Raw genomic sequence first — 56,194 nt, 5'->3', positions numbered from 1 at the left:
GCTCTCGGAGTTCCGCTACGCCGATGCGACCGCCATCGCGGTCGTCATGCTCGTCGTCTCCTTCGTCATCATCTTCGCCGTCAACCGGCTCCAGCGCTGGGCGCAGAGCCGGATTCCGGCGCGCTGAGGGGGATGCGATGACGATGCAGATCGCAGAGCCCGTCTCCCTGAGCCCGCCCGATGCGCGCGCGCGTGCGCACGCCGCTGCGGCGCGCGACAGCCTCCGCACCGAACCGCCCGCGGTGCGGGTCGTCATCATCGCGCTGGCGGTGCTGTTCCTCTCCGTCTTCGTCGTGCTGCCGCTGGTCCTGGTGTTCGCGCAAGCCTTCTCGAAGGGCGTGCTCGCTTATCTCGCCGCACTCGCCGAGGCGGAAGCGCTGTCTGCGATCAGGCTGACGCTTCTGGTGGCGGCGATCTCGGTCGGCCTCAACCTCGTCTTCGGTCTCGTCGCCGCCTGGGCGATTGCAAAATTCGAATTCCCGGGCAAGACCTTCCTGATCACGCTGATCGACCTGCCGTTCTCGGTCAGCCCGGTCATCTCCGGCCTGGTCTTCGTGCTGCTGTTCGGCGCGCAGGGCTATTTCGGCGGCTGGCTCAGGGATCACGACATCCAGATCCTGTTCGCGGTGCCCGGCATCGCGCTCGCCACCACCTTCGTCACCTTCCCCTTCGTGGCGCGCGCGCTGATCCCCCTGATGCAGGAACAGGGCACACAGGAAGAGGAGGCCGCGGTCTCGCTCGGCGCCTCTGGCTTGCAGACTTTCTTCCGCGTCACGCTGCCCAACATCAAATGGGGCGTGCTCTACGGCGTCCTTCTTTGTAACGCGCGCGCGATGGGCGAGTTCGGCGCGGTCTCCGTCGTCTCCGGCCACATCCGTGGCGAGACCAACACGATGCCGCTGCTGGTCGAGATCCTCTACAACGAGTACCAGTTCGTCGCCGCGTTTGCGATCGCCTCGCTGCTCGCAATGCTGGCGCTGATCACGCTGATCGCGAAAACCGTTCTCGAACATCATCTCGACGAAGGACAAGACGTCAATGACCATTGAAGTCAAAAATCTCGTCAAGAAGTTCGGCAGCTTTAGAGCGCTCGACGGTGTCGACCTCAAGGTCAATGACGGCGAGCTGCTGGCGTTGCTCGGCCCCTCCGGCTCCGGCAAGACCACGCTGCTGCGGATCATCGCCGGCCTCGACTGGCCTGATACGGGCGAGGTCGGCTTCAACGGAGAAGATGCGCTGGCGCAGGGTGCGCGCGAACGTCACGTCGGCTTCGTGTTCCAGCATTACGCGCTGTTCCGCCACATGACGGTGTTCGAGAACGTCGCCTTCGGCCTGCGCGTGCAGCCGCGCGCGGTCCGCAAGGACGAAGCGACGATCCGTGCGCGCGTCAAAGAGCTGCTCGATCTCGTGCAGCTCGACTGGCTTTCCGACCGCTATCCGAGCCAGCTCTCCGGCGGCCAGCGCCAGCGCATCGCGCTTGCACGCGCGCTCGCGATCGAGCCGCGCATCCTGTTGCTCGACGAGCCCTTCGGTGCGCTCGATGCCAAGGTGCGAAAAGAACTCCGCCGATGGCTGCGCTCGCTGCATCACGAGATCAACGTCACCTCGATCTTCGTCACCCACGACCAGGAGGAGGCGCTCGAAGTCGCCAACCGCGTCGTCGTGATGGACAAGGGACGGATCGAACAGATCGGCTCGCCCGATGACGTCTATGAAACCCCGGCGACCGCCTTCGTCCACGGCTTCATCGGCGAGTCCATCGAGTTGCCGGTCCAGGTCGAAGGCGGCGTGATCATGCTCGGTGACCGCTCCCTCAATCTTGCAGCAGACGGCCTTGTGCCTGGCGCGTCAAAACTGTTCGTGCGGCGACACGACATGCTGGTCGGTCCGTCCGGCAGCGGCGCCTTCGAAGGCGCGGTCCGCCATGTCCGGAATTTCGGCCCCGTGCAGCGCGCCGAGGTCGCGCTATCGGGCGGCGAGACCATCGAGATCGACGCCCCCCGCGACAGGGAATTGCGCGCCGGCGACACGATCGGCCTCAATCCGCGCCGCTACCGGATATTTGCGGGCGCCTGAGCGGCCTCCGACCGGTCAATTTTTCCTCAAAATTCACCTTTCAGCCACGGTTGGTATGCAACAACGGCCCTTCCTTTGGGGGCCATGATTCATGCGCGCTGCGGCCGCAATTCTCATCATTTTGCTGCTCGCCGGCTGTGCCGGCAATGAGCCGCCGGTCCAGCAGCCGTCGATGTATGCCGACATGTCCGTCCCGGGCTCGAAGCTCGACGCGCAGGCGGCCGCGATCATGATCTCGCAATACCGCCAGAACAACGCCCTCGGCACCGTCGTCATCGACCCTGATTTGATGCGGCTCGCCGAATCCCAGTCCAATGCCATGGCTGCGGCCAACAAGATGGACCACGACGTCCGTGCGCCCCTGGCCAAGCGCCTCGCCGCCGGCGGCTATCCGGCGACCGTGGCGGTCGAGAACATCTCGGCCGGCTATCATACGCTGGCGGAAGCGTTTTCCGGCTGGCGCGACTCGCCGCCCCACCGCGCCAACATGCTCAAGGGCGGTGTCACAAAATTGGGCATCGCGGCGAGCTATGCTCCGGGCACCAAGTACAAGGTGTTCTGGACCATGATCCTGGCCTCGACGGACTCAAGATAAGCCAGACTTGATCCCGGGATGCATTGACGCTGCGGCGAAACTGTCGCCACGGTGGCTCGTCTTTTGCTATTGTTTCCTGATGACAGATCATAGCCCGGAATCCCCCACCGTCCCCGCGAATGCGCAACGCGTCCTGGTCCTCCAGGGCGGCGGCGCGCTCGGCTCCTATCAGGCCGGCGCGTATCAGGCGCTGTGCGGCTACGGCTTCGAGCCGGAATGGGTCGCCGGTATCTCCATCGGCGCCATCAACGCCGCCATCATCGCCGGCAACGAGGGCCACATCCGCGTCAAGCGGCTGAAGGAATTCTGGGAAATGGTTTCGGCACCGGTGCCGTGGAAGCCGGTCGGCAAGAGCGATCACAGCCGCGAGCTGTTCAACTCGACCAGCGCCGCGCTGATCGCGACCTTCGGCGTGCCCGGCTTCTTCGTTCCGCGCGTTCCGCCGGCGCCGATGTGGCCGCCCGGCAGCCCGCAGGCCGAGAGCTATTACGACACCTCCCCGCTGAAGAAGACGCTGGAGCGGCTGGTCGATTTCGATCGCATCAACGATTTGAAGACACGCTTCTCTGTCGGCGCCGTCGGCGTCACCTCGGGCAACTTCAAATATTTCGACAATTACGAGTTCAAGAAGCTCGGCAAGAAGATCGGCCCCGAACACGTCATGGCCTCAGGCGCGCTTCCGCCGGGCTTTCCGTCCGTCGTCATCGAGGGCGAGCATTACTGGGACGGCGGCATCGCCTCCAACACGCCGCTCGACTATGTGCTGGATGCCGAGGTCGATCGCGACATGCTGATCTTCCAGGTCGATCTGTTTTCCGCGCGCGGGGACATGCCGAACTCGCTGCTCGAGGCGACCGAGCGCGAGAAGGACATCCGCTTCTCCAGCCGGACGCGGATGAACACCGACAAGAACAAGCAGGTGCACAACGCCCGCAGGGCCGTGCGCGACCTGATTGCCAAATTGCCCGATTATCTCAAGAACGACCCTTCCGTCGAATTTCTTGCCAAGGCATCACGTGAGAGCACCGTCACGGTGGTGCACCTGATCTATCGCAGCAAGAATTACGAATCCTCGTCCAAGGACTACGACTTCTCGCATGTCGCCATGGTTGAGCATTGGGAAAGCGGCGTGCGTGACGTGCATCTGTCGATGCGCCACAAGGACTGGCTCGATAAGCCGCAATCCGGCGAGACCATGGTGACCTACGATCTCACGGGGGACGTCACCGCGCCCCCGCTAAAAAGGAGCGAATAATATGGGTAGTCTGTCAGGCAAGAACGCCGTCGTAACAGGTTCGACCAGCGGCATTGGCCTTGCCTATGCGCGCGCCTTCGCGGCCGCGGGCGCCAATGTCGTCATCAACGGCTTTGGCTCGCCGGAGGACATCGAGAAGGAGCGTTCCAAGATCGAATCCGATTTCGGCGTGAAGGCGGTCTACTCACCCGCCGACATGACCAAGCCGGCCGAGATCGCCGGGATGATCGCGCTCGGCGAAAAGAGCTTCGGCTCGGTCGATATTCTCGTCAACAATGCCGGTATCCAGTTCGTCTCGCCGATCGAGGAATTCCCGCCCGAGAAGTGGGACCAGATCATCGCGATCAATTTGTCGTCGGCCTTCCATGCCATTCGCGCCGCCGTCCCCGGCATGAAGAAGAAGGGCTGGGGCCGCATCATCAATACGGCCTCGGCGCATTCGCTGGTCGCCTCGCCCTTCAAGTCGGCCTACGTCTCGGCCAAGCACGGCATCGCCGGCCTCACCAAAACCGTGGCGCTGGAAGTCGCGACCAACAAGATCACCTGTAACTGCATCAGCCCCGGCTATGTCTGGACCCCGCTGGTGGAGAAACAGATCCCCGACACGATGAAGGCGCGCAACCTCACGCGCGAGCAGGTCATCAACGACGTCCTGCTCGACGCCCAGCCGACCAAGGAGTTCGTCACCTCCGAGCAGGTCGCAGCGCTGGCGCTGTTCCTGTGCGGCGACGATGCCGCGCAGATCACCGGCACGAACCTGTCGATCGACGGCGGTTGGACCGCGGAGTAGGGGCGTCAACCAAATAACTCTCGGTCATGCCCCGCGAAGGCGGGGCATCCAGTACGCCGCGGCTTCTCGGTTGATTACAGCCGCCTCGGTGTACTGGATCGCCCGGTCAAGCCGGGCGATGACAGTGAGAGAGGGGCGCGGTCCCTCGCTAATGCGTCCAGGCCAGCGCCGTGACGATGGCCGACGACAGGTTCAACTCCGCGAGCATGATCTTGCTGGCGACCACGACGAGGACGCAGGCGAGCGCCACGCGCAGCACAGTTTCCGGCACGCGCGTCGCGCTGTAGCTGCCGAGGATGATGCCGGGCAGCGAACCCATCAGCAGCACACCCATCAGAGCCCAGTCAACGGAGCCAAGCATCCAGTGCCCGATGCCGGCCACCAGCGTCAGCGGCACCGCGTGCGCGATGTCGGAGCCGACGATGGTTGCCATCGGCAGGCGCGGGTAGAGCAGCAGCAGCACGGTCACGCCGACCGCACCGGCGCCGACCGATGAAATCGAGACCAGCACGCCGAGTACGATGCCGGTGATGACGGTCGCAATCGCCGTGGTGCGCTCGCCGACCTGCTCGAGGCGCCGGCGATAGCGCTCCATGATCGACTTGCGGAAGATCAGCGAGGTCGCGGTCAGCAGCAGCGCGAAGCACAGCACGAGGTTGACGAGGTTGCGCTCGGACTCGCCTCTGAGATCGAGCTTCCACAGCACCAGCAGCGTCAGCGCGCTCGCGGGAATGCTGCCGCAGGCGAGCCGCAGCACCGCCGGCCAGTGCACGCTGCGCGACCAGCCATGCACGACGCTGCCGCCGGTCTTGGTGGCGGCGGCATAGAGCAGGTCGGTGCCGACGGCGGTGGAGGGGTGGACGCCGAACAGCAGGATCAGCAGCGGCGTCATCAACGAGCCACCGCCCACGCCGGTCATCCCGACAAGCAGGCCGACGCCGAATCCGGAGGCGACATACAGGGGATCGATCATGGTCTGCGGAATCTTAGGTTCATCTCGTCGATTGGGCAATACGACGTAGAATAAACTTTCCTTGGGGCGCAACTGTTTGGAGGTAATAAGAAAAATTGCGCTGTCATATAGAGTTGGAAGGGGCGTTTCGGCTCTTTTTCGAGCCCGCCGTGAAACAGCGGTTCCTCAGGATCCGCGGTCAAGCATACTGCCTTCCGGCCTCGTTCAGCCCCGTGGGCGGTCGCCGTGACGTGTGGCGGACGTGGACGATATGGATTAGGTTGCCGCGGACACGGTAAAATATCCGGAATGGGTAGCGGACAACCGCTGCGACACGGACCTGAGAGCGGTGCGTAACGCGTGGCGCCGAGAAGGGCGCGCCTCGGACACGTTCGATGACGTCAATAAATCTCCGCCCGACAGCTTCGGCGACCACAGGGCTGGCGTTGGTGGCATAATAGGTCGCGATGTCCGCGAGATCAGCAAGCGCCTCCCGCGTCCAGACGACTTTCATCCGCGCCGAAATCTGGCGAAGACCTCCGCAACCTCGGCATCCGTGGCGACCTCGCCACGATCTATGGAGGCCAAGGCCGCATCGATGCTCCGCAATTCCTCTTTCGTCGCAAGATATTCGCCGCCGAGCAGTTCGCTCTCGATTTCGCTAGCAATCGCAACCAGCTCATTCTGGGCCTCTTCAGGCCAAGTCTGGGCACGTTCCAGAAGGTTTCGCAGATCGCTGGCAGCCATGAACCCAACTATATCAGGTGCCGAATTGCTTTCCAATTACGTTAAGCCGATGGATGGCGTCCAAACGCCAGCACGTGCAGGCCCAGCCGCTGCCGTACGATCCAGAACAGCAACACGGTCTCGAACGTCAGCGAGATCGAGGTCGCCGCCGCGGCGCCATGGCCACCGTAGCGCGGCACCAGCGCGATGCAGAGCACGAGGTTCATCACGAAGGCCAGCGCGTAGGCCAGCGCGCAGATCTTCTGCTGACCGAGCATGTTGAGCAGGCGCTCGACGGGGCCGATCGCGGAGCGCACCACCAAGCCGATCGCGGCGACGAACATGATGTCGTAGCCGACCGTGAATTGCGGCCCAAACAACCACAACAGCGGTTTGCCGAGCGCGAGCAGCACGATGGTTGCCGCCAGTGACGGCCAGAACGTCCAGCTGATGGCATGCGCGACATAGGCTGACAGGCGCGCCTTGTCGCCGCTCGCGTTGTATTCGGCGAAGCGGTGCGCCGTCGTCGCCGACATCGCGTAATGGATGAAGGAGACCAGCGCCAGCGTCTTCACCACAGCGAAATAGACGCCGACCTCGTCGGAGGGACGGAACTGCTGGAGAACCAGAACATCTGTGTAGGACAGCAGCAGGTAAAAACTCTCCACCAGCAGGATCGGCAGCGACACCGCGAGCCAGCCACTGATGTCGTAGGCCTTCGGGCCGGGCTCGATGTGATCGGCGAGCTTGCGGTTCAGCACCACCATCTGCCCGGTCATCGCGATCCATACCGCACCTAGGCTTGCCACCATCGCGGCGACCGCGCCGAGATGATAGCCGAGCAGGAAGGCAGCGGCGGTGATGCCGATGATCAGCGCCTGGCGGATGATGAACTGCGGCATCAGGCCGAGCTGCATCCAGTCATGCGAGCGCGCGATGCCGTCCTGGGTGTTGGCGACGACGAAGGCGGGCAGCGTCATGCAGCCGATATAGAGCGGCAGCACCTCGGCCGGATCGATCCAGGGCGATAGCAGCTTGACGATACCGGCAAGCCCAAGCGACACCAGCGCGGAGACGGCGAAGGTCAGCCAGCGGCTGCCGGAGAGAAAGCCGCGTAGCAACGCATACTCGCCGCTGGTGCGGTACTCCGGAATGATCTTTTGCGCGGAGGCGGAGATGCCGAAATCCATCATGCTGCCGAGCAGCAGCACCCAGGTCCAGACATAGACATAGATGCCGTAATCGGACGTCCCCATCCAGCGCGCGAGCAGCACCTGCGAGAAATAGGCAAGCCCGGCGCTGATGACACGGATGATGAAGATGGTGCCGGCCAGCCGCCGCGTCAGCGACGCCTCGCTCGAGCCGCCCGTCAATTTGGCACGCAGCCGCCCGATCAGCCCGGCAGGCCCGGTCGTTGCAGGTTCTGCATCCATCACGGCCACGTCGAGGATCCCCAGGCGTCCCGCATGCTGCGGCAGCCTTGATGCGGTAGCATTGGGAATTAGCAACCATTCGTTAAGAATCGGTTGGGTGGGCGTGCTGCTGCCTCACCCCCGCTGTCGTCCCGGATCTGCGCTTACGCTTGTCCGGCACGACAGCCGGGATTGGGCGCGAGCAGCGCACATCACTCCAAATTCGTACTGAACTCGTACGACTTCTCCGGCCCGACCAGCGTGAACTTCAGCGCCGCACCATCAGGCTTGGCGCCCGGCGGCAGCCCGTCGAGCTCGAAGGAAAATCGCTTCACGCCGGGCGGGCTGTGCTCGACCGGCGCGGGGATCGGCAGCGACCAGTCGAGCGTCGGCCCCTCCACGAACAGATTGACGTTGCGGCTGTCAGGCACGACCACATCCACCAGCACGTTCTTGGGCCCGTCGCGCTTGACATCGCGGATGGTCAGCGGATTGGGATCGCCGATGTTGGCGGGCTTCGGCACGGTGTCCAGCGCGGCGCGCAGACTAGTGTCCTCGGTCGAGGCGACGTTGTTGAAACCGAGCTCGGCATTGGCCTCGACCGGAATGCAGAGCTTTTCGCAGACCGCGTAATTGATCTCGGCGCGCAGCGTCACCGGCTTGTCGGCAGCCTTGGCGACGATGCGCAAGGGCAGCACGATCTGGTCGTGATAGCCGATCGAATGCCCGCCCGCGCCGTCGTCGAACTTTTGCGGCGCCGGCCACATCACTGTCACCGCTTCGACATTGTCGGACTTCGAGAAGTCGAACCGCGGCGGAACGCCGGAATCGCCGGGCATGCGCCAATAGGTCTTCCATCCCGGCTGGATCTGGAAGGCGATGCCGCCGAGCAGGACCGCGCCGCTGCGCGACCCCGCGAGCAGCCGCACCGCGGAATGTCCGTCGCGCTGCCACGGCGAAGAATCGTCGGCGCGGGCACCCGTCGCCAGTGACGACGCGAGCAAGGTTGTCGCGACGCCAATCGCCGCATGCAGGGGAACTCTTGTCAGCATGACACGTCTTTACAGGGTCGGTCCGGGGCAAACCATTGAATTGCTTGTGATGGATGCACTCGAATCAAGTCTCTGCAAGTCTTGACCCAAAAGCCTTGATTTGACAGCGGCCCGGCCCGACATCAGGATAGGAACTGAAACCGGAGTGCTTCACCGATGGCTCCCACAGGCAAGAGGACGGGCGAAAGCACGCGGAGCGCGAGCCCTGCGCTCGCCAACTCGGCCGGTTATCTCGACGGCCAGCTTCTGATCGCGATGCCCGTGATGGGCGATCCGCGATTCGAGCGTTCGGTGATCTATCTCTGCGCCCACTCGGCCGAAGGCGCCATGGGCATCATCGTCAACCATCCGGCTGGCAGCATCGACTTCCCCGAGCTGTTGCAGCAGCTCGGCATCACCAAGAAGGGCGAGCACATCAAGCTGCCGCAGAATGCCGAAAGCATGAAGGTGTTGCGCGGCGGCCCGGTCGATACCAGTCGCGGCTTCGTGCTGCATTCCAGCGATTTCTACATCGAGAACGCGACGCTGCGGATCGACGGCGGCGTCTGCCTCACTGCGACCGTCGACATCCTGCGCGCGATCGCCAACGGCTCCGGTCCCAAGCACGCCATCCTCGCGCTCGGCTATGCCGGGTGGGCACCGGGCCAGCTCGAAACCGAGATCCAGAGCAACGGCTGGCTGCATTGCGACGCGGATGCCGATCTGATTTTTGGTGACGACGTCGACGAGAAATACGGCCGGGCGCTGCGCAAGATCGGCATCGATCCCGGCATGCTCTCGAACGAGGCGGGGCACGCCTAGCTGGTGCGACACACTCCAGTGTCGTCCCCGCGAACGCGGGACCCATAACCGCAGGGAGGAGTCGCTGCGCTAGCTGGTAACTCCGAGTCCCCGTAACTACATCTCCTCGTGGTTATGGGTCCCGGATCTGCGCTTGGCTTCGCTTGTCCGGGACGAACAGCGGAGATTGGCGCGACCTACTCCGCCGCCTGCTGCTGCACCGTCGGCTCCGTCCCCGCCACCGTTGCCCTGCGCATGTCGCGCGGTTGCGACTGGTCGTAGCGGCGGACGCGGTGCATGGTCTGGCGGTTGTCCCACATCACGAGATCATGCAGCTTCCATTTGTGGACGTAGACGAACTCGGCCTGGGTCGCGTGCTCGTTGAGATCGCGCAGCAGCAGCCGTCCTTCAGGCACGCTCATGCTGACGATCTTGCCGGCATGCGATGACAGATAGAGCGACTTGCGGCGATGCACCGGGTGGGTCCGCACCAGCCGTTGCAGCACCGGCTTGAACATCGCCTTCTCGTCGTCGGTATATTCGGTGAAGCCGAGCGATCCCCGCGAATACATCAGCGAGTGCTCGCAGACGAGATCGTCGATCTCCGCCTTGGTTTCGTCGTCGAGCGCGTCATAGGCCGCGCGCATGTCGGCGAATTCGGTGTTGCCGCCCGTCGGGTTCACCACGCGCGCCGACAGCAGCGAGAATTTTGCCGGGATGGGGCGGAACGAGCTGTCGGAATGCCACAGGCAATTGCCGAGGTTGAACAGATGCGTGCGGCTGTCCTTTGCCAGCGGCTTGCCGTCCTTGCCGAGATTGGAGACGTCGTTGAGACCCGACTGGAGCCGGTAGTCTTTCGCCTGTGTCACAGTGCCGCCGCGCGCATCCTCGCGCTGACCGAAGTTCAGCGCAAACGCCATCTGCTGTTCGTCGTTGATGTCCTGGTCGTGGAAGACGAGCACCGCGTATTTGTCCATGGCGGCCTCGACCTCGCGTGCTTCGGCCTCGGTGAGCGGTTTTCGCAGGTCGAGGCCGGAAACCTCGCCGACAAAATGCGTCTGAAGCTGCCGGATGGCGATCGTCATGGCGTCTCTCCCGCGAACCGCGAGCGGTTGGTCCCGCTCTGCTCTCGAAAAAGCTACTCCCGTAACGGGCGTTGTCAACGCTGGCCGCGCATGCCTCTCACGCATTCCGCGCCATCAACCCACCATCGACGGGGATCACAGCGCCGGTGAGGAAAGACGCCGCCGGCAGGCACAGGCTCAGCGTCATATGTGCGACCTCCTCGGGATCGCCGTAACGGCCGAGTGCCGTGCGGCGCTTGGCGTAGATGGTCTTGTGCTCCTCCGAAATCCGATCGGTGATCGCGGTCCGGATCGGCCCCGGGCAGATGCAGTTGACGGTGATGCCCTCGCGGCCGAGCTCGACCGCAAGTGAGCGGGTCAAGCTTGCGACGCCGCCCTTCGCCGCCGAATAGGGGCTGTGCAATGCGGTGGCGCCGAGCGCCTCGGTCGAGGCGATGTTGACGATACGCGGGCTCTTCGATTTGCGCAGGTGCGGCAGTGCCGCGCGGATGATGCGCGGATGTGCCGTCAGCATCACGGCGATACCCTTAGCCCAGGCGTCTTCGTAAGCCTCGTCGTCGATTGCGACGCGCACGGAAATGCCGGCATTGTTGACGACGATGTCGAGCCCGCCGAAATGCGCCGCGACATCGCTGACCACGCGCATGATCTCGCCGCCGTCGGCGACGTCGAGCTTCCAGGCCTCCGCTGATCCGCCGTTTGCCGCAATCGCCTTGGCAACCGCATGCGCGCCTTGCGCCTCGTAATCGGTGACGGCGACGTTCGCGCCCTCGGCGGCGAACACGCGCGCGGTCGCGCGCCCCATGCCGCTGGCCGCGCCCGTGACGAGAACGGTCAGGCCCTTCACCGACCTGCTGAGCTCTTTGAACTCGGACATGCTGTTTCCTCGCGACGTCTTGTTTGTTGTTATGATTGACAAGGCTGGCATCGATCCGCAGACAGGTCAAACAAGCAAAACAAAAGAGGAGGCCGCGATGGCGAACGAGCTGGATTTCTCAGGCAAGCAGGTGCTGGTCGTCGGCGGTTCCAGCGGTATCGGCAACGGCATTGCGCAAGCCTTCCGCGCGAGGGGCGCAGCCGTTGCGGTTTGCGGCACGCGTGCTCACGCGAAGGAATATCTTGCGGAGGAGGGCTCCGATCTCAACGGGCTTGCTTACGCGCAGCTCGACGTCAGCAACCCCGGTGCGATCGAAGCGTTCAAGCCGTCCTTCGACCGGCTCGATATCCTGGTGCTCGCGCAAGGTGCGGTGCTCTATCGCCGCGGCGAATTCGAGATGGCCGGCTTCCGCAGGGTCGTCGAGGTCAATCTGATGAGCCTGATGGCGTGTGCGACGCACTTCCATTCGATGTTGCGGGATTCAAAAGGCGCGCTGATCATGGTGTCCTCGACCGCGGCCTATCATTCCACCATGGGCAATCCCGCCTACAACGCCTCGAAGACCGGCGCGGTCGGATTGACGCGCACGCTCGGTGAGGCCTGGGCCGAGGACGGCATCCGCGTCAACGGCATCGCGCCGGGCCTCGTCGACACCAAGATGACGAAGGTGACGACCGACAATCCCAAGCGGCTCGAAGGCGCGCTGTCGCGCATTCCGCTGCGGCGATTGGGCACGCCGGCGGACATGGCGGGCGCGGCACTGTTTCTGGCCTCGCCGCTGTCGTCCTACATCATCGGCCAGACGCTGGTCGTCGATGGCGGGCTTATCCTGTAGCGCATGATCCGTGTGCTTCTCCGAAAAGATCATGCTCGGCCAGTGTAGTTGGGGAACTGCGCCGCGCCTGATCGGTTACTTGGGCTGACCCCTGAGGAGGACCATCATGGACAAGGATCGGATTGTCGGATCTGCCAAGGAATACGCCGGACGCGCGGAAGGCGCCGTCGGTGATCTCGCGGGCGATGCGCAGACGCAGGCGTCGGGCAAGGCGCGGGAGGCTGCTGGCACCGTGCAAAATCTCTACGGCCAGGCTAAGGATGCCGTGCGCGACGCTACGGACACCGCGGCAAGCTACGCCAAGGACGCCTACGAAAAGCCGACCGAAACCTTGCGCGACGGCTCGCAGGCGATCGCGCAGAAGGTGCAGGACAATCCGCTCGGCGCGCTGCTGGTCGCCGGCGGCATCGGCTTCGCACTGGCGCTGCTGATGTCACGTCCCGCCCGTCGTCCGCCGCCGCGCTGGCGTTATTACGGCTAGTCGTTGTAGCTCGATCTCTCGTGCCCCGGACGCAATGCAGCCTAGGCGATGCGTAGCATCGTCCGGAAACGCTGCATTGCTGAGCCGGGGCCCTTTTTTTGAGACTGTCGGACGTGCTGGGTCCCGGCTCTGCGCTGCAGCGCGTCCGCGACACGAGACCTCAGCTTAGAAAAATTAGCGGAACACTTCCGCCGACCGCCCGACGTTCCCCGGCGGACGCGGGATCGCGGGATTGGGATTCGGGTTGCGCGGCGCCGGCGCCAATTGACGCGGCGGCGGCTGCGGAGCGCCGAAGCCAAAGAAATCGCGCATTGACGGCTGGGCCTGTGCCGGCTGCTGCACCACCGGCGGCTTCTTCGGCGCGAGCTTTGGCGGCGCGATCGCAGCGGCGGCACCCGGCGTACCCAAAGCAGCGCTGCCGTCAGGATTCGTCGCGGCCATCGGCGTATCGCCCTTGGCCTGCTCTCGGCCGACTTCGCGGCGCGGCCAGGCATAATCGTCGGCACGGCCCGCGGGCGCGGCCAGCGGTTCGCCCTTCACCATCGTCTTGGCGGCGAGCGCATCGACGGCGGCGGGACGCGAGCCCGGCCCACCCAGCAATTGATCGGTCGAGATCGAGGCCGCGACCAGCGGCACGATCGGGCCGGCCAGCGGCCGCGGCGCGGGCTTGCCGGGCTCGGCACTGGTGTCGGGCGTCGCCGGTTCGCTCGGCAGCGCGATCGGGCCGGAGCGTCCGGCCAGCAGTCGCGTGATCTCGCGCTCGACATAATGCGCGAGCTTGCGTGCGCCGGGCTTGGTGAAATAGACGCCGTCACCGCTGCGCAGCTGACGGATCTGTCCTTCGAAGTCCGGACCCTTCTGGAGGAAACGGCCGGCTTCGTCGACAAAGCCGTCCCAGACGTCGACATAGGTGATGCCGGCCTTGGCCGCGCCTTCGCGATAGAGCGAATCTAGGAACAGCATGTCCGCGGTGCCCTTGGGGCCGCGGATCGCGGGCAGGCCGACCCAGAGCACCGGCACGCCCTTGGCCTTGAGGACGTTGGCCAGCTCCTCGATCTTCTTGCCGTAGAGCTCGACCCAGCGCTCGTCGCGGAATTCGTAGAGGCCGTTCGGATTGCGCGCGGTCTTTTCGGGCGCGGCCGCCGGAGTGTCGGCGTTGTCGGCGTCATCCTGCGGCAGGTCGGCATCGGCAGGCTTGTCGTCCGGCTTGGCGGCAGTGTCGGCGCCGTTGGGCTTGGCGTCGCCGGGCTTGGCGTCTCCCGGCTTTCCTTGCGGCTTGGCGCGCGCGCCCTTGTCGTTCTTCTTGTCCTTGTCCGTGGCCTTGTCGGATTTGTCAGCGACCGGTTCGCGGATCGCGATGCGGTCGTTGAGGCCGAGCATGACGACGATGACATCAGGCTTTTCGGTCTCGAGAATACCCTTGGCTGCCGCTGCCCAGTCCGAGGGCTCGCCCTTCGGCTGGTACTTGATCAGGCCGGACGTGGTCTTGTGCTTGCGGATCACGCCCATGTCGGGCTGCTCGCTGTAAGCGTCCTCCAGGCCATAGGCGAGCCAGTCGGCCATGGCGTCGCCGATCACCAGCACGTTCTTGTCAGCAATCGCGTCGCGCTTGCCTGGTGCCGGTGCGCGCGAAAAGTCCTGGCGCGGTGCCTGCTGCTGTTGCTGCTGGAACGGTGCGAAGAAATCCCCGCCGAACCAGCCGCCGCCACCTCCGCCGTTACGCGGCGGCGGAGCCTGCCGCTGCGGCGGGCCGCCGAAGCCGGGGAAGTTGAAGAACTGCGCCGACGCCGGTCCCGCGATCAAAACCAGAATCGCAAGCGCCGTCCCCAGCGCGATCAACGGGCCGGTCTCGGTCAGCGCCTTGAAGAACGACTTTGGCTTCGACATGCGATCTCGGACACGCGCAATGAGGATCGGGACAGGCTCGATATAATAACGGAATCAGGCGCCAAACGGGCAGATTTGATTGTCATAAATCGCCCGATGGATCCCGAGGTCAAGGGCGGCTGGTCCGAAACAGATGGGAACAGTTACCGGAGGACCGGATCAAGGGGCCGTGACGTCGTAACTCATTCAAATTGCGGTCCATTCCACAACTTAAGTAAGAAATTAACGGATCTTTCACGCTGAAATGGCGCCGCCTGGATATTTATCGGCAGTTCCAATTTGGGGAGCCGAATTCATGCAAGACATTACCAAGCAGAACATTGCCCAGTCGGATGCACAAGCCGAGACATTGCTCGGCAAGCAGGCCGAGCAGGCCAAAACCAAAAGGCCGCAAGGCCATGGACGATCCGAGCGCGGCCTCGACGCCGTGGCTTACCAGCCGGAAGGCTTTGGCCGGTTCGGCCGCATGTTCCCCGAACTCGCCCGTGCCCGCTTCGGCGATACGCTGCCCCAGGAACAGGAGGTCATGAACGCTATCGCCGCGACCATGATCAAGACCGGGGATCTCGGTGCGCCAATCGACGAGGCCGAGCCGGTCGACGAGCAGCCGAAGACCAAGGCCGGCTACACCTATTTCGGCCAGTTCATCGATCACGACATCACCTTCGATCCCGCCTCCGATCTCGACCGTGACAACGATCCCGGCGCGACCGAGGATTTTCGCACGGCACGACTCGACCTCGACAGCGTCTACGGTCGTGGGCCTGCGGATCAACCTTACCTCTACAATCCGAACCTCACGCTCAAGCTCGGGGTCGACAGGACGCCGGCCTATCTGAAGGGCAAGAAGAACCTTTTCGACGTCCAGCGTGCGCCGCTGGATGAGAGCGGCGAGGTCGCCGACGCGGATCAGGATTGCCCGCGCGCGATGATCGGCGACAAGCGCAACGACGAGAACAACATCGTCGTGCAGATTCACCAGCTATGGCAGAGATTTCATAACAAGATCATGCTCGATCTCGCCCGCCCTTCGGACGCCGCGGGAAACGAGCGGCCGGGAATCACCGGCCTGGCCGCCTTCAACACGGCCCAGCGCAGTGTCCGCTGGCACTATCAATGGGTCGTCTTGCATGACTTCGTGCGGCGCATCGTCGGCGACCATACGTTCCATGCGGTCTACAATGGCGGCAAGCCGAAGCTCCACTTCTACAAGCCGGAGGTTGCGCGCTATCCGTTCATGCCGGTCGAATTTTCGGTCGCGGCCTATCGGTTCGGCCATTCCATGGTCCGGCCGAGTTATTCGCTGAGCGCGGAGATCCCGCATCAGAAGACGAATTCGCTGGATCGTCTGTCGATCTTCAAGCCGAAATTCAGCTGCGACGATGTGCAGAGCCTGAACGGTTTCCGTCCATTGCCGGAGGACTGGGGCATCGACTGGAGCTTCTTCCTGCCCGACGTGAAGAGCGAGCTGCCGGCGCCGACACAGGAGCTGCCGTTCGACAAGTTCGTCCGGCCGCAGCCGGCCTATCGGATCGACACCATGCTGGTCGACCCGCTCTCGGATCTGCCGGACCTGCGCAACGAGAAGAGACCGGATCGCAGGTCGCTGCCGGGCCTGAATCTTCAGCGCGGCATCGCGCTGGGCTTGCCGAGCGGACAGGCGGTGGCGCGGCGCATGGGCATCACCCCGCTGACCGATCAGCAACTCTGGCTCGACGCCGGAAACCTGACGGACGCGGACGCGATGAAGGCGCGCCAGGACGTGTTCACCACCTATGCCGCGCAGCTGCATGAGAACGCGCCGCTCTGGTACTACATCCTGCGCGAGGCCGAGCTGACCGAGCCGGTCGAGACCAAGTTTGAAGACGACAATAAGAAGGAGCGGTCGCAGCTGCTCGGCGGCGCCAGGCTGGGCGCGGTCGGCGGGCGCATCGTCGCCGAGGTCCTGATCGGTCTCGTCCTCGCCGACAGTCAATCCTACCTGATCCAGTTCCCGGACTGGCGGCCCACGGTGAAGGACATGTCGGACCCCAAGACGAGGTTCGAACTCTCCGATGTCGTGAACTACGTCGACTCCTGAACGATTGAAGCGGCTGCGCGGCGTTTTTTTACCGCCCGCGCAGCCGGTCCAGCGCGTCGGAGGAGGCAAATCCGTCCGCCGGCACTCCGATCGAGGCCTGGAAATTGCGCAGGGCTTCCCGGGTCTGGCCGCCAAACTGGCCGTCCGGGGTGCCCTTGTAGAAGCCGCGCTGGGCCAGCAGCTGCTGGAGTTCCAGCCGCTCGGTGCGGGACAGCTCCCGCTCCTGCCGCGGCCAGGGCTGCACGAACGGCTGGCCGCCACGCAGACGGTCGGCGAAATGGCCGATCGCCATCGCATAGGCTTCGGCCGGATTGTATTTCATGATGACCCGGAAATTCTGGAGCATCAGGAAGCCGGGGCCTTGCGCGCCCGCCGGCGCCAGCAGATAGGCTTTTTCCGCCGGATGCGGGAAGGGCTGGTTGGTCGGGCGCTTGAGCCCGAGCTTCTCCCATTGCGCGATCGTCATCGCCTTGGCGCGGTCGGCCAGCATGTAGTTGAAGCCTTGCGGCACCACGACCTCAAAGCCCCACGTCGCGCCGCTCTGCCAGCCGTCCTTCTTCAGATTGTTGGCGGTGGACGCGATCAGGTCGCTGGGATTGTCGACGACGTCGCGCCGGCCATCGCCATCGCCGTCCACGGCAAAGCGCTTGAACGCGGTCGGCATGAACTGGGTCGGGCCGAAGGCGCCGGCCCAGGAGCCGCGCATCTGCTCAGGGCGCAGGTCGCCGCGGTTGAGGATCTCCAGCGCGGAGAGGAACTCGTCCTTGAAATAGGCCTGGCGGCGGCCGACGCAGGCGAGCGTCGCCGTCGATTGCAGCACGCTGCGGTCGCCCATCTGCGTCGAGTAGTTGGACTCGATGCCCCAGATCGCCGCGATGATGTAGCGGTCGACGCCATAGGCCTTCTCGGTCGCGTCGAACTGCGCCTTGTATTTGGCGAGGACTTCCTTGCCCTTGGCCAGGCGGTTGTCGTTCACGAGGATGTCGAGATAGTCCCAGATCGATTTGGTGAACTCCGGCTGCGAGTCCATCAGGTCCATGATGCGCAGATCGGGCGATAGCCCGGCCGTGAAGCGCTGAAAGTTCTCCTGGGTGATGTTGCGGCGTGCGGCATCGGGCCACATCCCCGCGACGCAATTGCTGAAATTGGAGGCGGCCTCGCGGATCGCGGCCGCCGTCATCAGCGGATGGCCGGAGGCGCCGTCCTCGCCGCTCCAAGGTTGAGGTCCGGTCAGGGCGCCGCCGGGGCCGGGCGCTGGCTGAGAAGGCGCAGCATTGGGGCCGGAGAAAATACCGCCGAACAGGTTCGACAGGCCGTTCTGCGCCTGTGCCTGCGCGCTGACAGGCAGCAGCAGGGCGGCCGCAATCATCGCTCCGCTGGTCACGGATCCCGCACGTCTTGCCAGCGCTGCCACGGATTGCATCATACCTCACCTGTCCGGCCAAAAATCCGCCATCAGGAGGCCCTGTACCGGTTGCCAATAGCTTAACAAAGGTGAAATTTTAGTGGCTGATTTTTTCTTAACTCTGTGATCGCGAGGCCCCACATCCGCCTTTGTTAGCGGCTGCAAACAAGCTAGCAAGATACCATTGCTCCCTTCCTCAGGTATTCGATCAATCCCATGAAAATTCGCAAAGCCGTATTCCCCGTCGCCGGCCTCGGCACCCGCGTCCTGCCGGCCACCAAGGCGATGCCGAAGGAAATGCTGACCATCGTCGACAAGCCGCTGATCCAGTACGTCTATGACGAGGCGCGCGAAGCCGGCATCGAGCACTTCATCTTCGTCACCGGCCGCAACAAAAACGTCATCGAAGATCACTTCGACAAGATGTTCGAGCTCGACGCGACGCTGGCCGCGCGCGGCAAGAAGGCCGAGCAGGAGATTTTGGCACAGAACCAGCCCGAAGCCGGCGCCGTCAGCTTCACCCGCCAGCAGGCGCCGCTCGGCCTCGGTCATGCGGTCTGGTGCGCGCGCGACATCGTCGGCAACGAGCCGTTCGCGGTGGTGCTGCCCGATGAGCTTGTGCTCAACCCGACCGGTTGCCTGAAGCAGATGATCGAGACGGCGTCGATGCTCGGCGAAAAATCAAACGTCATCGCGGTCGAGGCGGTGCCCGACCATCTCACCCATCAATACGGCATCTGCGGCGTGGGAAAACGCACCGGCAAGATGTTCGAAGTCGACGGCATGATCGAGAAGCCGGCCAAAGGCACCGCGCCCTCCAACCTCTCGATCACCGGCCGCTACATCCTGCAGCCCGAGATATTCAAGATCCTGGAGACCCAGGAGCGCGGCGCCGGCGGCGAAATCCAGCTCACCGACGCCATGATCGGGCTGGCCAAATCGCAAAAATTCTACGGCGTCGAGTTCGAGGGCGAGCGCCACGATTGCGGCTCCAAGCCCGGCTTCCTCCGCGCCAACATCGCCTACGGCCTGAAGCGGCCGGAGCTGCGCGATGGGCTGATCGCGGAGATGAAGAAGTATCTGGGAGAGTAGCGGCTACACTCGTCATTGCGAGCGAAGCGAAGCAATCCAGACTGCCTCCGCGGAAAGAGTCTGGATTGCTTCGTCGCTACGCTCCTCGCAATGACGGGAGAGAGAGCCTCACGCCACCAGCGACAGCTTCGGCAGGCTCGCCACCACCGACTGATTACGCCCGCCGGCCTTCGCCGCGTACAGCGCCTTGTCGGCGGCGGCGACCAGGATCGCCCAGTCCATGCCAACAGCGGGAACGAAGCTCGCAATGCCGCAGGAGACGGTCGAGCTCGTCTGGTCGTCGGACCAGCCCTGGACCTTGCCGCGGATCGTCTCGGCGACCTTGAACGCGTCGGCGGCCGAGGCGCCCGGCAGCAGCACGGCGAATTCTTCGCCGCCATAGCGCGCGGCGCAGTCGCCGGCGCGGCTCACCGAGTCGGAAATGCAGATGGCGATGCCGACCAGCACCTGGTCGCCGGCCTGGTGGCCGAACGTGTCGTTGTAGGCCTTGAAGTGATCGGCATCGATCATCAGCAGCGCAACCAGCGTCTTCTGGCGCATGGCGCGGCGCCATTCGGCGTCGATGACCTGGTCGAACTTGCGGCGGTTCTTCAAGCCGGTGAGCGCATCCGTCGTGGCCATCTCCTCGAGCTTGCGCTCGGCCTCGGCGCGTCGGCCGATCTCGCGGGCGAGCACCAGCGTCGAGGCCAGCATGAACAGGATGAGCGCCAGGACCACGGCGCCGATGCGGTAGGCTTCCTTCTGCCAGAGCTCGAACACGGCGTTCAGCGGCTTGCCTGCCACCACGAACATCGGACCGGGGCCGGTGCTGCGGACGTAGAGGCGCGGCGTCGCGTCCACCGGGCCCTGGCCCGCATAAGAGCCGCCGGCTTTGAGATTGTCGGGTTTCCAGCTCTGCTGCGTTCCGAGATTCTTGCCGATCACGTCGAGGTCGAACGGCCGCCGCATCATGATGGTGCGGTCGCGCTTGAGCACGGTGATGGTGTCATCGGGGTCGAGGTTCAGCCGCTCGAACAATTCGTGGAAATAGCTGAAGCGGATCGAGCCGGCGACGACGCCGAGGAAGCCGCCGTCGGTGTCGCTGATGCGCCGGCTCAGCACGATCGAATAGGCGCCGCGGAACAGCATGGGGCGGCTGATGAAGAGCCCGGCGCCGGGGTTGTCGCGGTGAATTTTGAAGTAATCTTCCTCGCTGCGGTTCGCCTGCGGGGGATCGAGCGTGGAGGCATCGATGGTCAGCTTGCCGTCGGCATCGAACACCTGGATCGCGCCGAAATGCCGCGCCGTGGTCGCATGATCAAACAGGATCAGGTGACGCACCGGCTTCGAGACCGTGGCGAGCTCGGGCAGCAGCATGTTGCTGGCGACCGCCTTCAGCGATAGATCGTAGATCTCGATGTTGCGGCTGATGTCGGATTCGATGGTCGTGGCCAGGTTTTCCAGCGTCTGGCGGGCCAGCGCCTCCTCGCCCCGGCGCATGTCCAGCATGACGTTGACGCAAATGGCGGAAAAGCCGATCACCGTCACCACGGACGAGATGATCAGCAGTTTCGCCGAAATCCGCCACGGCCGGCGGGCCGTGACGTCGCGCCATCCAGACAGCATCGCTTGCTCCCGACCCCGATGGATGCGCCCGAAATCTTGAGTAGTGTTTAAGGCAGGACGACGCTGCCGCAATCAGTTAAGGAATGGTTCATGCGGCTGTCGGTTTTCGGCAAGCCTGATGTGAGCGGGACGAGAGGACGATCGTGAACGACTACGACGCGCTTCGCGACTATCTGATGCGGCAGAAGCAGGCCGAATTCGTGCTGAGCTTCGAGCAGATCGAGGAGATCATCGACGCGGCCCTGCCGCGCGCGGCCAATCGTGCCTCATGGTGGGACACCTCGCGCAGCCCGGATATCCAGATGCCGCAGCGCGAGGCCTGCCTCGCCGCGGGGTTCAAGGCGATGCGGATGCCCGACGGCCAGACCGTGCGGTTCACGAAGCTGAAGAGTGATCGGCGGCGCTAGCGGCAAAGAGCGACTAGCTCGTTCTTCCCCTCTCCCCTTGTGGGAGAGGGTGGCTCGCCGCGGAGCGGCGAGACGGGTGAGGGGTTCTCTCCGCGAATTCATCTTCAAGTTTGAGCGCGCGGATAGAACCCCTCATCCGGCGCTTCGCGCCACCTTCTCCCACAAGGGGAGAAGGGAAGAAGTGCAGATCAGCTCGCCGCTTCCAGCCGCACTTCCGTCAGCAGGCGCATCGCGGCATCCGCGTCCATCGGCTCGCCAAAGGCAAAGCCTTGCGCGTATTCGCAGCCCATCTGGTAGAGCTCGACCGCATCGGAATCGGTCTCGGCGCCTTCGGCCACGACGTCCATGCCGAGATCGTGCGCGAGCGCGATGATCGACTTCAGGATCACCGGCCGCGTGCCGCGATTGGTGGTGCGTACGAACGACTGGTCGATCTTGATGGTGTCGAACGGGAAGCGCTGAAGATAGGCGAGCGACGAATGGCCGGTGCCGAAATCGTCGAGCGACAAACCAGTGCCGAGCTCGCGGATGCGCGTCAGCATCTGCGCTGCGTGCTCCGGGTTCTCCATCACCATTGATTCCGTCAATTCGAGCTTGAGCGTGCCGCGCGCTACCGACGAGCGCGACAGCACGGTGCGGATGTCGTGGATCAAATCGTGGCGCAGCAATTGCCGCGAGGAGACGTTGACGGACGCGAAGATCGGCTCGCGCGAGCGCATCGCGCGCTGCCAGATCGAGAGTTGCTTGGCGGTCTGGTCGAGCACGAACATGCCGAGGTCGATGATCAGACCGGTCTCTTCCGCGATGGCGATGAATTCCGACGGCGCCATCCGCCCGAGCTTCGGATGATCCCAGCGCACCAGCGCCTCGAAACCGGCGACCGAACGGTCCTCCAGCCGCACGATGGGCTGGTAGAGGATCGTGAGCTCCTGCCGCTCGATGGCGCGGCGCAGCTCGCTCTCCAGCGTCAGCCGGTCGGTTTTACGCGCCCGCATCGCGGCCTTGTAGACGTCGATGCGGTCGCCGCCGATGCGCTTGGAATGATACATCGCGAGCTCGGCGTCCTTGATGATCTCGTCGGTGAGCTGAACTTGCGGATCGGACAGCGCGAGGCCGATCGAGGCGGTCAGGAAAATCTCGCGCTCGTTGAAGGCGATCGGCGCGCGGATGGTCTTGCGGATGGTCTCGGCGAAGGCGGTGATGCGGGCCGGGTCCTGCTCCGACAGCAGGATCAGGCCGAACTGGTCGCCGGCGAGCCGCGCCAGCGTGTCCTGCGGCTTCAGGATGCGGGTGAGGCGGCGGGCCAGCGTCAGCAGGATGGAATCGCCGACCGCGATGCCGACGGAATCGTTGACCTGCTTGAAGCGGTCGAGGTCGATCACCATCAGCGTCGGTCGCAGCGTCGGCATGGTCTTGGCGAAATGCGCCACCGCACCCAGCCGGTCCATGAACAGTTTGCGGTTGGGCAGGCCGGTGAGGTTGTCATGCACGGAATCGTGCAGCAGGCGCTCCTCGGCGTTGCGCAGCTCGGTGACGTCGGTGAGCGTACCGACCACGCGCGAGACCTCGCCGTCCGAACCGACCACCGGGCGCGCCTTCAGCGCGAACCACATGAAATGGCCGTCCGGCGTGCGCAGGCGGAAATCCTGCACCAGCCGGCCGCGGCGCTGGTCGAGCACGCTGTCGAGCGCGGCGCGGAAACGGTCCTGGTCGAGCGGGTGCAGCACTTCGAGCCAGGACGCCGCCGGGCCCTCCAGCGTGCCGCGCTTGAGGCCGAGCAGGGCTTCGGTCTCGGGGCTGGTAAAAACCTTGTCGGCGGAGACGTCCCAGTCCCAGATCAGGTCGCCGGAACCGGCCAGCGCCAGCGCGCGCCGTTCGATGTCGGAGACGACGCCGGTGGTGGCGCCGCCGCCCGCAAAGGCGTGCTGCATCACCGTGAAGCCGATCAGCATGACAATCAGCACCAGGCCGCCGAGCAGGGCAGGGCCGACGATGTCGTTGGTGACGGAGCCGGCCACCGTCATGCCGGCCGCGACCACCCAGACCACGAGCAGGAACCAGGTCGGGATCAGCAGCACCGCGCGGTCAAAACCGTGGGTGGAGAGATAGACGATCAGCGCAAAACCGGCGAAGGCGATCAGCACCAGCGAGATGCGCGCGATGCCGGAGGCGACGGCCGGATCGAACAAAGCAAGCGCGACGAGAGACCCCAGGAACGCCAGCCAGCCGACCGTGATGTGCGAATAGCGCACATGCCATCGACTGAGGTTGAGATAGGCGAACAGGAACACCAGCAGCGTGGCCGCCAATATCGCTTCACCCGCCGCGCGCCAGATGCGCTCGGCGTTGTTCGACATGTCGAGAACCTTGCCCCAGAAGCCGAAATCGACGCCGATATAGACCAGCACCGCCCAGGCCAGCGCCGCGGCGGCCGGGAACATGATGCTGCCCTTGACGACGAACAGGATGGTCAGCACCAGTGCAAGCAGGCCGGAGATGCCGATCACGATGCCCTGGTAGAGCGTGAACGAGTTGACCTTGTCCTTGTAGGCTTCCGGTTCCCACAGATAGAGCTGCGGCAGCTTGTCGGTGCGCAGCTCCGCGACGAAGGTGATGACGGCGCCGGGGTCGAGCGTGATGCGGAACACGTCGGCGGTCGGGCTTTCCTGCCGCTCCGGCCGGTCGCCCGTCGAGGGCGTGATGGTCGCGATGCGCGACAGCCCGAGGTCGGGCCACAGCAGCCCCGAGGAGACGATGCGGTAATGCGGAGCGACGATCAGGCGGTCGAGCTGGTCGTCGGTGTTGTTGGCGAGCGCGAACACGATCCAGTTCTGGCCGCCTTCGCGGGCGCGCACCTCGATGCGGCGGACGATGCCGTCGGTGCCGGGCGCGGTGGAGACCTGGATACGGTCGGCATCGCTGCGCTGATGCTCGAGCACACCGGTGAGGTCGATCGCGGGCGCGTCACCGCGGACGCTGACAGCATCGAGCGCGCGCGCGGGATGCGCGGCGACAAGAATCATGAGGCCCAGCGCAATGGGCGCGAGGCACCTGATCAGACGCAAGGTCAGTTCTCCGCGTTCGACGCAAACTTTGTGTGCAAGGATGGCACGTAAAGACGATTTCAGGCCGGACAGAAGTCGTTCGGCGCGTCGCGATAGATGCCACGAAAGCAAGGAAAATCAAAGGGTTTCCGCCTTGCCGGGTGGGCCAGCGGCCTAGACCTCCAACACAATTTTGCCAATATGTGCCGAGGTCTCCATGCGCCGGTGCGCGTCGGCTGCCTTTTCCAGCGGGAAAGAGCTGTCCATCAGCGGTTTGACCCGGCCTTCGCGCAAAAGCGGCATCACTTTCGCCTCGATTGCGGCCACCATCGCCGCCTTGTCCGCATTACTACGGGGCCGCAAGGTCGAGCCGGTATGGGTCAACCGCTTCACCATCACCTTGGCGATGTTGACGCTGATCTTGGGGCCGTTGAGGGTCGCGATCTGCACGATACGGCCGTCGACCGCGGCGGCGTCATAGTTGCGGTCGACATACTCGCCGGCGACCATGTCGAGGATCAGATTGACGCCGGCGTTGTCGGTCTCTTCCTTCACCACGGCGACGAAGTCTTCGGTCTTGTAGTTGATGGCGCGATCCGCTCCGAGCTTGAGGCAGGCATCGATCTTGTCCTGCGATCCGACGGTGACGAACACTTTTGCGCCGAACGCTTTCGCCAGCTGGATCGCCATGGTGCCGATGCCGGAGGAGCCGCCATGGATCAGCAGCGTCTCGCCGGCCTTCAGCCCGCCGCGCTCGAACACATTGTGCCAGACCGTCATCAGGGTTTCCGGCAGCGCGCCGGCTTCCGTCATCGACAGCGACGGCGGCACGCTCATGGCCTGGCCGTCCTGCGCGATGCAGTACTGCGCATAGCCGCCACCGGCGACGAGCGACATCACCTTGTCGCCCACCTTGTGCCGCTTGGCGTTGCTGCCGACGGCGACCACTTCGCCTGCGATCTCCAGACCAGGCAGGTCGCTGGCGCCGGGCGGCGGCGGATAGGCGCCGGAGCGCTGCGCCACGTCGGGCCGGTTGACGCCCGCGGCCTGCACCTTGACCAGGATCTCGTCGGGGCCGGGCTGCGGCAGCGCCCGCTGTTCCGGCACCAGCACTTCCGGTCCGCCGGGCTTGGAGATGGCGACCACGGTCATTTGCGCGGGGAGCTTGTCCATGATGTGTCCTTGAGCAAAGGTGCGGGATGGAACGTGGGCCTTGCTTAGCCAGCGCGGTCCGCGCTGGCAACCGCTTCAGCCGTGTGGTCCGGTCCGCGAACGCAGGAGGAACGACGATGGCGACGGAAGACGACGACCGCCCGCGCAAGAAGATCAGCCACGAGATCGGACAGGATCTCTCACTCTTGTCCGTGGAGGAACTGACCGAGCGCGTCGCGCTGTTGAAGACCGAGATCGCAAGGCTGGAGCAAGCCGCAACACAGAAGCGTGCCTCGCGCGATGCGGCGGATGGTTTTTTCAAGAAGTAACAAACCGTCGTTCTACTCGGGTGCGACGATCCGAATGGGGCGCGTTCCGATCGTGGCGCCGGTCGCGCGGTCGATGGTGACGGGATCGATCTCGGTTCCGGCCTCGGCGTCGAAGAACCGGGTGACGTCCCCGCCGCCGCGATACTTCCGTCCCCACGCACCGAACGCGAACAGCACCGGCAGGAAGTCCTCGCCGGCGGCCGTCAGAACGTACTCATCGCGCGGTGGCCGCTCCGAGTAGCGGCGTTTTTCCAGCAACCTCTCGTCCGTCAAGGTCGCAAGCCGGCGGGTCAGGATCGTCGGCGCGATACCCAGGCTTTTCCTGAATTCGTCGAACCGGGTCAGCCCCGCATGCGCGTCTCGCAAGATCAGGATGCTCCATGCGTCCCCTACCAGCGCGAGGCATCGGGCGATCACGCACGGTTGATCCGACAGATTCATGTCCATATCTTTTTGATAGTGACTTACTACTGAATTGATAGTAACACGGCCTGCATCGATATTCCACGACAAAATGAAAGCGGAGACAGATGAGTAAGGCAAAACGCGGCGTTGCGCTGGTCACCGGCGCTTCCTCCGGCATCGGGCTCGCGACGGCACGCGCGCTGCGGCGCGATGGCTACCGGGTCTTCGGAACCAGCCGGAAACAGGCTGCCAACACCTCGGATGGGGTGACAATGCTGGTCTGCGACGTCACGGATGATTCCTCCGTACAGGCGCTGGTCGACGACGTCGTGAGCCGCGCAGGACGGATCGACCTTCTTGTCAACAATGCCGGGATCGGGCTTCTCGGCGGCGCGGAGGAATCCTCCGCGGCACAGGCGAAGGCCTTGTTCGACGTGAATGTGTTCGGCGTGGTGCGTCTGACCAATGCGGTCCTGCCCGTGATGAGACGGCAGCGCGAGGGCCGGATCGTCAATCTCAGCTCCGTCCTCGGGCTGATCCCCGCTCCCTACAGCGCGCTCTATGCATCGACCAAGCATGCGCTCGAAGGATATTCGGAATCGCTCGACCACGAAGTGCGAACGCAAGGCATCCGCATCGTGCTGGTGGAGCCCGGCGGCACCCGCACGTCGTTCGAAGAAAACCTGACGCGGGCCGATCGTCCGCTTGCAGTGTATGATGCCGCTCGCGCCGATGCCGAGAAGGTGATGCGCGAGATCGTCGAGACGGGAGATGCACCGGAGGTGGTCGCCGACATGGTCGTGAAGGCGGCCAATGCGGCAACGCCCAGGAGGCGCTATACCGCGGGGAAGGTGGCGAGGCAGGTCAGCCTCATGCGCCGCTTCCTGCCGGAATCCTTCGTCGACAAGGGTCTCCGCAAATACAACAAGCTTCCGCTCGAGCTGACACCGCCGGCGTCGTCGACCTCGGTTGCGCATCAAGCCACTTGAGTGTTCCGCAAGTTCACTCGGCCTTTGGCCGACATGGCTAACGAACCCTCAAAATAATCGCTCGTTTACTCCACATTAAGCTTTTCGCTTTATGACTGGAACTGTCCTCGTTTGGACACCGAGTGGCTCCTGTCCACTCTGTTTGACGCCTCCCTGTTATCAACTTTCAAAGCCGCCGGTTTTCCGGCGGCTCTTTTTTTGCTTTGGCGTTCAAGGCGTTTTCGAGCGAAGTGGGTACCGGTTCGCGTCAAGCAAACACGTCAAAACAAGCGTCCGCTGCGGTTGAATTCCGAGGAAAGACCCGCGGAAACCATATCCGCGCTTGTCGCTGGACTCCGGGTCCGGCCCGCGCAATGATTTGTTCATCATAAGCCGGTGCCAAAGCCGGGTGGGTAAACAGTTGCGTAAGGGGCGTTAACCATGGAACGTTTGCAAGCCGAAGGTGCTCTCGTTCAACTCAGCGAGCGGTTCACCAATTCTGCGGCGTTCGGCGTCCTGTTCCGCGAGGGCATGGACCTGGTCGAAGAGACCGCGGCCTATCTCGACGGAGCCGGCCGCACCGAGGCGAAGGCGCTCGATCGCGCCGTCAGCCTCACCTATGCGACCGAAAGCATGCGCCTCACCACCCGCCTGATGCAGCTTGCCTCGTGGCTGCTGCTGCACCGCGCGGTGAAGGAAGGCGAGATGACGCTGGGCCAGGCCAACCGCGAAAAGACCAAGGTCAAGCTCTCGGCGGCCGATCCCGGCGCGTCCGACACCATCGACAAGCTGCCCTCGCAGCTGCAGGATTTGATTCACCGCTCGATGAGCCTGCAGACCCGCGTCCGCCGCCTCGACACCACGATCCACACCCCGCCGGCCGATATGCCCGCGATCGGCAACCCGCTGGTGCCGCACCTCAACGCGCTGAAGGCCGCGTTCGAGCGGTAAGCACGGGTGCCGTAGGTGGGCAAAGGCGCGTAGCGCCGTGCCCACCATCTGTCCTTCGAGATCATGACAAAAAGGGGGGCACGCTTCGCTTTGCCCACCCGACGAAACCTCGGACCTTGGTCGAGAGCCCCCACAAACAAAAACGCCCCCGGTTTCCCGGGGGCGTTTTTCGTCTCCAGCCTTGAGGGCCGGATCAATCCTTTTTGAGAAAGCCCGAAAACTTCTTCTGGAAGCGCGAGACGCGGCCGCCGCGATCCAGCATCTGGGCGTTGCCGCCGGTCCAGGCCGGGTGCGACTTCGGGTCGATGTCGAGGTTCAGCGTGTCGCCTTCCTTGCCCCAGGTGGAGCGGGTCAGGTACTCGGTCCCGTCGGTCATCACGACCTTAATCGTATGATAATCCGGATGAATTTCGGCTTTCATGGCAATTCCTAGGGCGATCGGCGCCGCTCGCTTGAGTGATGATCGATGACGGATTTCGGCGCTCTATAACCCACGGAAGGGCCTAAAACAAGCCATTGTGGGCAAAGGAGAACCGGGCCGTCCCCTAAGGAACATCCCGGATTTGCCACTCCCGCTCCCCCGGCCTATTTGGAGCGGACTCCTCTCTTACGGTCGGATCTCATGAGCGCAGTAGAACGGCTTGAAACCGGGCCCGCAGAAGCCCCGTCGATCGAAGTCGAATTGATCGAGCAGCCCGCCAAGAGCCGCGCCAGGCTGCGGCCGCTGCTGGCGCTGGCGCCCTATGTGGCCCGCTATCGCGGCCGCGCGGCGCTCGCTTTCGTCTCGCTGACGGTCGCGGCGCTGACCACGCTGCTGGTGCCGGTCGCGGTGCGCAGGATGATCGATTTCGGCCTGACGCCGGAAGGCATCGCGCTGATCAACAGCTACTTCTCGGTGATGATCGCGGTGGTCGCGGTGCTCGCACTCGCAAGCGCCTCGCGGTACTACCTCGTGATGACGATCGGCGAGCGCATCGTCGCGGATCTCAGGCGCGACGTGTTCGCCCATCTGCTCTCGCTGTCGCCGGCCTTCTTCGATTCCGCGCGCAGCGGCGAATTGGTGTCGCGGCTCACCGCCGACACCACCCAGATCAAATCCGCCGTCGGCGCCTCCGTCTCGATCGCGCTGCGCAATCTGATGATGTTCTTCGGCGCGGCCGCGATGATGGTGATCACCAGCCCGCGGCTATCAGGTTTCGTGCTGCTCGCCATTCCCCTGATCGTGCTGCCGCTGGTCGCCTTCGGGCGCTGGGTGCGGCGTCTGTCGCGCAATGCGCAGGACACGCTGGCCGATGCTTCTGCCTATGCGGGCGAACTGATCGGCGCGATCCGCACCGTGCAGGCCTACACCAGCGAAGGTCTCGCCGGGAAGCGCTTCGGCGGCGAGGTCGAGCAGGCCTATGAAGCCGCGCGCACGTCCACCCAGGCGCGCGCCGTGCTCACCGCCATCATCATCTTCATCGTGTTCGCAAGCGTGGTCGCGATCCTCTGGATCGGCTCGCATGACGTGCTGATCGGCACGATCTCGCCGGGCCGGCTCGGCCAGTTCGTGCTCTATGCGGCCTTCGCGGCCGCAGGCCTCGGCCAGCTCAGCGAAGTCTGGGGCGAGGTCTCGGCGGCATCAGGCGCTGCCGAGCGCCTGTTCGAGATTTTGCATGTGCAGCCCGAGATCAAGGCGCCGGCGTCGCCGCGCGCGCTGCCGGTGCCGGCGCGCGGCGAAGTCGGTTTCGACCACGTCAGCTTCGCTTATCCGGCACGGCGCGACGTCAGCGTGCTCGACGCCGTGTCATTCACGATACGCCCCGGCGAGAAGGTCGCGATCGTCGGTCCCTCCGGCGCCGGCAAGAGCACGATCTTTCATCTGCTGTTGCGCTTCTACGATCCCAGGGGCGGCGCCATCTCGCTCGATGGCGTGCCGGTGAGATCCGCCGACCCGCGTGACGTCCGCTCCCGCATCGCGCTGGTGCCGCAGGAATCCAACGTTTTCGCCGCGAGCGCCCGCGACAACATCCGTTTCGGCCGTCCCGATGCGACCGATGCCGAGGTCGAGCGTGCCGCCGAGCTCGCGCACGCCACAGAATTCATCCGCCGCCTGCCGGAAGGCTTCGAGACCCCGCTCGGCGAGCGCGGCGTGACGCTGTCCGGCGGCCAGCGCCAGCGCATCGCCATCGCCCGCGCCATCCTGCGCGATGCGCCGCTGCTGTTGCTCGATGAAGCCACCTCCGCGCTCGACGCCGAAAGCGAGACGCTGGTGCAGACGGCGCTCGAAGAGCTGATGCGCCACCGCACCACGCTGGTGATCGCGCACCGCCTCGCAACCGTGCTCTCCTGCGACCGCATCCTGGTGATGGACCAGGGCAGAATCGTCGAGCAGGGCACGCATGCGGAGCTGGTCGCGGTGAACGGGCTTTACGCGAGGCTGGCGAGATTGCAGTTCGAGGGGGCGTGAGGCGTCGCCTTCATCATCCGAGGTAGCCGGGCGACCTTTATAATTGTGAGAGCTCGCGTGGTGTGCGCGTTCGTCGATACCGCTCCGGCTGACGTCCGATAAGGGCCTTAGCGGACTCCAGCGGTCTGTCCCATTCGCGAGGGAGAGTTCGCTAGCGCGTGATGAGGCGACCTGAAAATGACTGAACCAATCATGACGAAAGTCACCAGCCAGGTGACGAGAAAAATTCGTTTGGCCGGTTTGATGTGTCGGCGGAAAAGCGGCAATTGCTCAAGGAGTTCGGCCGGCAGATCATCGAAATCCTTTAGTCGGGAGGCCAGACGCCAATTTGCGTAGCCAGGACTGCTCAGAGCCCAGAGAGAAAACGACCACAAATCAATCTGCTTCTTGCGATCGCCAAGCAATTTGTACAGCCTGAAAGCTTTCCATTGCAGGTAGCCTTGCGCAAGGAAGCAGGTCGAGAAGCACGTGATGAAGATGATCGCGCCGATTTCCATGCGGACAAGCTTGCGCGCGCCCTTCGTTTTGCGCAAGCCGGGACGATCGGTGTCTTTCTGATCCGACAACCGGCCTTAACGGACCTCGGGGTTGTCTGCTCACCTCTCCGAGCGCGAGCTGATAGGAACCATCGCCGTTCCTGAGCGATTGACCTGCTTCATCGTGGAGAAGGTCATGATCCGCAAATCTCTGTTTGCCATCGCACTCTGCCTCGCCGTCGCGCCCCCCGTCCTGGCACAAGGTGGTGGTGGTGGCGGTGGTGGTGGTGGTGCCGGCGGCGGAGCGGCATCAGGCGGCGCATCCGGTGGGAGCGGTGCGAGCTCCGGAGCGGCAGGTACATCCAGCGGCGGGACTGCGGCGGGGACGAGCGGAAATGCCGCCACCGCTACCAACCCCAGCAGTGCGCCTTTCTCCAATCCGATCGGCCAGGGTACTGCACCAGCGGCTTCGAACGGCAACGGGAACAACGGCCAAACATCAAGCTCAACGCAACCATCGCAAACTCCCGCCACGACGACCCCGCAATCGTCGACGGCTGCCACGGTCTCCGCAGAGCAAAGGGCGGCGACGACAGGAGCGAACACCGCCGCGCCAAATAGCGCGGCCGGTGCAGGCGCCGTGGGTGCGCCGGGTGTCGGGGTCGGTCACACCGGCAATGGTTTGCCGATTGGTTCACCGGGTTCAGGACCAGGTTCTCCGGAACAACCGATCGGTTCGGGCGGCAGGTAGACAATATTGCTTCGCTTCAAGCCGGGCTCAGAGCCCGCTTTTGCGACTCTGGGGAAAGCCGCCGTCTCGACAGGCTCACCGCTCGCCCTAAGCGAATGCCCTGGCTTGGATCGCCGGCCGCGACCGCGCTCGCGGAGATCATTTGCACTTCGGCGAAAGCGTCGGCACGTTCGGCCACGGCCAGTTCTTCCAGCTCCCATCCTCACCGACGCAGGCTGTTGGAGCAGGGCTGTTTGCTGGAGTAGGGCTGCTCGTCGGTGCCGGCGCATTCGCCGTCCTGAGCTGTGTGGCAAAGCGCTGGTCGACATAGGCCGTCGACAGATATCCGGCGACGATGACGCCGAGCAAAACCGAAGAACCCTTGGCGAGGTCGCTCAGCCGCATCGATCGTCTCCATCTGCTTGTCATCGCCGCCACGAGTAGCAAACCCCGCGGGCTCGCGACGTGACAGACGTCACGCCCGCCAGAATCACGTCCGCCAAGCCATCTTCAGCACCGGCCGCCCCGAGGTCGGGTTCACATCGTCGCCGGCCTGCGCAAAGCCGTTGTGCTCGTAGAAGCGGATGGCGCGGGTGTTGTCCTTGTTGACGAGCAGCGTGATGCCGGCGGGCGACAGGCGCTTGGCTTCCTCGACCAGCAGTCGTGCTGCGTCAGAACCCCAATGATCCGGATCGACCACGAGTTGGTCGAGATAACCGTCGCCGTCGATGGTGACGAACCCGGTCAGCGCGCCGTCCTCTTCCGCGACGACGATCGACGCCTTCGGCACCAGATCCTTGCGCCAGCGCTCGCGCCACCATTCCAGGCGGGCGGCAAAGTCGATCTGCGGATAGGCCTGCTGCCAAGTGCGATGCCAGAGGTCGATGGAGGCGGCTTCGTCCTCGGCGCGATAAGGGCGGAGGTGGAGCGCGCTCACTACCGCTCCGTCAGCTTCAGCTCGATGCGGCGGTTGCGCTTGTAGGCTTCTTCCGTGTTGGCGGTGTCGAGCGGCTGGAATTCGCCAAAACCGGCGGCGACGAGGCGCTGGGCGGGCACGCCGAGCGAGACCAGATATTGCACCACCGAGATGGAACGGGCCGCGGACAGGTCCCAGTTCGACTTGAAGTTCGCACCGCTCACCGGGCGCACGTCGGTATGGCCGTCGACGCGCAGCACCCAGGGGATCTCGTTCGGGATCTTCTTGTCGAGCTCGATCAGCGCAGTCGCCAAGGTATCGAGCTCGGCGCGGCCCTCGGGCAGCAGTGTCGCCTGTCCGGTGTCGAAGAACACTTCGGACTGGAACACGAAGCGGTCGCCGACAATGCGAATGTCGGGCCGGTCGCCGAGAATCTTGCGCAGCCGGCCGAAGAATTCGGAACGGTAACGCGACAATTCCTGCACGCGCTGGGCCAGCGCCACGTTCAGGCGTGAGCCGAGATCGGCAATGCGATTCTGCGATTCCTTGTCGTGCTTCTCGCTAGCGTCCAGCGCCTCTTCCAGCGCCGCCAATTGCCGCCTGAGCGCACTGATCTGCTGGTTCAGCACCTCGATCTGCGCCAGCGCCCGTGCCGAGACCGCTTTCTCGGAGTCCAGCGCCTTGCCGAGTTCGGAGCTCTTGCCCTGCGCGTCGTTTCCGGCGGCGGCCAAGCCTTCATAGAGGCCCTTGATGCGATCGCGCTCGCTCTCGGCCGAAGCGAGGCCGGCTTTCAATTGCGAGACCTGGTCGTCGAGCGTGAGCTTGCCGAGCTTCTCCAGCGACAGCAGCTCGTTGAGCTGTGCGATCTTGGCGTTGAGCTGCTCCAGCGCCTTGTCCTTGCCGGTGACCTCCTGCGACAGGAAGAACTGCACGACCAGGAACACCGACAGCAGGAACACGATCGACAGCACCAGCGTCGACAGCGCGTCGACGAATCCGGGCCAGTAGTTGAAGGAGGTATCGCCGCGGCGGCCGCGCGCCAAAGCCATTTTCGTCTCCGTTCTTTCGTGTCCCGGACGCGGTGCAGCGTGTAACGCTGCTCCGCAGAGCCGGGACCCATGTCTCACCTCGCACTGGGCCCCGGCTCAGCAACGCACCGCTTCGCGCTGCGTCGCGTCCGGGGCACGAGAGCGCCTAACCCTTCTCCGGCTGGCGCGCGATGCGCTCCAGCAAGCGCCTTATCTCGCGGTTCTGCTCGCCCTGGCCGTCGGCCCATTCGCGGATCATCTGCTGCTCGGTCCGCATGTGCGAGACCAGCGCCTGGATCGCCTCGGCAAGGCTCGCCATCGATGCGGTGGTGCTGCGGCTCGCGGTGCCTTCCTCGAGCACGATGCGCAGCCGCTCGACGGCGGCCTGAAGCTCGCCGCTGGCAACGCCGCCACCGGAGGCAACCGCCACTTCGCCGTGGCCATATTCGCGCACGGTGGTGGCGAGCCAGTCTTCGAGATCCGTATAGAAACGGTTCTGCGCCTGGCTCGATTGCAGATCGAGGAAGCCGAGGATCAGCGATCCCGCGAGGCCGAACAGCGAGCTCGAGAACGAGATGCCCATGCCGCCGAGCGGGGCGGCAAGGCCCTCCTTCAGCGTGTCGAACAGGGCGCCGGAATCGCCGCCGACCTTGAGCCCGTCGATCACCTTGCCGACCGAGCCGACCGTCTCGATCAGGCCCCAGAAGGTGCCGAGCAGGCCGAGGAACACCAGCAGGCCGGTCATGTAGCGTGAGATGTCGCGGGCTTCATCCAGGCGGGTCGCAATCGAATCGAGCAGATGCCGCATGGTGGTCTGGGTGATCGACATCCGCCCGGTGCGCTCGCCGCCCAGGATCATCGCCATTGGCGCCAGCAGCTTGGGGTGGCGGGCCGGCGCCAGGCCGGGATCGGCGATGCGGAAATTGTTGACCCAGGAGACTTCAGGATAGAGCCGGATCACCTGGCGGAAGGCCAGCACGATGCCGATGAACAGCACCGCCCCGATCAGGGCGTTGAGGCCGGGATTGGCGAAAAAGGCCTGGATGATCTGCTTGTAGAGCACCACGCCCACCAGGGCGCACAGCACCAGAAAAACCAGCATCCGCACCAGGAAGACGCTGGGCGAGGACAGTTTTGTGTATTCGATGTCCATGGGGGAGCGGGGCGAGGCGCCTGACGGCATGTCCGGTATCATCCGTTACGAAACTTGCTTGCGGTGCGCACTATGGCACAGCGCCAGCCCAAAAAAAGCGCCGGATGGGCCGATTTCGGGGGGGCGGGTGCGGAACCCAATGCTGAAACCGGGCTTTGATACCTGCGTATCTTCCAAAACATCGGCATTCCGCAGGCTCAGGTCGGAGTCTTTGCATGGGGACCCGCGTTTTGACCAAGGGGGTCATATGAGCGTCGTGTCCGCGATCATCGGGACGGCCGAACGCGTGCCCTTGCCGGACGTGGTGATCCGTGCCGCGATCCAGCGCCTGTGCTCCCGATCGGCGACGCGCCTGTCCGCGCTGAGTGCGGCCGACGATGCCGCCTTCGCCGGGCGGATGATGCTGCGGCCGATCGCCGGAGAGGCGGATGGCGGACATCACGACGCGCCCGCTTCGTTCTTTGCGCAGGTGCTCGGCCCCAACCGCAAATATTCGTCCTGCTTCTACAAGACCGACGCGAGCACGCTGCAGGAGGCGGAGGAGGAGGCGCTGCGCCAGTCCGTCGAGCATGCCGGCCTCGCCGACGGCCAGACCATCCTCGAACTCGGTTGCGGCTGGGGCTCGCTGTCGCTGTGGATGGCCCGGCAATTTCCGCATGCGAAGATCACGGCGGTGTCGAACTCGCAAGGCCAGCGCGCCTATGTCGAGGACATGGCGCAACAGCGCGGGTTGCTCAATTTGCGCGTGATGACCGCGGACATGAACGTGTTCGCGCCCGAGGGGCAGTTCGACCGCATCATCTCGGTCGAGATGTTCGAGCAGATCATGAACTGGCGCAAGCTGATGACGCGGGTGCGGTCATGGCTCGCGCCGGAGGGGCGCTTCTTCATGCACATCGTCACGCATCGTTCCGGCTCCCATCTGCTCGACCGGGCCAATCGTGAGGACTGGATCGCGCAGTACATCCTCACGGAAGGGTTGATGCCGAGCCATCACCTCGTCAGGCAATTCGGCGACATCCTCGCCATCGAGAAGGAATGGTGCTGGAGCGGAACGCATTATCAACGCACCGCCAACGACTGGCTCGCCAATGTCGACGCGCATCGCGACGCGATCGAATCCTCCCTGCGCAACGTGTATGGCGAGGAGACCGCGATCTGGATGCGGCGCTGGCGCTGGTTCTTGCTCGCGACGTCAGGCCTGTTCGGCTACGCCGACGGAACCGAATGGGGCGTTAGCCGGTACCGGATGAAGGCCGCCGAGTAATTGCGATGTTCCGTCGCAGCACGCCGCGATGGAACCTGATTCACGATCCGGTGACTCGCCAAAATGCTCGTTTTCTGAATGGGATAGCTCGTGTGACAATGAGCCGCCCATACTTTCATTGCGTCGCAGCAAGCACCGCTTATTTTCTTTTTCAAATCAGACTGTCCGGAACTTCTTCGGAAGACCAAGCGATAGAACGGGGCGACTACCCTTATGTCAGCACTTCACGCGCGATCCGCCTGCATGGCCATAATGCTCGCGGTCGCGGCACCGCTTCTTGCGGGCTGCGATGAATCGAACTCTGCGATCGTCCAGGCGCAACCCGTCGAACCCGACGTCAGCATCGTCACGGTCAAGCCTCAGCCCCGCTCGGTCGTGCGCGAATTGCCAGGCCGTATCGCGCCGACGCGGGTGGCCGAGGTGCGGCCCCGCGTGTCTGGCATCGTTGTCGAGCGGCTGTTCCGGCAGGGCAGCGAGGTCAAGGCGGGCGATCCGCTCTATCGCATTGATCCGCATCCATTTGAGGTCGAAGTAATGGCGAGTGAGGCGGCTGTCGCCAAGGCGCAGGCAGTGCTTCTGCAGGCGCAGCAACATTCGCGCCGCATCGCGACACTCACCAGCCAGCGCGCTGCACCGGAGGCCGAGAACGAAAAGGCGATTGCGGCAGAGCATCAGGCCAAGGCGGAAGTCGAAGGCCGCAAGGCGGAACTGTCGCGCGCCAAGCTTCACCTCGACTATGCGACGGTTCGCGCGCCGATCGATGGCGTGGTCGGCGCTGCGCTCGTCAGCGAAGGCGCGCTCGCCGTCCAGAACGAGACCAATCTCGCAACAGTTCAGCAACTCGATCCGATCTATGCCGATTTCACGCAGTCCGTGACTGAGGTGAACCAATTGCGGCGCGCCTTCGAGAACGGCGATCTCGACCGCATCGAGGCCGACGCCGCCAAGGTGCGACTCGTGCTCGACGACAACGCGCTGTATTCGCAGAGCGGCAAGCTTCTGTTCTCCGACGCGAAGGTCGAGGCCAATACGGGGCAGGTGACACTGCGCGGTGAGTTCCCCAACCCGAACCGGGAATTGCTGCCCGGCATGTATGTGCGCGTTCGAATCGAGCAGGGCATCGACAGCGATGCGATCGCGGTGCCGCAACAGGCGGTCCAGCGCAACGGCGGCGGCGGCAGCGAGGTGTTCGTCGTCAAGGATGACAACCGTGTCGCCGTCCAGCCTGTACGCACGGGTTCGGTGCAGGACGGCGTATGGTTCGTCACGGAGGGGTTGAAAGCCGGTGACAAGGTCGTTGTCGAAGGCTTCCAGAAGTTTGCGGCTGGCGACAAGGTGAAGCCGCAATCCTGGGCCGAGGCCGACGCGGCTGGGGAAGTCCGGCGCGCGCAACTCGTGCAATAGCGCGCCATGGCGAGCTTCTTCATCGACAGGCCGATCTTCGCCTGGGTCGTCGCGCTGTTCATCTGCCTGATCGGTGCGATCTCGGTCCCGCTGCTGCCGATCGCGCAATATCCGATCATCGCGCCGCCTTCGATCTCGATCTCGACCAGCTATCCCGGCGCCTCACCCGAAAACCTCTACAACAGCGTCACGCGGCTGATCGAGGAGGAGCTCAACGGCGCCTCCGGCATCCTCAATTTCGAATCGACCAGCGACTCGCTCGGTCAGGTCGAGATCATCGCTAATTTCCAGCCGGGCACAAACACCAACGACGCCTCGGTGGAGGTGCAGAACCGCATCAAGCGCGTCGAGGCGCGGCTGCCGCGAGCGGTGATGCAACAGGGCATCCTGGTCGAGGAAGCCTCGAGCGCGGTGCTTCAGATCATCACGCTGAGCTCGACCGACGGCAGCCTCGACGAGGTTGGGCTGGGCGACTTCATGATCCGCAACGTGCTCGGCGAAATCCGCCGCATCCCCGGCGTCGGCCGCGCCACGCTCTATTCGACCGAGCGCAGCTTGCGCGTCTGGGTCGATCCGGCCAAGCTCGTCGGCTATGGGCTGACCGCCGACGACGTCAACAAGGCCATCGCCGCACAGAACGCGCAGGTCGCCTCGGGCAGCATCGGCGCCGAGCCGTCGACATCGAGCCAGCGCACCTCCGCGCTGGTGCTGGTCAAGGGCCAGCTCTCCTCGCCGGACGAATTCGGCAGCATCATCCTGCGCGCAAACGCGGATGGTTCGACCGTGCGGCTGCGCGATGTCGCGCGCATCGAGGTCGGCGGCCTCAGCTATCAGTTCAACACGCGGCTCGACGGCAAGCCGACCGCGGGTCTCTCCGTGCTGATGTCGCCGACCGGCAATGCGCTGGCGACCGCAGGCGCGGTCGAGGAGAAGATGAAGGAGCTGTCGCGCTTCTTCCCGGCCAACATCGCCTACGAGATCCCCTACAACATCACGCCCGTGGTCGAGGCTTCGATCAAGAAGGTGCTGACGACGCTGCTCGAAGCCGTCGTGCTGGTGTTCGTGGTGATGTTCCTGTTCCTGCAGAACATCCGCTACACCATCATTCCGACCATCGTGGTGCCGGTGGCGCTGCTCGGCGCCTGCACGGTGCTGCTGCTCGCCGGCTATTCCATCAACATGCTCTCGATGTTTGGCATGGTGCTCGCGGTCGGCATCCTCGTCGACGACGCCATCGTCGTGGTCGAAAATGTCGAGCGCATCATGAGCGAGGAGGGGCTGCCGCCGAAGGAAGCGACACGCAAGGCGATGTCGCAGATATCAGGCGCCATCATCGGCATCACCCTGGTGCTGATGGCGGTGTTCGTGCCGATGGCGTTCTTCCCCGGCTCGGTCGGCATCATCTACCGCCAGTTCTCGGTGACCATGGTCGCGGCGATCGGTTTCTCCGCCTTCCTCGCGCTGTCGCTGACGCCGGCGCTGTGCGCGACCTTGCTCAAGCCCGTCACGGCCGGCCACGGCCATGCCAGGCGTGGCGTGTTCGGCTGGTTCAACCGCATGCTCGAAGGCGGCAAAGAAGGCTATTCCCGCACCGTCGGCTTCTCGCTGAGGCGCACCGGACGGCTGATGCTGGTCTATGTCGCGCTGCTGGTTGGTCTCTCCTGGGCGTTCGTCAATTTGCCCGGCGGCTTCCTGCCCGTCGACGACCAGGGCTTCGTCACCACCGACGTGCAGACGCCGTCGGATTCGTCCTACGGCCGCACCGAAGCCGTGATCGAGAAGGTGGAAAAATATCTGGCGCAGCGGCCGGGCGTCGACAACGTCACCTTCCTCACCGGCTTCAGCTTCTCCGGCCAGGGCATGAACACCGCGCAGGCCTTCATCACGCTGAAGGACTGGTCGGAACGCGGGCCGAAGGATTCGGCTGCCGCAATCGTCACCGACATCAACCGTGATCTCGGGGCGTCGATCCGCGACGCAAAAATCTCGGCGCTGCAGCCGCCGCCGATCGACAATCTCGGCAACTCTTCCGGCTTCTCGTTCCGTCTGCAGGACCGCGGCCAGAAGGGCTATCCGGCGCTGATGCGCGCCGCCGACCAGCTGATCGCGGAGGCCAATGCGAGCCCGGTGCTGCAGAAGGTCTATGTCGAAGGTCTGCCCGAGGCGGGCGTGGTCAACCTCATGATCGACCGCGAGAAGGCCGGCGCCTTCGGCGTCACCTTCGAGGACATCAACAACACCATCTCGACCAATCTCGGCTCGAACTACATCAACGACTTCCCGAACCGCGGCCGCATGCAGCGCGTCGTGGTGCAGGCGGATGCCCGCGACCGCATGCGGACCGAGGACATCCTCAACTACAACGTCAAGAACAGCCGCGGCCAGCTGGTGCCGTTCTCGTCCTTCGCCACGGTGGAATGGGCGCGTGGTCCCACGCAGATCGCCGGCTTCAACTATTATCCGGCGGTGCGCATCTCCGGTGAAGCCAGGCCCGGCTTCACCTCGGGCGACGCCATTGCCGAGATGGAGCGGCTCGCTGGAAAACTGCCGCGTGGCTTCGGCTATGAATGGACCGGACAGTCGCTCCAGGAAAAGCTGTCGGGCTCGCAGGCGCCGTTCCTGCTGGCGCTGTCGGTGTTCGTGGTGTTCCTGTGCCTCGCCGCGCTCTACGAGAGCTGGACCATTCCGCTCGCGGTGCTCTTGACCGTGCCGCTCGGCATCGTCGGCGCCGTCGTCGCGGCCATGCTCCGCGGGCTGCCGAACGACGTCTATTTCACCGTTGGCCTGATCACCATCATTGGACTAGCCGCCAAGGACGCGATCCTGATCATCGAGTTCGCCAAGGATCTGCGCAAGGAAGGCAAGCCGCTGGTGGACGCCACCATCGAGGCCTGCCGCCTGCGCTTCCGTCCGATCCTGATGACCGGCCTCGCCTTCATCTGCGGCGTGCTGCCGATGGCGATTGCGCATGGTGCCGGCGGCGCCAGCCAGCAGGCGCTCGGCTCGATCGTGATGGGCGGCATGATCGCGGTGGTGATTTTGGCGCTGCTGATGGTGCCGGTGTTCTTCGTCTCCGTGCAGCGCGTGCTCGCGGGTGACAGGGAGAAGGCGGAGGAAGGCGAGACGTATGGTCCGCATGCTCCCGCAAGGGCCAGCCACTGAACGCCTGATCGGCTCTGATTGCCTCGGAGCCCGACGAGCGTTCGGCTTGCTTTCTCGTGGGTGTCGATCCAGACTGCATCCCTGGATTGAACGAATGTGCATTCACGCGGCATCGTGAATGCACAGCCAACCCGCCGATTGAGAGCATGTGATGCGTCCGACCGACATTGCGATCTCCAACTATCGCTCCATTCGGCGGCTCTCGATACCAATCCACCCCTTGTCCGTGTTTGTCGGTGAGAACGGCGTCGGGAAATCCAATCTCTACAAATCCTTGTCGCTGTTGCGCGATGCGGCGACAGGTCGGATCACGCGCACGATCGCCGAGGAGGGCGGATTGAATTCCGTCTGTTGGTCGGGCACTCGCAAACGCGGCGAGGACGGGCGACTGCAATTGTCGGCCAGATTCGATCGCCTGAAATATTCCATTGAGATCGGATTTCCCAGCCCGCTTTCGGCGTCGTTTGCCGGCGAGCCGATGATCAAGGAAGAAAGCATCGAGACGACGCAGGGCAAACGAACGGTTAAACTGATGGAGCGGAAGAATTCGCTCGTCAGCGTCCGCGATGACAGCGGCGCATGGGTCAACCACAAGGACGCGGTGCTGCCGTCCGAGCCGGCGCTTGCGGGCTTTTACAACGGCAAGGAATGCCCCGAGATCGATCTGATCAGAAACGCGATGCTGGGCTGGCGCTTCTATCACGATTTCCGTACCGATCCGGCATCGCTGATCCGAAAGCCCTGCCTCGCGATCACGACGCCCTCGCTCAGCGCTGATGGAAGCGATCTGGCTGCCGCCCTGGCGACACTTTACACCATTCGGCAGGACGCCACCGACATCCAGGACGCGATCCAGGATGCATTCCCGGGCGCCGAGCTCAGTGCATGGGAAAACAACGGCGTGTGCGAATTCGCTCTGCAGCTGGAGGACATGCCGCGGCCGTTCGGGGCGCATGAACTGTCCGACGGGACGCTGAAATATATCTGTTTGCTCGCGGTGTTCATGGGCTATCGGCTGCCACCCTTCATCGCGCTGAACGAACCCGAGACCAGCCTGCATCCGTCGCTGCTGGCGCCATTGGCCCGGCTGATCGCCAAGGCTTCACACCGCGCCGACATCTGGATCGTCACCCATTCGGAACAGCTGATGGAGGCATTGCGAAGCGAGAGTTCGGTCCCACTTCGCCGCGTGATCAAGTCGAAAGGCGCCACGGCGATCGAGGGCCTGACCATTGGCGGGGAGTATCGCGAGGAGGAGCCGGACGACGACGATTAGGCCGCGTCCCTCCAGACCTTAGCATCGTCAGTGTGCACTGGATAAATTGACCGCAATCTTCCCCTTACAATTCGGAGTCGCCGTGCGCTTGCTCTTGCTGGTGGTTTTCCTTGTCACGATGTCGCCGGCGCTCGGCAGGTGGGTGGGCGTGGAAGAGGAGCGGATCCCGGTCGCCAGGCTTATCGAGAACTTAGAGAAGATCGCCAAGGGCGATCCTACCCGCGTCGAGGCGTTGCTGAACCTTGGTCGTGCGCATGGCATGGCTTACGCTCAGAAGTCTGACCCGCTGACGGTACCGAAAGCCTACCATGGCATTCAGCCACCAGCTGTTCCTTTCGGTACCGTAATGACTGCCGCTGACTCCACTTTGAATGCCGCCTCCCAGGCGCACCTAGAAGCCGCGTTGAAGGCGTACAAGCAGGCATTGGAACTGGACAAGGATAACCTTGTCATCCGGCTCGGCCTCGCCTGGCTGACCGAGCAGGCCGGCAGGAAAGACGAGGCGTTGAAGCAATATCGAACGATCGCAACCGATGCCTGGGAGAAGGAAAAGAGCCTGACGGTCCGTGGAATGGGCGGGCGGACTCTGACCGGCGAAGTCGTTTCTTACCTCGTCCCGCTTCTCGACGCCGAGAAGGATAAGCGCGAGATTGAGACGCTGAAGGACCACGCGGCCGCGATGGGAAAGCTGCCGTACCCAATCACTCCCATCGCAGTGCCGCTGGCCGATGGGCTCACTATCACCGACCTAGAAGCACCCGACGCGCGGGTGACGTTCGACGTGGACGGCAGCGGGTTGAGTCGCGAATGGAGCTGGATTACCCCCAAAGCTGCCTGGCTTGTTAGCGACTTGAAGCTTGATGGCAAAATTAACAGCGGCCGGCAATTGTTCGGCAACATCACATTTTGGATGTTTTGGAACAACGGATATGCGCCGCTGGCCGCACTCGATGACGACCGCGATGGCATTTTGACCGGTAAAGAACTGGCCGGCCTCGCCCTGTGGCGCGATGCTAATGGTAATGGCGTGGCAGATCCCGGAGAGGTTCAGCCGGTTTCGGCTTACGGTATCGTCGCTATATCGTGCAACTGGCAGACGTTGAACAAGGACCCGGACAAGGTCGCCTTCAGCCCGAACGGCGTGGTTTTCCAGGACGGAAAAACGCGCCCCAGCTTCGACCTGGTCTTGAAGGCGCAGCTTGAGTCCCAAGCGACGTTTCGTGCGCCAAATGCGTCGGGGAATAGCCCCTAAGTTGCTTGAAAGACGGTGGTCCACTTGACGCGCAACGGTATGCTGAGCCGACGCGCTACGACGGGCTCGCCGTCAACTACCTTGCCTTCGTTCAGCTCGCATCAATCTGATTATGGCCACGCCTTAATGAGTCCGCGTCCTACTCCCTGCGGATCGAGCCGTCGTGCTCCTGCGATCTACTTCCGCAAAATCTTCACCAGCTCCCCGTGCACGAACTCATTCCCGCACACCACATTCCCGGTCACCAGCGCATCGCCCGGCGTGTCGATGTCGCTGATCGTCCCGCCCGCTTCGCGCACCATGATCTGCCCGGCGGCGATGTCCCAGGATTGCAAATTGCGCTCCCAATAGCCATCGAGGCGGCCGGCGGCGACGAAGGCGAGGTCGAGAGAGGCGGCGCCGAAGCGGCGGAGGCCCGCGACGCGGTCCTGGATCGCGGTCATCTCGCGGCGGAATTCCTCGTGGTCGCCGCGGCCGATATGGGGCAGGCCGCAGGCCACCACGCATTCGTTGAGCTGGCGGCGGCCGGCGACGCGCAGGCGCTGGTCGTTGAGGAAGGCGCCCTTGCCGCGCTCGGCGATGTAGAGCTCGTCATTGGCGGGGTTGTAGATCACGCCGGCGATGATCGTGCCCTCGCGGACGAGGCCGATCGAGATCGCGAATTGCGGGATGCCGTGCAGGAAGTTGGTGGTGCCGTCGAGCGGATCGACGATCCAGGTGTGGCTCTTGTCGGCGCCCTCGCGGGTGCCGCCTTCCTCGCCGATGAAGCCGTAGCCGGGCCGGGCCTTGGCGAGGTCCTGGTAAAGCATCTCCTCGGCGCGCTTGTCGGCGAGCGAGACGAAATTGGCAGGCCCCTTCAGCGAGACTTGCAAATGCTCGATCTCGCCGAGATCGCGCTTGAGGCTGCGGCCGGCGCGGCGCGCGGCTTTGACCATGACGTTGATAGTTGCGGAATACAGCATGAGCTCTGGTCTTGATCGGAAGGGGGAGGGGCGCAAAATCGCGCCATTTGAGAGAATTGGGTGCCCTGCGAGGGCCTTGAGGTCAAGTCATTTGGTCCCGAGCCATTTCCTGGCCGCGGCCTCGGCCTTAGACCGGTCGTCGGGGGGCAGGTCGGACAATTGCTTGTCGAGCTCCGGATCGCCCTTGCCGGCGGTTTTCGCCACGAGGTGCCATTTGAAGCCTTCGACCTTGTCCACATTCGTGCCCACGCCGTTGATCAGCACCCAGGCCAGCCGGTTCTGCGCGATCGCGCTGCCCTGGCGGGAGGCCTTGCGGAGCAACGCGATGGCCGCCGGCTGGTCCTTCGGCGTGCCGGTGCCGTTGAACAGCGCGATGGCGTATTCGACCTCGGCATCGACATTGTCGGCCAGCGAGGCCGCCTGGAGCAGCCGCGTGGCCTTTTCGGGGTCCTTCGGCACACCGGTGCCTTCCTTGTAGAAGGTCGCGAGCGCGTATTGCGCCTCGGGCAGGCCGGCGTCCGCCGCCTGGCGCAAGAGCTCGGCGGCGCGCTTGACGTCCTGCGGCAGGGTCTGGCCGTCCAGATAAAGCAGCGCGAGATTATAGGCCGCCTTGGGCTCGCCGAGCTTGGCGGCGGAGGCCATCAGCTTGACCGCTTCGCCCTTGTCGACGGAGCCGCCGCGGCCGGACATGCGCAGCATGGCAAGCGCAAACATCGCCTCGCGATCGCCCGCGTCAGCCGCGCGCTTGTACCATGCGAGCGCCTTGGCGTAGTCGCGGCGGATGCCCATGGCGTTGGAATAGAGCTCGCCCAGCATGGTCATCGCCTTGGGATCGCCGGTCGCGGCACGGGCGGTGGCGAGATCGAGCGCCGTCTTGTACTGGCCGCGCTGGTAGGCGCCGAACACCATATCGACACCGGGCGTATCGGTCGCAGGCGCAGGGATCACCGTTGCGGGCAACGCCGGCTTGGGAGGGGCCGAAGGTTTTGGCGCCGGCGCAGCCTCCTTCTTCTTGGGAGGCGCGGGCGGCTTGGGCTTCTGCTTCTCGGCCGGTGCGCTCGGACTTGCCACCGGCGGCGTGATCTGGAGCTGCGCGGCCGCGGGCACTGTGAGCAACAGCGTAGCCAAAATGGTGATGCGCGGGAGCTTCATGTCGGGCGCTAGCCGTGCTCCTCACCCGCAGGATCCTGACCCGCAGGCTCCTGGCGCGCAGGATCTTGGCTCGAAGGATCTTGGCCCACAGGCGCAGCCGCAAAGCCCTTCTTGATCGCAGCGTCGGCCTCGATCAATGCAGCCTTGGCTCCGCGCGGATCGGCCCAGATGAACTCGCCGACCAGCACGAAATCGGCACCGCTGGCGGCAAAGTCGTGAGCCTCTTCCAGCGACGTCGCAAAACCGACGCAGGGCGGCTCGAACAGCTCGGCCCACCAGTCCAGCCGCTCGGCAATCGCCTGCGACGACGGCCGCTGGCCCTTCGCGTCGGGCTCGCCGAACAGCACATAGTCCGCGCCGATCTCGCCCGCATCCATGGAATGGTGCCGCGTCGTCAGCCCGCCGACGCCGGCGATGCGATCGGGCTTCAGCGATGGCAGCGCCTCTTTCAGCGCGGCGATGCCGGGGAGGTGCGCGCCATCGGCGCCGCCGCGCGCGACCAACTCGGAATGGCCGTCGACGAGCAGCGCGGCGCCGGCCTTCTGCACCGGCGGTGCAAAGGCCTTGATGCACGAGATCATGGTGCGCTGGTCGGTCTCCTTCAGCCGCAGCAGCACGGCCGCGACATCGGCGGACGCGAGCAAGCCCGGCAGCTCGGCCACGAGCGCAGCGGGATCATCGACAACAGGCGTCGCGAGATAGAGACGCGGCGCGGGACGCGGCGGAGGCGATTTGTTCGACAAGATCTAGGCCGCTTTCTTTTCCAGGCTGCTTTGCCATTCGCCCTTGGAGGCGAGGCCATTCATGCGGGCGCGGTGACTGAACGCGTTTTGGCCGGCCGCGACGTTCTCGGCTTTGCCCGACCAGGCCTTCTGCGGCGCGGCCTGCAGCGCGCGGCCGTAGGAGAAGGTCAGGCCCCAGGGCAGCGGGCCGAGCTTGTGCATGGCGTTGAGATGCGCGGTCGCCTCTTCGTCGGACTGGCCGCCGGAGAGAAAGGCGATGCCCGGCACCGCGGCCGGCACGCAGGCCTTCAGCAGCCGGATCGTCTTCTCCGCGACTTCCTCGACGGAGGCCTGCCTTGCGCACTTCTTGCCCGAGATCGCCATGTTGGGTTTCAGCACCATGCCTTCGAGCGCGACGCGCTGCACGCGCAATTCCTGAAACGTCTTGTTGAGCACGCGGCTCGTCACCTCGTAGCAGCGGTCGATGTCGTGATCGCCGTCCATCAGCACCTCAGGCTCGACGATCGGCACGATCTGCGCCGCCTGGCACAGCGCGGCGTAGCGCGCCAGCGCGTGGGCATTGACGCTGATCGCGGTCATCGAGGGGATGCCGCCGGCGATATCGATCACCGCGCGCCACTTGGCGAACCGCGCGCCGCGCTCGTAATACTTTTTCAGCCGCTCGGCGAGCTTGTCGAGCCCGACAGTGACTGTTTCACCCGGGCACATCGGCAGGGCTTGCGTGCCCTCGTCGACCTTGATGCCGGGAATGGCGCCGCTCTGTTCGATCAGCTTCACCAGCGGCGTGCCGTCCGCGGCCGTCTGCCAGATCGTCTCGTCATAGAGGATCACGCCGGAGATGCACTGGCTCATGGCCTCCTTCGACCGGAACAGCATCTCGCGATAGTCGCGACGAGTCGTTTCCGTCGATTCCACGCCGATCGCGTCAAACCGCTTCTTGATGGTGCCGGAGGATTCATCGGCGGCAAGGATGCCCTTGCCCGGCGCGACCATGGCGGTCGCGATCTTGTTGAGTTCAGTCAGATTCATCGAGAGGTCCTCCCAAAACGATTCTGCCCTTGCCTGTGAAGTTAGACCGTTCTCGGGCAATTGCCGAGTTAACGTTGGTCGCAGGGGTAAGGGGCGGGAGGTCAGTTGGAGCGAAAAAGGAGCGGCTGGCAATAGTTCACCTCGCCCCGCTTGCGGGGAGAGGTCGGATTTTGCGCGGAGCGTAAAATCCGGGTGAGGGGGGCTCTCCGCGAGTCCAACTCCCAGCGTCCCCGGGGAAACTCCCCCTTACCCCAACCCTCTCCCCGCAAGCGGGGCGAGGGGGACGATGGAGCATTGGCCTTACGCCACCGCGCGATCGCTTACGCGACGCGGGGATCCAGCTCGCCCTTGGCGTAGCGCTTGGCCATCTCGGCCGGGGTCAGCACCTTCTTGAACTTGGAGGCTTGCCCTGCGGTATTGAACTCCTGGAGCCGCTGCTTGCACAGCTTGGTCATCGCTTCCATGGCGGGCTTCAGGTATTTGCGCGGGTCGAACTCTTCCGGGTGCTCCTTGAACACCTTGCGGATCTGGCCGGTCATGGCCATGCGGTTGTCGGTGTCGATGTTGATCTTGCGCACGCCGTGCTTGATGCCGCGCTGGATCTCGGCGACGGGCACGCCCCAGGTCGGCTTCATCTTGCCACCGAACTCGTTGATGATGTCCTGCAGGTCCTGCGGCACCGACGACGAGCCGTGCATGACCAGATGCGTGTTCGGCAGCTTGCGGTGGATCTCCTCGATCACCTTCATGGCGAGGATATCGCCGTCCGGCTTGCGGGTAAACTTGTAGGCGCCATGTGAGGTGCCCATCGCGATCGCGAGCGCGTCGACCTTGGTCTCCTGGACGAACTTCACGGCCTCGTCCGGATTGGTCAGGAGCTGGTCGTGGCTCAGCTTGCCTTCGGCGCCGTGGCCGTCTTCCTTGTCGCCCATGCCGGTCTCGAGCGAACCGAGCACGCCGAGCTCACCCTCGACCGAGATGCCGCCGAGATGGGCCATGTCGGTCACGGTCTTGGTGACGCCGACATTGTAGGTCCAGTCGGCCGGGCTCTTGCCGTCGGCCTTGAGCGAGCCGTCCATCATCACCGAGGTGAAGCCGGCCTGGATCGCGGTCATGCAGGTCGCGGCCTCGTTGCCGTGGTCGAGATGCACGCAGACCGGGATGTGCGGATAGATCTCGGTGACCGCATCCATCATGTGCTTGAGCATGATGTCGTTGGCGTAGGAGCGCGCACCGCGCGAGGCCTGGATGATGACGGGCGCGTCGACCGTATTGGCCGCGTCCATGATCGCCAGCGCCTGTTCCATGTTGTTGATGTTGAAGGCCGGTACGCCGTAATCGTTCTCAGCCGCATGGTCGAGCAATTGACGCAACGTGATCCGAGCCATGTGTCTTTTTCTCCGGTTTGGGCCCTCGGGGCCGCTAGCTGTTCGCCGATGGATTACTTGATGCCAAGTTACTTGGTGCGAAGAACTTCGACGCCGGGCAGGGGCTTGCCTTCCATCCATTCAAGAAATGCGCCACCTGCGGTCGATACATAGGTGAATTGACCGGCCACATGGGCCTGATTGAGGGCCGCGACAGTGTCGCCGCCGCCCGCGATCGAGACCAGCTTTTTCGCTTTGGTGCGCTCGGCGGCGTGCCTGGCGGCCGACATGGTTCCGCGGTCGAACGGTTGCATCTCGAAGGCGCCGAGCGGTCCGTTCCAGACCAGGGTCGCCGCATCGTCGATGGCGGCATGCACGCGCGCGATCGATTGCGGGCCGACGTCGAGGATCATGCCGTCGGCCGGGATCGCATCGAGCCCGTAGGCGTGCGAGGGCGCGTTGGCCGCGAAATGATAGGCGACCACGGCGTCGACCGGCAGGATGATCGCGCAATTGGCGGCTTCAGCCTTCTCCATGATGCGCAGCGCGGTCGGGGCGAGATCCTTCTCGGCCAGCGACTTGCCGATGCCGACGCCCTGGGCGTGCAGGAAGGTGTTGGCCATGCCGCCGCCGATCACCAGCGCATCGACCTTGCTGACGAGGTTTTCGAGCAGGTCGATCTTGGTCGAGACCTTTGCGCCGCCGATGATGGCGATGACGGGCTTGGTCGGCGAGCCCAGCGCCTTCTCCAGCGCGTCGAGCTCGGCCTGCATGGTGCGGCCGGCATAGGCCGGCAGCTTGTGGCCGAGGCCCTCGGTCGTGGCGTGGGCGCGGTGCGCGGCCGAGAACGCGTCATTCACCCAGATGTCGCCGAGCTTTGCGAGTTCCGCGACGAAGGCGGGATCGTTCTTCTCTTCCTCTTTGTGGAAGCGGGTATTTTCCAGGCACAGGATGTCGCCATCCTTCATTGCCGCCACGGCCTTGGCCGCGGGCTCGCCGATGCAGTCCTCGGCAAAGGCGACCGGCTTGTTCACGACCTTCGACAGCGCTTCCGCAACGGGCTTGAGCGAGTCCTTGGCATCGCGTCCCTTGGGCCGGCCGAAATGCGCGAGCAGGATGACCTTGCCGCCCTTGTCCGAAATTTCGGAGATGGTCGGCGCGACGCGCTCGAGCCGGGTCGCGTCACTGACGCGGCCGTTGTCCATGGGCACGTTGAGATCGACGCGCAGCAGCACGCGCTTGCCCTTCAATTCGACGTCGTCGAGGGTGCGGAATTTGTTGGTCATCGGATGGCCCTTGTCCCGGGCGCACTGCGGCGCAAAGCGCCGCGGTGCAGAACCGGGACCCACATTGCAGCGAGTCCCGCAGTGAAATGGGTCCCGGATCTGCGAAGCAGCGTTTCACGCTGCATCGCGTCCGGGACACGAGAGCGGAGTTAGATCACCTTCGCGAACGCAACGGCGGTGTCTGCCATGCGGTTCGAGAAGCCCCACTCGTTGTCGTACCAGGCCATCACGCGCACCAGCGTGCCGTTCTGCACCTTGGTCTGGTCTTCGTGGAACGTCGAGGAGTGCGGATCGTGGTTGAAGTCGATCGAGACGTTCGGCTGATTGGTGTAGCCGAGAATGCCCTTGAGCTGCTGCTCGGAGGCGCGCTTCATCGCCGCGTTGATTTCCTTGGCGTCGGTGGCGCGCTTGGCGATGATCTTGAGGTCGATGACCGAGACGTTCGGGGACGGCACGCGGATCGAGACCCCGTCGAGCTTGCCCTTCAGCTCGGGCAGCACCAGGCCGATCGCCTTGGCCGCGCCGGTCGAGGTCGGGATCATCGACATCGCAGCCGCACGGCCGCGATAGAGATCCTTGTGCATCGTATCGAGCGTCGGCTGGTCGCCGGTGTAGGCGTGGATCGTGGTCATGAAGCCGGTCTCGATGCCGACGAGGTCGTTCAGCACCTTGGCGACCGGCGCCAGGCAATTGGTGGTGCACGAGCCGTTCGAGACCACCATGTGGTCCTTGGTCAGCGTGTCGTGGTTGACGCCGTAGACGATGGTGGCGTCGGCGCCGTCGGCGGGCGCGGAAACGAGAACGCGCTTGGCACCGGCGGTGAGATGCGCGGAGGCCTTGTCCTTCGAGGTGAAGATGCCGGTGCATTCCATCGCGATGTCGACGCCGAGATCCTTCCAGGGCAGTTTTGAGGGATCGCGTTCGGCGGTCACCTTGATCTTGCCGTTGCCGAGGCTGATCGTGTCGCCATCGACGGTGACGGTGCCGGGGAAGCGGCCATGGACGCTGTCGAAACGCAGCAGATGAGCGTTGGTCTCGACCGGGCCGAGATCGTTGATACCGACGACCTCGATGTCCTTGCGGCCGGACTCGGCGATAGCCCGCAGGATGTTGCGGCCGATGCGGCCAAAACCGTTGATACCAACGCGGACTGCCATGTTTCGTCTCCTTCAATGACCGTTGTCATCCCGCACAACGCGCTTGGCGCGCCTGCGAGGGGTTTTTCAGGGCGGACGCCCGGTTCGGCCGGGCGGGGCTTGATCATATGAGACGTTAAGTAGCCCTTTTTTTTGGCAAGCTCAACTCTCAGGAAACGCGCTTCAGGACAGCGTTAACTGCAGCCTCGGCGGTAATGCCGAAGTGCTTGAAGATCTTGTTCAACGGGGCACTGGCGCCGAACGAATGCATGCCGATGAATTCGCCATCCTGCCCGATCACGGCATCCCAGCCCCAGCGCACCGCTGCTTCGATGGCGACCTTGATCGGGGCGTTCCCGATGATCGCGTCGCGGCGCTCCTTTGGTTGCGCTAGCAAGAGCTCCAGCGAGGGCACCGAGACCACCCGTGTCGGAATGCCGCGCTCGGCGAGCTGCTTCTGGGCGGCGACCGCCATCTCCACCTCGGAACCCGAGGCGAACAATGTCGCCTTGGCTTCGCCCTGGGCGGGGACCAGTTCGTAGGCACCATATTGGCAGGGGTTTTCGTTCGCACTCGTCCGCAGCTGCGGCAGGTTCTGGCGCGTCAGCGCCAGCACGGTCGGGCCGTCGATGCGGTTCAGTGCAAGCTCCCAGCACTCGGCGACTTCGACGGAATCGCAGGGACGGAATACGCGCATGTTGGGAATGGCGCGGAGTGCGGACAGGTGCTCCACCGGCTGATGGGTCGGGCCGTCTTCGCCGAGGCCGATGGAATCGTGGGTCATCACATAGACCACGCCAGTCCCCATCAGCGCGGCAAGCCGCATCGCGGGACGCGCATAGTCGGTGAAGACCAGGAAGGTTGCGCCGTTCGGCGCGAAGCCGCCATGCAGGAAAATGCCGTTCATCGCGGCGCACATGCCGTGCTCGCGGATGCCGTAATGAATGAAGCGGCCCTTTGGAGTCTTGGCCGAGAAGGCGGTTGCCGACTTCGCCTTGTTGTTGTTGGACCCGGTGAGGTCGGCCGAGCCGGCCAGAAACTCCATCGGCATCGCGCCGGCGATGACCTCGATCACGGCCTCGGAGGATTTGCGGGTCGCCGCTGTCATCGGCTTCTCCAGCAGCTCCTTCTTGTAGGCTTTGAACGCCTTGGCCAGCGCTGCTGGCCGCTCGTGACGAAGCCGACGCTCGAATTCGGCGCGCTTGCGGCTGCCAAGCTCGGCGAGCCGGCCTTCCCATTCCTGCCGCGCCGGCGCGCCGCGCTTGCCGGCCTCGCGCCAGGCCTTGAGCACGTCGTCCGGCACCGAGAACGGCTCGAGCGAGATGCCGAGATTTTCCTTGGCGGCCTTGAGCTCCTCGGCGCCGAGCGCTTCGCCGTGGACCTTGTTGGTGCCGGCCTTGTGCGGGGCGCCGAAGCCGATCGTGGTACGGCACGCGATCAGCGTGGGCTTGTTCGATTTCTGCGCGCGGGTGATCGCCGCGGCGATCGCGCCCTGGTCGTGGCCGTCGATCTTCTCGGCCGCCCAGCCGCACGCCTTGAAGCGCTTCACCTGGTCGACCGAGTCGGAGATCGAGGTCGGGCCGTCGATCGAGATGCCGTTGTCGTCGTAGAGGACGATCATCTTGTTGAGCTTCCAGTGCCCGGCCATCGCGATCGCTTCCTGCGACACGCCTTCCATCAGGTCGCCGTCGGAAGCGAGCACGTAGGTGTGGTGGTCGACGATCTTCTTGCCGAACTCGGCGGCGAGCATCTTCTCGGCGAGCGCCATGCCGACAGCGGTCGAAAGACCCTGGCCGAGCGGCCCGGTGGTGGTCTCGATGCCCTTGGTGTGGCCGTGCTCGGGGTGTCCGGGCGTCAACGATCCCAGCTGGCGGAAATCCTTGAGCTGGTCGATCGTCATCTCGGGGCTGCCGATCAGATGCAGCAGCGCGTAGAGCAACATTGAGCCGTGCCCGGCCGAGAGCACGAAGCGGTCCCGGTCCGGCCAGTCCAGCGCGGTGACGTCGAATTTCAGGAACTGCGTGAACAGCACGGTCGCCATATCGGCGGCGCCCATCGGCAGGCCCGGATGACCGGATTTCGCCTTCTCGACGCCGTCCATGGCGAGGCCGCGGATCGCGTTGGCCATACGGTTGTGATCGACCTGCGTCATGTCTGAAATCCGTCTGAAATGAGGTGCTTGGCGGCGGTGCGGCCGCGTGGGAGGAGCCTGGCGGCCACTAAAGGTCGGGCTGAAATAGCACCTCGGTTCCGGGAGTCCAAGGCAATCAAACGCCGGTTTGGCCGTAAAAGTTGCTTACGGCATGATCCGGACCCGCAGGGCCGCGTTAGCGCAAAGTAGAGGGCCGGTTTTCCGGCGAGATCATGCCCCTGCAAGATCGGTGCATAGTTTCGCGGCGGCGTTGCGCTAAGCTAGCTTGCCACGTAAATTTCTGCTTCTAACCGCTTGCCGAACCGAGTCTTTTGCCGGGCGGCAAGCTCCAAGGTAAAGCCCGAGGCAACGTCCAAGGGCAAGGCCACAGGTTCCGCCGCTGACTGCATGAACGATCGCGTATCCAACAGCTCTGCCATGACCGAGTCCTCGGCCGTCGAGATCGAGATCGCGACCCGCAGGCTCATGGCGGCGCTCGACGCGCTTGATAGCGCGGTGGAGCGGCGGCGTGATGCCGATCGCGACGAGAACGAGCTTGCGGCGCGGATTCAAGCGCTCGGCGCGGACCGCTCGCGGCTTGCCGACGAGCTCGACGGCGCGCTGATGAAGTCGCGCAAGCTCGAGCGCACCAATCGCGAGATCTCCGACCGGCTGGATTCCGCAATCGTCACGATACGCTCGGTGCTCGATACCGGAGAGGACGGATGAGCCACATCAACGTCACCATCAACGCCCGGCAATACCGCATGGCCTGCGAGGAGGGCCAGGAGGTGCGGCTGCTCAAGCTCGCCGAAGGCCTGGAGACGCGGATTCAGTCGCTGCGCGGAAAATTCGGCGAGATCGGCGACGCGCGGCTCACGGTGATGGCGGCGCTGACCGTCTGTGACGAACTGGTCGATTCCGGCAACCGCATCCGCACCATGGAGCAGGAGCTGACCGAGCTCAGGGATTTCCGCAATGCCGCGGTCGAGCGCGCCAGGATCACGCAGACGGCGGTGGTGAACGCGCTGAATTCCGCCGCCGAACGCATCGAGAAGTCGGCCCAGGTCCTGAACCGGACCGTCGGCAACGGGATCGCGATCGGCTGACCGCTCACCGGGCTGGCGATTCGTCAGTATCGTTGTTACATTGCCCAAGCGAGGCTGCGACGCGCGTCAGGAGCCATAATATCCCCGGGGCCTTATCGATCCTTAAGGGAACTGTCCCTGGCCGGGCCCGTGGGCCCGGACATATGGTGCCCACCTACTTTCGTAGGGAACTCCGGGATCGAGTGCTTCAACGGCGTACGCGGCTTCGCACTGTTTCTTCCTTCTGGTTCGTCTCTTTCGAAACGACTGCGGCCAATTCAGTAGGTGTCATTCCCCGCGAAAGCGGGGAATCCAGTACGCCGCGGCCTTTGTGTGAATCACCACCGCCTCTGGAATACTGGATCACCCGCCCCGGTGCGCAAGGGCGCACAAGACGGGTGATGACGTAAGGGCCCCGCACATGTCCAACTCCAAAGCCGAACTCCGTGCCAAAGCCCTCGCGGCGCGCGATGCGCTGAGCGACAAGAAGCGCACCACTGCCGCCGCAAAGCTCGCCAAGCGCGGGCTGCCGTTCAATCTGCTGCCCGGCAGCATCGTCTCCGGATATTCGCCGATCCGCAGCGAGATCGATCCGATGCCGCTGCTGAAGAAGCTCGCCGAGGAGGGCGCAAAGCTGGCGCTGCCCTGCGTCACTGCGCGCGGCCAGTCGCTGGTCTTCCGCCTCTTCCATCCGAATGACCGCCTGATGCTTGGCCCGCTCGGCATTCCCGAGCCGTCTCCGGCCGCGGCCGAAATCATCCCGGACATCATGCTGACGCCGCTCGCGGCGTTCGACCGTCTCGGCCATCGCATCGGCTATGGTGCGGGGCACTATGACCACACCTTCGCGCACTTACGTAAAGCCAAAAACATCGTCGGCATCGGGCTTGCTTTTGCAGCGCAGGAGATCAAGGCCGTTCCAGCACTATCCCACGACGTGGCGCTGGATTATGTGCTAACGGAATCGGACGTTTTTGATTTCCGGAGTTCTGAAGTTGCGCATTCTCTTCGTGGGTGATGTCGTCGGCCGTAGCGGCCGCAACGCCATCGCCGAATATCTGCCGGGCATGGTCAGGGACTGGTCGCTGGATTTCGTCGTCGTCAACGGCGAGAATTCCGCCGGCGGTTTCGGCATCACGGAAGCGATCTATCAGGAGTTTCTCGATGCCGGCGCCGACGCGGTGACGCTCGGCAACCACTCCTGGGACCAGCGTGAAGCCCTGGTGTTCATCGAGCGCGCCGAGCGCCTGGTGCGGCCCGCGAATTATCCGCGCGGCACGCCCGGCCGCGGTGCTGCCCTCGTCGAGACCAAGAACGGCAAGCACGCCCTCGTCGTCAACGCTTTGGGGCGCGTCTTCATGACCCCGTTCGACGATCCCTTCGCAGCGCTGGAGCGCGAGCTCGGCGCCTGCCCGCTCGGCATTGCCGCCGACGCCATCGTCGTCGATTTCCATTGCGAGGCGAGCAGCGAGAAACAGGGCATCGGCTTCTTCTGCGACGGCCGCGCCAGCCTCGTCGTCGGCACGCATACGCACGTGCCGACCGCCGACCACCAGATCCTGTCAGGCGGCACCGCCTACATGACCGACGCCGGCATGACCGGCGATTACGATTCCATCATCGGCATGCAGAAGGAAGAGCCGCTGCGCAGGTTCACCTCGGGGATTCCCTCGGGGAGATTCGAGCCGGCGGCGGGTGCGGCGACGCTGAGTGGTGTTGCGGTGGAGACGGACGATGTGACGGGACTTGCACTGAAGATTGCGCCGGTGCGCGCGGGCGGCCGGCTGGAGCCGGCGACGCCGAAGTTTTGGTTGAGCTGAGTTTTCGCGCGGCGCTGACGGTGCACCCTCGCCCCTTGTGGGAGAGGGTGGCTCGCCGCATAGCGGCGAGACGGGTGAGGGGTCTCTCTCCGCGGGTGAGCATCGGGCATTTGAATTCGCGGAGGC

The 56,194-nt window shown here is 64.3% G+C and carries 53 protein-coding genes and 1 other RNA gene (1 of these 54 running past the window's edge); 26 read left to right on the top strand and 28 right to left on the bottom strand.

The annotated features are described in order from the left end of the window. The 6 genes from cysT to IVB29_RS31475 all read left to right on the top strand — a co-directional run. Positions 1 to 127: the 3' portion of a sulfate ABC transporter permease subunit CysT gene (gene cysT, locus IVB29_RS31500; RefSeq protein ID WP_247507680.1), read on the top strand. The gene continues 659 nt to the left of window position 1, outside the view; only the last 127 of its 786 coding nucleotides appear in the window; the start codon falls outside the window, past its left edge; it ends in the stop codon at positions 125 to 127. 10 nt (positions 128 to 137) lie between these two features. After that, positions 138 to 1,049, top strand: coding sequence for a sulfate ABC transporter permease subunit CysW (cysW, locus tag IVB29_RS31495; RefSeq protein WP_247507305.1), 912 nt, complete (start codon positions 138 to 140; stop codon positions 1,047 to 1,049). After that, on the top strand, positions 1,039 to 2,076 hold the full coding sequence (locus tag IVB29_RS31490; protein ID WP_247507304.1) for a sulfate ABC transporter ATP-binding protein: 1,038 nt from the start codon (positions 1,039 to 1,041) through the stop codon (positions 2,074 to 2,076). The genes cysW and IVB29_RS31490 overlap by 11 nt, the downstream gene beginning before the upstream one ends. A gap of 91 nt (positions 2,077 to 2,167) precedes the next feature. After that, on the top strand, positions 2,168 to 2,671 hold the full coding sequence (locus tag IVB29_RS31485; RefSeq protein ID WP_247507303.1) for a CAP domain-containing protein: 504 nt from the start codon (positions 2,168 to 2,170) through the stop codon (positions 2,669 to 2,671). A 79-nt stretch (positions 2,672 to 2,750) separates the two neighbouring features. Further along, positions 2,751 to 3,926, top strand: a complete 1,176-nt coding sequence (locus IVB29_RS31480) for a DUF3734 domain-containing protein (RefSeq protein WP_247507302.1) — start codon at positions 2,751 to 2,753, stop codon at positions 3,924 to 3,926. A 1-nt stretch (position 3,927) separates the two neighbouring features. After that, complete coding sequence (locus IVB29_RS31475; protein ID WP_247507301.1) at positions 3,928 to 4,716, top strand: 3-hydroxybutyrate dehydrogenase; 789 nt, start codon at positions 3,928 to 3,930, stop codon at positions 4,714 to 4,716. A 148-nt stretch (positions 4,717 to 4,864) separates the two neighbouring features. Here IVB29_RS31475 and IVB29_RS31470 read toward each other — a convergent pair whose 3' ends face one another. The 5 genes from IVB29_RS31470 to IVB29_RS31450 form a co-directional block, all read right to left on the bottom strand. Beyond that, positions 4,865 to 5,689, bottom strand: a complete 825-nt coding sequence (locus IVB29_RS31470; protein ID WP_247507300.1) for a sulfite exporter TauE/SafE family protein — start codon at positions 5,687 to 5,689, stop codon at positions 4,865 to 4,867. Positions 5,690 to 5,867: 178 nt separating this feature from the next. Further along, complete coding sequence (locus tag IVB29_RS31465; protein ID WP_247507299.1) at positions 5,868 to 6,182, bottom strand: type II toxin-antitoxin system RelE/ParE family toxin; 315 nt, start codon at positions 6,180 to 6,182, stop codon at positions 5,868 to 5,870. Continuing rightward, positions 6,179 to 6,415 carry a hypothetical protein gene (locus tag IVB29_RS31460; protein WP_247507298.1) on the bottom strand — a complete coding sequence of 79 codons (237 nt, stop codon included), beginning with the start codon at positions 6,413 to 6,415 and terminating at the stop codon, positions 6,179 to 6,181. The genes IVB29_RS31465 and IVB29_RS31460 overlap by 4 nt, the downstream gene beginning before the upstream one ends. A gap of 41 nt (positions 6,416 to 6,456) precedes the next feature. Continuing rightward, positions 6,457 to 7,836 carry a flippase gene (locus IVB29_RS31455; RefSeq protein WP_247507297.1) on the bottom strand — a complete coding sequence of 460 codons (1,380 nt, stop codon included), beginning with the start codon at positions 7,834 to 7,836 and terminating at the stop codon, positions 6,457 to 6,459. A gap of 182 nt (positions 7,837 to 8,018) precedes the next feature. Further along, positions 8,019 to 8,858, bottom strand: a complete 840-nt coding sequence (locus tag IVB29_RS31450; RefSeq protein WP_247507296.1) for a protein-disulfide reductase DsbD domain-containing protein — start codon at positions 8,856 to 8,858, stop codon at positions 8,019 to 8,021. Positions 8,859 to 9,014: 156 nt separating this feature from the next. Here IVB29_RS31450 and IVB29_RS31445 point away from each other — a divergent pair, with 156 nt between their 5' ends. Further along, positions 9,015 to 9,659: a YqgE/AlgH family protein gene (locus IVB29_RS31445; RefSeq protein ID WP_247507295.1), complete on the top strand. Its 645-nt coding sequence runs from the start codon at positions 9,015 to 9,017 to the stop codon at positions 9,657 to 9,659. A gap of 176 nt (positions 9,660 to 9,835) precedes the next feature. On the opposite strand, the gene IVB29_RS31440 is transcribed toward IVB29_RS31445, so the two are convergent. Both IVB29_RS31440 and IVB29_RS31435 read right to left on the bottom strand, forming a co-directional pair. Continuing rightward, entirely contained in the window at positions 9,836 to 10,723 is an 888-nt protein-coding gene (locus IVB29_RS31440; protein ID WP_247507294.1) for a TauD/TfdA family dioxygenase, read from the bottom strand. Between the two features lie 97 nt (positions 10,724 to 10,820). Further along, a complete protein-coding gene (locus IVB29_RS31435) occupies positions 10,821 to 11,600 on the bottom strand; it encodes an SDR family NAD(P)-dependent oxidoreductase (protein WP_247507293.1) in 780 nt (259 codons plus the stop codon). A gap of 97 nt (positions 11,601 to 11,697) precedes the next feature. Here IVB29_RS31435 and IVB29_RS31430 point away from each other — a divergent pair, with 97 nt between their 5' ends. Next, entirely contained in the window at positions 11,698 to 12,435 is a 738-nt protein-coding gene (locus IVB29_RS31430) for an SDR family oxidoreductase (RefSeq protein ID WP_247507292.1), read from the top strand. A 106-nt stretch (positions 12,436 to 12,541) separates the two neighbouring features. Further along, a complete protein-coding gene (locus tag IVB29_RS31425; RefSeq protein ID WP_247507291.1) occupies positions 12,542 to 12,916 on the top strand; it encodes a CsbD family protein in 375 nt (124 codons plus the stop codon). Positions 12,917 to 13,090: 174 nt separating this feature from the next. Here the strand turns inward: IVB29_RS31425 and IVB29_RS31420 are convergent, their stop codons facing one another. Then, a complete protein-coding gene (locus IVB29_RS31420) occupies positions 13,091 to 14,803 on the bottom strand; it encodes a DUF459 domain-containing protein (RefSeq protein WP_247507290.1) in 1,713 nt (570 codons plus the stop codon). A gap of 295 nt (positions 14,804 to 15,098) precedes the next feature. On the opposite strand from IVB29_RS31420, the gene IVB29_RS31415 reads away from it, so the two are divergent. Continuing rightward, positions 15,099 to 16,883 (top strand): heme peroxidase family protein, encoded by a 1,785-nt coding sequence (locus IVB29_RS31415; RefSeq protein WP_247507289.1) that lies wholly within the window; start codon positions 15,099 to 15,101, stop codon positions 16,881 to 16,883. Between the two features lie 28 nt (positions 16,884 to 16,911). On the opposite strand, the gene IVB29_RS31410 is transcribed toward IVB29_RS31415, so the two are convergent. Continuing rightward, the gene (locus IVB29_RS31410) at positions 16,912 to 18,309 is read right to left on the bottom strand and encodes a lytic murein transglycosylase (RefSeq protein ID WP_247507288.1); all 1,398 of its coding nucleotides are present in this window, start codon (positions 18,307 to 18,309) and stop codon (positions 16,912 to 16,914) included. 195 nt (positions 18,310 to 18,504) lie between these two features. On the opposite strand from IVB29_RS31410, the gene IVB29_RS31405 reads away from it, so the two are divergent. Next, positions 18,505 to 19,380: a UTP--glucose-1-phosphate uridylyltransferase gene (locus IVB29_RS31405; protein ID WP_247507287.1), complete on the top strand. Its 876-nt coding sequence runs from the start codon at positions 18,505 to 18,507 to the stop codon at positions 19,378 to 19,380. A 108-nt stretch (positions 19,381 to 19,488) separates the two neighbouring features. Here IVB29_RS31405 and IVB29_RS31400 read toward each other — a convergent pair whose 3' ends face one another. Next, positions 19,489 to 20,985 carry a diguanylate cyclase gene (locus IVB29_RS31400; RefSeq protein ID WP_247507286.1) on the bottom strand — a complete coding sequence of 499 codons (1,497 nt, stop codon included), beginning with the start codon at positions 20,983 to 20,985 and terminating at the stop codon, positions 19,489 to 19,491. 143 nt (positions 20,986 to 21,128) lie between these two features. Between IVB29_RS31400 and IVB29_RS31395 the strand changes: the two genes are divergently transcribed. After that, positions 21,129 to 21,392, top strand: a complete 264-nt coding sequence (locus IVB29_RS31395; protein ID WP_247507285.1) for a hypothetical protein — start codon at positions 21,129 to 21,131, stop codon at positions 21,390 to 21,392. Positions 21,393 to 21,580: 188 nt separating this feature from the next. Here the strand turns inward: IVB29_RS31395 and IVB29_RS31390 are convergent, their stop codons facing one another. Both IVB29_RS31390 and IVB29_RS31385 read right to left on the bottom strand, forming a co-directional pair. Further along, positions 21,581 to 24,457, bottom strand: a complete 2,877-nt coding sequence (locus tag IVB29_RS31390) for an EAL domain-containing protein (RefSeq protein ID WP_247507284.1) — start codon at positions 24,455 to 24,457, stop codon at positions 21,581 to 21,583. Between the two features lie 153 nt (positions 24,458 to 24,610). Further along, positions 24,611 to 25,609, bottom strand: coding sequence for an NAD(P)H-quinone oxidoreductase (locus IVB29_RS31385; protein ID WP_247507283.1), 999 nt, complete (start codon positions 25,607 to 25,609; stop codon positions 24,611 to 24,613). A gap of 116 nt (positions 25,610 to 25,725) precedes the next feature. On the opposite strand from IVB29_RS31385, the gene IVB29_RS31380 reads away from it, so the two are divergent. Next, a complete protein-coding gene (locus IVB29_RS31380; RefSeq protein WP_247507282.1) occupies positions 25,726 to 25,917 on the top strand; it encodes a DUF1192 domain-containing protein in 192 nt (63 codons plus the stop codon). 12 nt (positions 25,918 to 25,929) lie between these two features. On the opposite strand, the gene IVB29_RS31375 is transcribed toward IVB29_RS31380, so the two are convergent. Further along, the gene (locus IVB29_RS31375) at positions 25,930 to 26,358 is read right to left on the bottom strand and encodes a helix-turn-helix domain-containing protein (RefSeq protein WP_247507281.1); all 429 of its coding nucleotides are present in this window, start codon (positions 26,356 to 26,358) and stop codon (positions 25,930 to 25,932) included. A gap of 89 nt (positions 26,359 to 26,447) precedes the next feature. Here IVB29_RS31375 and IVB29_RS31370 point away from each other — a divergent pair, with 89 nt between their 5' ends. Both IVB29_RS31370 and IVB29_RS31365 read left to right on the top strand, forming a co-directional pair. Next, a complete protein-coding gene (locus IVB29_RS31370; protein WP_247507280.1) occupies positions 26,448 to 27,311 on the top strand; it encodes an oxidoreductase in 864 nt (287 codons plus the stop codon). Between the two features lie 420 nt (positions 27,312 to 27,731). Continuing rightward, positions 27,732 to 28,241, top strand: a complete 510-nt coding sequence (locus IVB29_RS31365) for a DUF1465 family protein (protein WP_247507279.1) — start codon at positions 27,732 to 27,734, stop codon at positions 28,239 to 28,241. Between the two features lie 193 nt (positions 28,242 to 28,434). Here IVB29_RS31365 and rpmE read toward each other — a convergent pair whose 3' ends face one another. Further along, on the bottom strand, positions 28,435 to 28,662 hold the full coding sequence (rpmE, locus tag IVB29_RS31360; RefSeq protein WP_014439698.1) for a 50S ribosomal protein L31: 228 nt from the start codon (positions 28,660 to 28,662) through the stop codon (positions 28,435 to 28,437). Between the two features lie 201 nt (positions 28,663 to 28,863). On the opposite strand from rpmE, the gene IVB29_RS31355 reads away from it, so the two are divergent. Continuing rightward, complete coding sequence (locus IVB29_RS31355; protein ID WP_247507278.1) at positions 28,864 to 30,690, top strand: ABC transporter ATP-binding protein/permease; 1,827 nt, start codon at positions 28,864 to 28,866, stop codon at positions 30,688 to 30,690. A 107-nt stretch (positions 30,691 to 30,797) separates the two neighbouring features. Here the strand turns inward: IVB29_RS31355 and IVB29_RS31350 are convergent, their stop codons facing one another. The 5 genes from IVB29_RS31350 to IVB29_RS31330 form a co-directional block, all read right to left on the bottom strand. Further along, positions 30,798 to 31,256 (bottom strand): hypothetical protein, encoded by a 459-nt coding sequence (locus IVB29_RS31350; RefSeq protein ID WP_247507277.1) that lies wholly within the window; start codon positions 31,254 to 31,256, stop codon positions 30,798 to 30,800. Between the two features lie 799 nt (positions 31,257 to 32,055). Then, positions 32,056 to 32,301: a hypothetical protein gene (locus IVB29_RS31345; protein WP_247507276.1), complete on the bottom strand. Its 246-nt coding sequence runs from the start codon at positions 32,299 to 32,301 to the stop codon at positions 32,056 to 32,058. A gap of 85 nt (positions 32,302 to 32,386) precedes the next feature. Further along, positions 32,387 to 32,833 (bottom strand): GNAT family N-acetyltransferase, encoded by a 447-nt coding sequence (locus tag IVB29_RS31340; protein WP_247507275.1) that lies wholly within the window; start codon positions 32,831 to 32,833, stop codon positions 32,387 to 32,389. Further along, positions 32,833 to 33,861 carry a peptidoglycan -binding protein gene (locus tag IVB29_RS31335; RefSeq protein ID WP_247507273.1) on the bottom strand — a complete coding sequence of 343 codons (1,029 nt, stop codon included), beginning with the start codon at positions 33,859 to 33,861 and terminating at the stop codon, positions 32,833 to 32,835. Before IVB29_RS31335 ends, IVB29_RS31340 begins: the two co-directional genes overlap by 1 nt. Positions 33,862 to 34,006: 145 nt before the next feature. Continuing rightward, positions 34,007 to 35,023: a flagellar motor protein MotA gene (locus IVB29_RS31330; protein ID WP_247507272.1), complete on the bottom strand. Its 1,017-nt coding sequence runs from the start codon at positions 35,021 to 35,023 to the stop codon at positions 34,007 to 34,009. Positions 35,024 to 35,240: 217 nt separating this feature from the next. On the opposite strand from IVB29_RS31330, the gene IVB29_RS31325 reads away from it, so the two are divergent. From IVB29_RS31325 to IVB29_RS31305, 5 genes are all read left to right on the top strand, one after another. After that, positions 35,241 to 36,260 carry a cyclopropane-fatty-acyl-phospholipid synthase family protein gene (locus IVB29_RS31325; protein ID WP_247507271.1) on the top strand — a complete coding sequence of 340 codons (1,020 nt, stop codon included), beginning with the start codon at positions 35,241 to 35,243 and terminating at the stop codon, positions 36,258 to 36,260. 213 nt (positions 36,261 to 36,473) lie between these two features. Further along, positions 36,474 to 37,664, top strand: a complete 1,191-nt coding sequence (locus IVB29_RS31320) for an efflux RND transporter periplasmic adaptor subunit (RefSeq protein WP_247507270.1) — start codon at positions 36,474 to 36,476, stop codon at positions 37,662 to 37,664. A 6-nt stretch (positions 37,665 to 37,670) separates the two neighbouring features. After that, positions 37,671 to 40,826, top strand: a complete 3,156-nt coding sequence (locus tag IVB29_RS31315) for a multidrug efflux RND transporter permease subunit (protein ID WP_247507269.1) — start codon at positions 37,671 to 37,673, stop codon at positions 40,824 to 40,826. 151 nt (positions 40,827 to 40,977) lie between these two features. After that, positions 40,978 to 42,102 carry an AAA family ATPase gene (locus tag IVB29_RS31310; RefSeq protein WP_247507268.1) on the top strand — a complete coding sequence of 375 codons (1,125 nt, stop codon included), beginning with the start codon at positions 40,978 to 40,980 and terminating at the stop codon, positions 42,100 to 42,102. Between the two features lie 82 nt (positions 42,103 to 42,184). Further along, positions 42,185 to 43,354: a tetratricopeptide repeat protein gene (locus IVB29_RS31305; protein ID WP_247507267.1), complete on the top strand. Its 1,170-nt coding sequence runs from the start codon at positions 42,185 to 42,187 to the stop codon at positions 43,352 to 43,354. Positions 43,355 to 43,530: 176 nt separating this feature from the next. Here IVB29_RS31305 and IVB29_RS31300 read toward each other — a convergent pair whose 3' ends face one another. The 9 genes from IVB29_RS31300 to IVB29_RS31260 form a co-directional block, all read right to left on the bottom strand. After that, complete coding sequence (locus IVB29_RS31300) at positions 43,531 to 44,316, bottom strand: inositol monophosphatase family protein (RefSeq protein WP_247507266.1); 786 nt, start codon at positions 44,314 to 44,316, stop codon at positions 43,531 to 43,533. A gap of 87 nt (positions 44,317 to 44,403) precedes the next feature. Continuing rightward, a complete protein-coding gene (locus IVB29_RS31295; protein WP_247507265.1) occupies positions 44,404 to 45,468 on the bottom strand; it encodes a tetratricopeptide repeat protein in 1,065 nt (354 codons plus the stop codon). Positions 45,469 to 45,476: 8 nt separating this feature from the next. After that, a complete protein-coding gene (locus IVB29_RS31290) occupies positions 45,477 to 46,211 on the bottom strand; it encodes a thiamine phosphate synthase (protein ID WP_247507264.1) in 735 nt (244 codons plus the stop codon). 3 nt (positions 46,212 to 46,214) lie between these two features. After that, complete coding sequence (locus IVB29_RS31285) at positions 46,215 to 47,240, bottom strand: class I fructose-bisphosphate aldolase (RefSeq protein ID WP_247507263.1); 1,026 nt, start codon at positions 47,238 to 47,240, stop codon at positions 46,215 to 46,217. 320 nt (positions 47,241 to 47,560) lie between these two features. After that, the gene (gene fba, locus IVB29_RS31280) at positions 47,561 to 48,628 is read right to left on the bottom strand and encodes a class II fructose-bisphosphate aldolase (protein ID WP_247507262.1); all 1,068 of its coding nucleotides are present in this window, start codon (positions 48,626 to 48,628) and stop codon (positions 47,561 to 47,563) included. Positions 48,629 to 48,696: 68 nt separating this feature from the next. Further along, positions 48,697 to 49,893, bottom strand: coding sequence for a phosphoglycerate kinase (locus IVB29_RS31275; RefSeq protein ID WP_247507261.1), 1,197 nt, complete (start codon positions 49,891 to 49,893; stop codon positions 48,697 to 48,699). 149 nt (positions 49,894 to 50,042) lie between these two features. After that, on the bottom strand, positions 50,043 to 51,050 hold the full coding sequence (gap, locus tag IVB29_RS31270; protein ID WP_247507260.1) for a type I glyceraldehyde-3-phosphate dehydrogenase: 1,008 nt from the start codon (positions 51,048 to 51,050) through the stop codon (positions 50,043 to 50,045). Between the two features lie 148 nt (positions 51,051 to 51,198). Beyond that, a complete protein-coding gene (gene tkt, locus IVB29_RS31265) occupies positions 51,199 to 53,181 on the bottom strand; it encodes a transketolase (protein ID WP_247507259.1) in 1,983 nt (660 codons plus the stop codon). 260 nt (positions 53,182 to 53,441) lie between these two features. Beyond that, positions 53,442 to 53,600 (bottom strand): hypothetical protein, encoded by a 159-nt coding sequence (locus IVB29_RS31260; protein WP_247507258.1) that lies wholly within the window; start codon positions 53,598 to 53,600, stop codon positions 53,442 to 53,444. Between IVB29_RS31260 and IVB29_RS31255 the strand changes: the two genes are divergently transcribed. The 5 genes from IVB29_RS31255 (at position 53,599) to IVB29_RS31235 (ending at position 56,068) form a co-directional block, all read left to right on the top strand. Further along, the gene (locus IVB29_RS31255; protein ID WP_247507257.1) at positions 53,599 to 53,889 is read left to right on the top strand and encodes a DUF4164 domain-containing protein; all 291 of its coding nucleotides are present in this window, start codon (positions 53,599 to 53,601) and stop codon (positions 53,887 to 53,889) included. The two genes, IVB29_RS31260 and IVB29_RS31255, sit on opposite strands and share 2 nt — an antisense overlap. After that, positions 53,886 to 54,269: a cell division protein ZapA gene (locus tag IVB29_RS31250; protein WP_247507256.1), complete on the top strand. Its 384-nt coding sequence runs from the start codon at positions 53,886 to 53,888 to the stop codon at positions 54,267 to 54,269. The genes IVB29_RS31255 and IVB29_RS31250 overlap by 4 nt, the downstream gene beginning before the upstream one ends. A gap of 48 nt (positions 54,270 to 54,317) precedes the next feature. Further along, positions 54,318 to 54,479, top strand: a non-coding RNA gene (gene ssrS, locus IVB29_RS31245) — 6S RNA. 190 nt (positions 54,480 to 54,669) lie between these two features. Beyond that, the gene (locus tag IVB29_RS31240) at positions 54,670 to 55,266 is read left to right on the top strand and encodes a 5-formyltetrahydrofolate cyclo-ligase (protein WP_247507255.1); all 597 of its coding nucleotides are present in this window, start codon (positions 54,670 to 54,672) and stop codon (positions 55,264 to 55,266) included. After that, positions 55,244 to 56,068 (top strand): TIGR00282 family metallophosphoesterase, encoded by an 825-nt coding sequence (locus tag IVB29_RS31235; RefSeq protein WP_247507254.1) that lies wholly within the window; start codon positions 55,244 to 55,246, stop codon positions 56,066 to 56,068. Before IVB29_RS31240 ends, IVB29_RS31235 begins: the two co-directional genes overlap by 23 nt. Positions 56,069 to 56,194 lie beyond the last annotated feature (126 nt).

The organism is Bradyrhizobium sp. 1, from assembly GCF_023073315.1.
Lineage (GTDB): Bacteria > Pseudomonadota > Alphaproteobacteria > Rhizobiales > Xanthobacteraceae > Bradyrhizobium.
This window is presented reverse-complemented; position numbering and strand designations above follow the sequence as displayed.

Excerpts from the sequence above, each read along its gene's own strand:
- cysW (WP_247507305.1), top strand. The coding sequence starts at position 138 with ATGACGATGCAGATCGCAGAGCCCGTCTCCCTGAGCCCGCCCGATGCG.
- IVB29_RS31490 (WP_247507304.1), top strand. The coding sequence starts at position 1,039 with ATGACCATTGAAGTCAAAAATCTCGTCAAGAAGTTCGGCAGCTTTAGA.
- IVB29_RS31485 (WP_247507303.1), top strand. The coding sequence starts at position 2,168 with ATGCGCGCTGCGGCCGCAATTCTCATCATTTTGCTGCTCGCCGGCTGT.
- IVB29_RS31480 (WP_247507302.1), top strand. The coding sequence starts at position 2,751 with ATGACAGATCATAGCCCGGAATCCCCCACCGTCCCCGCGAATGCGCAA.
- IVB29_RS31475 (WP_247507301.1), top strand. The coding sequence starts at position 3,928 with ATGGGTAGTCTGTCAGGCAAGAACGCCGTCGTAACAGGTTCGACCAGC.
- IVB29_RS31470 (WP_247507300.1), bottom strand. The coding sequence starts at position 5,689 with ATGATCGATCCCCTGTATGTCGCCTCCGGATTCGGCGTCGGCCTGCTT.
- IVB29_RS31465 (WP_247507299.1), bottom strand. The coding sequence starts at position 6,182 with ATGAAAGTCGTCTGGACGCGGGAGGCGCTTGCTGATCTCGCGGACATC.
- IVB29_RS31460 (WP_247507298.1), bottom strand. The coding sequence starts at position 6,415 with ATGGCTGCCAGCGATCTGCGAAACCTTCTGGAACGTGCCCAGACTTGG.
- IVB29_RS31450 (WP_247507296.1), bottom strand. The coding sequence starts at position 8,858 with ATGCTGACAAGAGTTCCCCTGCATGCGGCGATTGGCGTCGCGACAACC.
- IVB29_RS31445 (WP_247507295.1), top strand. The coding sequence starts at position 9,015 with ATGGCTCCCACAGGCAAGAGGACGGGCGAAAGCACGCGGAGCGCGAGC.
- IVB29_RS31440 (WP_247507294.1), bottom strand. The coding sequence starts at position 10,723 with ATGACGATCGCCATCCGGCAGCTTCAGACGCATTTTGTCGGCGAGGTT.
- IVB29_RS31435 (WP_247507293.1), bottom strand. The coding sequence starts at position 11,600 with ATGTCCGAGTTCAAAGAGCTCAGCAGGTCGGTGAAGGGCCTGACCGTT.
- IVB29_RS31430 (WP_247507292.1), top strand. The coding sequence starts at position 11,698 with ATGGCGAACGAGCTGGATTTCTCAGGCAAGCAGGTGCTGGTCGTCGGC.
- IVB29_RS31425 (WP_247507291.1), top strand. The coding sequence starts at position 12,542 with ATGGACAAGGATCGGATTGTCGGATCTGCCAAGGAATACGCCGGACGC.
- IVB29_RS31420 (WP_247507290.1), bottom strand. The coding sequence starts at position 14,803 with ATGTCGAAGCCAAAGTCGTTCTTCAAGGCGCTGACCGAGACCGGCCCG.
- IVB29_RS31415 (WP_247507289.1), top strand. The coding sequence starts at position 15,099 with ATGCAAGACATTACCAAGCAGAACATTGCCCAGTCGGATGCACAAGCC.
- IVB29_RS31410 (WP_247507288.1), bottom strand. The coding sequence starts at position 18,309 with ATGATGCAATCCGTGGCAGCGCTGGCAAGACGTGCGGGATCCGTGACC.
- IVB29_RS31405 (WP_247507287.1), top strand. The coding sequence starts at position 18,505 with ATGAAAATTCGCAAAGCCGTATTCCCCGTCGCCGGCCTCGGCACCCGC.
- IVB29_RS31400 (WP_247507286.1), bottom strand. The coding sequence starts at position 20,985 with ATGCTGTCTGGATGGCGCGACGTCACGGCCCGCCGGCCGTGGCGGATT.
- IVB29_RS31385 (WP_247507283.1), bottom strand. The coding sequence starts at position 25,609 with ATGGACAAGCTCCCCGCGCAAATGACCGTGGTCGCCATCTCCAAGCCC.
- IVB29_RS31380 (WP_247507282.1), top strand. The coding sequence starts at position 25,726 with ATGGCGACGGAAGACGACGACCGCCCGCGCAAGAAGATCAGCCACGAG.
- IVB29_RS31375 (WP_247507281.1), bottom strand. The coding sequence starts at position 26,358 with ATGAATCTGTCGGATCAACCGTGCGTGATCGCCCGATGCCTCGCGCTG.
- IVB29_RS31370 (WP_247507280.1), top strand. The coding sequence starts at position 26,448 with ATGAGTAAGGCAAAACGCGGCGTTGCGCTGGTCACCGGCGCTTCCTCC.
- IVB29_RS31365 (WP_247507279.1), top strand. The coding sequence starts at position 27,732 with ATGGAACGTTTGCAAGCCGAAGGTGCTCTCGTTCAACTCAGCGAGCGG.
- rpmE (WP_014439698.1), bottom strand. The coding sequence starts at position 28,662 with ATGAAAGCCGAAATTCATCCGGATTATCATACGATTAAGGTCGTGATG.
- IVB29_RS31355 (WP_247507278.1), top strand. The coding sequence starts at position 28,864 with ATGAGCGCAGTAGAACGGCTTGAAACCGGGCCCGCAGAAGCCCCGTCG.
- IVB29_RS31345 (WP_247507276.1), bottom strand. The coding sequence starts at position 32,301 with ATGCGGCTGAGCGACCTCGCCAAGGGTTCTTCGGTTTTGCTCGGCGTC.
- IVB29_RS31335 (WP_247507273.1), bottom strand. The coding sequence starts at position 33,861 with ATGGCTTTGGCGCGCGGCCGCCGCGGCGATACCTCCTTCAACTACTGG.
- IVB29_RS31330 (WP_247507272.1), bottom strand. The coding sequence starts at position 35,023 with ATGCCGTCAGGCGCCTCGCCCCGCTCCCCCATGGACATCGAATACACA.
- IVB29_RS31325 (WP_247507271.1), top strand. The coding sequence starts at position 35,241 with ATGAGCGTCGTGTCCGCGATCATCGGGACGGCCGAACGCGTGCCCTTG.
- IVB29_RS31320 (WP_247507270.1), top strand. The coding sequence starts at position 36,474 with ATGTCAGCACTTCACGCGCGATCCGCCTGCATGGCCATAATGCTCGCG.
- IVB29_RS31315 (WP_247507269.1), top strand. The coding sequence starts at position 37,671 with ATGGCGAGCTTCTTCATCGACAGGCCGATCTTCGCCTGGGTCGTCGCG.
- IVB29_RS31310 (WP_247507268.1), top strand. The coding sequence starts at position 40,978 with ATGCGTCCGACCGACATTGCGATCTCCAACTATCGCTCCATTCGGCGG.
- IVB29_RS31300 (WP_247507266.1), bottom strand. The coding sequence starts at position 44,316 with ATGCTGTATTCCGCAACTATCAACGTCATGGTCAAAGCCGCGCGCCGC.
- IVB29_RS31295 (WP_247507265.1), bottom strand. The coding sequence starts at position 45,468 with ATGAAGCTCCCGCGCATCACCATTTTGGCTACGCTGTTGCTCACAGTG.
- IVB29_RS31285 (WP_247507263.1), bottom strand. The coding sequence starts at position 47,240 with ATGAATCTGACTGAACTCAACAAGATCGCGACCGCCATGGTCGCGCCG.
- fba (WP_247507262.1), bottom strand. The coding sequence starts at position 48,628 with ATGGCTCGGATCACGTTGCGTCAATTGCTCGACCATGCGGCTGAGAAC.
- IVB29_RS31275 (WP_247507261.1), bottom strand. The coding sequence starts at position 49,893 with ATGACCAACAAATTCCGCACCCTCGACGACGTCGAATTGAAGGGCAAG.
- gap (WP_247507260.1), bottom strand. The coding sequence starts at position 51,050 with ATGGCAGTCCGCGTTGGTATCAACGGTTTTGGCCGCATCGGCCGCAAC.
- tkt (WP_247507259.1), bottom strand. The coding sequence starts at position 53,181 with ATGACGCAGGTCGATCACAACCGTATGGCCAACGCGATCCGCGGCCTC.
- IVB29_RS31255 (WP_247507257.1), top strand. The coding sequence starts at position 53,599 with ATGACCGAGTCCTCGGCCGTCGAGATCGAGATCGCGACCCGCAGGCTC.
- IVB29_RS31260 (WP_247507258.1), bottom strand. The coding sequence starts at position 53,600 with ATGGCAGAGCTGTTGGATACGCGATCGTTCATGCAGTCAGCGGCGGAA.
- IVB29_RS31250 (WP_247507256.1), top strand. The coding sequence starts at position 53,886 with ATGAGCCACATCAACGTCACCATCAACGCCCGGCAATACCGCATGGCC.
- IVB29_RS31240 (WP_247507255.1), top strand. The coding sequence starts at position 54,670 with ATGTCCAACTCCAAAGCCGAACTCCGTGCCAAAGCCCTCGCGGCGCGC.